The organism is Microbaculum marinum (assembly GCF_037855135.1).
Lineage (GTDB): Bacteria > Pseudomonadota > Alphaproteobacteria > Rhizobiales > Tepidamorphaceae > Microbaculum > Microbaculum marinum.
The window spans coordinates 1-56,479 of sequence record NZ_JAZHOF010000006.1 but is presented as its reverse complement, the minus strand read 5'-3'; the positions used below and the strand labels follow the sequence as shown (position 1 = coordinate 56,479).

55 protein-coding genes and 1 pseudogene (1 of these 56 cut by a window edge) are annotated in these 56,479 nt (G+C 66.3%); 34 read left to right on the top strand and 22 right to left on the bottom strand.

Annotated features, from left to right (window positions below; translation table 11 throughout):
- On the bottom strand, nt 1-685 hold the 5' portion of the coding sequence (locus tag V3328_RS15045) for a tyrosine-protein phosphatase (RefSeq protein ID WP_340330508.1). 107 nt of this gene lie to the left of the window's left edge; the window shows 685 of its 792 coding nt (coding positions 1-685); the start codon lies at nt 683-685; its stop codon lies off the left edge, out of view.
- A 183-nt stretch (nt 686-868) separates the two neighbouring features.
- Entirely contained in the window at nt 869-1,546 is a 678-nt protein-coding gene (locus V3328_RS15040) for a thermonuclease family protein (protein WP_340330507.1), read from the bottom strand.
- 238 nt (nt 1,547-1,784) lie between these two features.
- On the opposite strand from V3328_RS15040, the pseudogene V3328_RS15035 reads away from it, so the two are divergent.
- The 4 genes and pseudogenes from V3328_RS15035 to V3328_RS15020 form a co-directional block, all read left to right on the top strand.
- Nucleotides 1,785-2,822, top strand: a pseudogene (locus tag V3328_RS15035) (MBL fold metallo-hydrolase); the annotation flags it as partial.
- A 147-nt stretch (nt 2,823-2,969) separates the two neighbouring features.
- Nucleotides 2,970-4,220, top strand: coding sequence for a Ppx/GppA phosphatase family protein (locus V3328_RS15030; protein WP_378759043.1), 1,251 nt, complete (start codon nt 2,970-2,972; stop codon nt 4,218-4,220).
- On the top strand, nt 4,217-4,936 hold the full coding sequence (locus tag V3328_RS15025) for an RlmE family RNA methyltransferase (RefSeq protein WP_340330506.1): 720 nt from the start codon (nt 4,217-4,219) through the stop codon (nt 4,934-4,936). Before V3328_RS15030 ends, V3328_RS15025 begins: the two co-directional genes overlap by 4 nt.
- Complete coding sequence (locus V3328_RS15020; RefSeq protein ID WP_340330505.1) at nt 4,936-5,130, top strand: hypothetical protein; 195 nt, start codon at nt 4,936-4,938, stop codon at nt 5,128-5,130. The genes V3328_RS15025 and V3328_RS15020 overlap by 1 nt, the downstream gene beginning before the upstream one ends.
- Before the next feature lie 7 nt (nt 5,131-5,137).
- Here V3328_RS15020 and V3328_RS15015 read toward each other — a convergent pair whose 3' ends face one another.
- Nucleotides 5,138-6,562, bottom strand: a complete 1,425-nt coding sequence (locus V3328_RS15015; protein WP_340330504.1) for a DHA2 family efflux MFS transporter permease subunit — start codon at nt 6,560-6,562, stop codon at nt 5,138-5,140.
- Between the two features lie 91 nt (nt 6,563-6,653).
- Complete coding sequence (locus tag V3328_RS15010) at nt 6,654-7,367, bottom strand: CPBP family intramembrane glutamic endopeptidase (RefSeq protein WP_340330503.1); 714 nt, start codon at nt 7,365-7,367, stop codon at nt 6,654-6,656.
- Nucleotides 7,368-7,444: 77 nt separating this feature from the next.
- On the opposite strand from V3328_RS15010, the gene V3328_RS15005 reads away from it, so the two are divergent.
- The gene (locus V3328_RS15005) at nt 7,445-7,735 is read left to right on the top strand and encodes a hypothetical protein (RefSeq protein WP_340330502.1); all 291 of its coding nucleotides are present in this window, start codon (nt 7,445-7,447) and stop codon (nt 7,733-7,735) included.
- Nucleotides 7,736-7,766: 31 nt separating this feature from the next.
- Complete coding sequence (locus V3328_RS15000; protein WP_340330501.1) at nt 7,767-8,684, top strand: pirin family protein; 918 nt, start codon at nt 7,767-7,769, stop codon at nt 8,682-8,684.
- A gap of 26 nt (nt 8,685-8,710) precedes the next feature.
- On the opposite strand, the gene V3328_RS14995 is transcribed toward V3328_RS15000, so the two are convergent.
- Nucleotides 8,711-9,154: a hypothetical protein gene (locus tag V3328_RS14995; protein WP_340330500.1), complete on the bottom strand. Its 444-nt coding sequence runs from the start codon at nt 9,152-9,154 to the stop codon at nt 8,711-8,713.
- A gap of 179 nt (nt 9,155-9,333) precedes the next feature.
- On the opposite strand from V3328_RS14995, the gene V3328_RS14990 reads away from it, so the two are divergent.
- From V3328_RS14990 to V3328_RS14960, 7 genes are all read left to right on the top strand, one after another.
- Complete coding sequence (locus tag V3328_RS14990; RefSeq protein WP_340330499.1) at nt 9,334-9,855, top strand: glycine cleavage system transcriptional repressor; 522 nt, start codon at nt 9,334-9,336, stop codon at nt 9,853-9,855.
- Between the two features lie 103 nt (nt 9,856-9,958).
- Nucleotides 9,959-10,783: a class I SAM-dependent methyltransferase gene (locus tag V3328_RS14985; protein ID WP_340330498.1), complete on the top strand. Its 825-nt coding sequence runs from the start codon at nt 9,959-9,961 to the stop codon at nt 10,781-10,783.
- Nucleotides 10,784-10,928: 145 nt separating this feature from the next.
- On the top strand, nt 10,929-11,855 hold the full coding sequence (locus V3328_RS14980; RefSeq protein WP_340330497.1) for an ABC transporter ATP-binding protein: 927 nt from the start codon (nt 10,929-10,931) through the stop codon (nt 11,853-11,855).
- On the top strand, nt 11,852-12,613 hold the full coding sequence (locus V3328_RS14975) for an ABC transporter permease (protein WP_340330496.1): 762 nt from the start codon (nt 11,852-11,854) through the stop codon (nt 12,611-12,613). Before V3328_RS14980 ends, V3328_RS14975 begins: the two co-directional genes overlap by 4 nt.
- A 12-nt stretch (nt 12,614-12,625) precedes the next feature.
- A complete protein-coding gene (locus V3328_RS14970; RefSeq protein WP_340330495.1) occupies nt 12,626-13,270 on the top strand; it encodes an FMN-binding negative transcriptional regulator in 645 nt (214 codons plus the stop codon).
- A gap of 129 nt (nt 13,271-13,399) precedes the next feature.
- The gene (gene guaB / locus V3328_RS14965) at nt 13,400-14,908 is read left to right on the top strand and encodes an IMP dehydrogenase (RefSeq protein WP_340330494.1); all 1,509 of its coding nucleotides are present in this window, start codon (nt 13,400-13,402) and stop codon (nt 14,906-14,908) included.
- Nucleotides 14,909-14,950: 42 nt separating this feature from the next.
- Complete coding sequence (locus V3328_RS14960) at nt 14,951-15,919, top strand: D-2-hydroxyacid dehydrogenase (RefSeq protein ID WP_340330493.1); 969 nt, start codon at nt 14,951-14,953, stop codon at nt 15,917-15,919.
- 35 nt (nt 15,920-15,954) lie between these two features.
- Here V3328_RS14960 and V3328_RS14955 read toward each other — a convergent pair whose 3' ends face one another.
- The gene (locus V3328_RS14955; RefSeq protein WP_340330492.1) at nt 15,955-16,833 is read right to left on the bottom strand and encodes an alpha/beta fold hydrolase; all 879 of its coding nucleotides are present in this window, start codon (nt 16,831-16,833) and stop codon (nt 15,955-15,957) included.
- Between the two features lie 171 nt (nt 16,834-17,004).
- Here V3328_RS14955 and V3328_RS14950 point away from each other — a divergent pair, with 171 nt between their 5' ends.
- Both V3328_RS14950 and V3328_RS14945 read left to right on the top strand, forming a co-directional pair.
- A complete protein-coding gene (locus tag V3328_RS14950; RefSeq protein WP_340330491.1) occupies nt 17,005-17,436 on the top strand; it encodes an MAPEG family protein in 432 nt (143 codons plus the stop codon).
- Nucleotides 17,433-18,740, top strand: coding sequence for an RsmB/NOP family class I SAM-dependent RNA methyltransferase (locus tag V3328_RS14945; protein WP_340330490.1), 1,308 nt, complete (start codon nt 17,433-17,435; stop codon nt 18,738-18,740). The genes V3328_RS14950 and V3328_RS14945 overlap by 4 nt, the downstream gene beginning before the upstream one ends.
- Nucleotides 18,741-18,762: 22 nt before the next feature.
- Here V3328_RS14945 and V3328_RS14940 read toward each other — a convergent pair whose 3' ends face one another.
- Nucleotides 18,763-18,957 carry a hypothetical protein gene (locus tag V3328_RS14940; protein WP_340330489.1) on the bottom strand — a complete coding sequence of 65 codons (195 nt, stop codon included), beginning with the start codon at nt 18,955-18,957 and terminating at the stop codon, nt 18,763-18,765.
- 124 nt (nt 18,958-19,081) lie between these two features.
- The gene (locus V3328_RS14935; protein WP_340330488.1) at nt 19,082-19,264 is read right to left on the bottom strand and encodes a hypothetical protein; all 183 of its coding nucleotides are present in this window, start codon (nt 19,262-19,264) and stop codon (nt 19,082-19,084) included.
- 139 nt (nt 19,265-19,403) lie between these two features.
- Here V3328_RS14935 and guaA point away from each other — a divergent pair, with 139 nt between their 5' ends.
- The 11 genes from guaA to V3328_RS14880 all read left to right on the top strand — a co-directional run bounded on the left by guaA (nt 19,404) and on the right by V3328_RS14880 (nt 31,831).
- Nucleotides 19,404-20,978 carry a glutamine-hydrolyzing GMP synthase gene (gene guaA / locus V3328_RS14930; protein ID WP_340330487.1) on the top strand — a complete coding sequence of 525 codons (1,575 nt, stop codon included), beginning with the start codon at nt 19,404-19,406 and terminating at the stop codon, nt 20,976-20,978.
- 176 nt (nt 20,979-21,154) lie between these two features.
- Entirely contained in the window at nt 21,155-21,730 is a 576-nt protein-coding gene (locus V3328_RS14925; RefSeq protein ID WP_340330486.1) for a helix-turn-helix domain-containing protein, read from the top strand.
- A gap of 20 nt (nt 21,731-21,750) precedes the next feature.
- Entirely contained in the window at nt 21,751-23,865 is a 2,115-nt protein-coding gene (locus V3328_RS14920; protein WP_340330485.1) for a hydantoinase/oxoprolinase family protein, read from the top strand.
- A 5-nt stretch (nt 23,866-23,870) separates the two neighbouring features.
- Complete coding sequence (locus V3328_RS14915) at nt 23,871-25,682, top strand: hydantoinase B/oxoprolinase family protein (RefSeq protein ID WP_340330484.1); 1,812 nt, start codon at nt 23,871-23,873, stop codon at nt 25,680-25,682.
- A complete protein-coding gene (locus V3328_RS14910) occupies nt 25,679-25,969 on the top strand; it encodes an acetone carboxylase subunit gamma (protein ID WP_340330483.1) in 291 nt (96 codons plus the stop codon). The genes V3328_RS14915 and V3328_RS14910 overlap by 4 nt, the downstream gene beginning before the upstream one ends.
- A gap of 4 nt (nt 25,970-25,973) precedes the next feature.
- Nucleotides 25,974-26,579, top strand: a complete 606-nt coding sequence (locus V3328_RS14905) for a helix-turn-helix domain-containing protein (protein ID WP_340330482.1) — start codon at nt 25,974-25,976, stop codon at nt 26,577-26,579.
- Between the two features lie 14 nt (nt 26,580-26,593).
- The gene (locus V3328_RS14900; protein ID WP_340330481.1) at nt 26,594-27,265 is read left to right on the top strand and encodes an isochorismatase family protein; all 672 of its coding nucleotides are present in this window, start codon (nt 26,594-26,596) and stop codon (nt 27,263-27,265) included.
- 66 nt (nt 27,266-27,331) lie between these two features.
- Nucleotides 27,332-28,288: a BMP family protein gene (locus tag V3328_RS14895; RefSeq protein ID WP_340330480.1), complete on the top strand. Its 957-nt coding sequence runs from the start codon at nt 27,332-27,334 to the stop codon at nt 28,286-28,288.
- Nucleotides 28,289-28,294: 6 nt separating this feature from the next.
- The gene (locus V3328_RS14890; protein ID WP_340330479.1) at nt 28,295-29,878 is read left to right on the top strand and encodes an ABC transporter ATP-binding protein; all 1,584 of its coding nucleotides are present in this window, start codon (nt 28,295-28,297) and stop codon (nt 29,876-29,878) included.
- Nucleotides 29,875-30,909 carry an ABC transporter permease gene (locus V3328_RS14885; protein WP_340330478.1) on the top strand — a complete coding sequence of 345 codons (1,035 nt, stop codon included), beginning with the start codon at nt 29,875-29,877 and terminating at the stop codon, nt 30,907-30,909. The genes V3328_RS14890 and V3328_RS14885 overlap by 4 nt, the downstream gene beginning before the upstream one ends.
- Entirely contained in the window at nt 30,902-31,831 is a 930-nt protein-coding gene (locus V3328_RS14880; RefSeq protein WP_340330477.1) for an ABC transporter permease, read from the top strand. The genes V3328_RS14885 and V3328_RS14880 overlap by 8 nt, the downstream gene beginning before the upstream one ends.
- A gap of 14 nt (nt 31,832-31,845) precedes the next feature.
- Here V3328_RS14880 and V3328_RS14875 read toward each other — a convergent pair whose 3' ends face one another.
- The 11 genes from V3328_RS14875 to V3328_RS14825 all read right to left on the bottom strand — a co-directional run bounded on the left by V3328_RS14875 (nt 31,846) and on the right by V3328_RS14825 (nt 46,254).
- Nucleotides 31,846-33,153 carry a TRAP transporter large permease gene (locus V3328_RS14875; RefSeq protein ID WP_340330476.1) on the bottom strand — a complete coding sequence of 436 codons (1,308 nt, stop codon included), beginning with the start codon at nt 33,151-33,153 and terminating at the stop codon, nt 31,846-31,848.
- Complete coding sequence (locus V3328_RS14870; protein ID WP_340330475.1) at nt 33,150-33,677, bottom strand: TRAP transporter small permease; 528 nt, start codon at nt 33,675-33,677, stop codon at nt 33,150-33,152. The genes V3328_RS14875 and V3328_RS14870 overlap by 4 nt, the downstream gene beginning before the upstream one ends.
- A 5-nt stretch (nt 33,678-33,682) precedes the next feature.
- Nucleotides 33,683-34,705 (bottom strand): TRAP transporter substrate-binding protein, encoded by a 1,023-nt coding sequence (locus V3328_RS14865; protein WP_340330474.1) that lies wholly within the window; start codon nt 34,703-34,705, stop codon nt 33,683-33,685.
- A 67-nt stretch (nt 34,706-34,772) separates the two neighbouring features.
- Nucleotides 34,773-35,936, bottom strand: coding sequence for a M20 aminoacylase family protein (locus tag V3328_RS14860; protein ID WP_340330473.1), 1,164 nt, complete (start codon nt 35,934-35,936; stop codon nt 34,773-34,775).
- On the bottom strand, nt 35,933-39,313 hold the full coding sequence (locus tag V3328_RS14855) for a molybdopterin cofactor-binding domain-containing protein (RefSeq protein WP_340330472.1): 3,381 nt from the start codon (nt 39,311-39,313) through the stop codon (nt 35,933-35,935). Before V3328_RS14855 ends, V3328_RS14860 begins: the two co-directional genes overlap by 4 nt.
- Nucleotides 39,310-39,771, bottom strand: coding sequence for a (2Fe-2S)-binding protein (locus V3328_RS14850; RefSeq protein WP_340330471.1), 462 nt, complete (start codon nt 39,769-39,771; stop codon nt 39,310-39,312). Before V3328_RS14850 ends, V3328_RS14855 begins: the two co-directional genes overlap by 4 nt.
- Before the next feature lie 4 nt (nt 39,772-39,775).
- Nucleotides 39,776-40,798 (bottom strand): CobW family GTP-binding protein, encoded by a 1,023-nt coding sequence (locus V3328_RS14845; RefSeq protein ID WP_340330470.1) that lies wholly within the window; start codon nt 40,796-40,798, stop codon nt 39,776-39,778.
- 9 nt (nt 40,799-40,807) lie between these two features.
- A complete protein-coding gene (locus V3328_RS14840; protein ID WP_340330469.1) occupies nt 40,808-42,502 on the bottom strand; it encodes an amidohydrolase in 1,695 nt (564 codons plus the stop codon).
- 169 nt (nt 42,503-42,671) lie between these two features.
- Nucleotides 42,672-43,697, bottom strand: coding sequence for an AraC family transcriptional regulator (locus V3328_RS14835; RefSeq protein ID WP_340330468.1), 1,026 nt, complete (start codon nt 43,695-43,697; stop codon nt 42,672-42,674).
- Between the two features lie 203 nt (nt 43,698-43,900).
- Nucleotides 43,901-45,430, bottom strand: a complete 1,530-nt coding sequence (locus tag V3328_RS14830; RefSeq protein ID WP_340330467.1) for a class I adenylate-forming enzyme family protein — start codon at nt 45,428-45,430, stop codon at nt 43,901-43,903.
- Nucleotides 45,427-46,254, bottom strand: a complete 828-nt coding sequence (locus V3328_RS14825; protein ID WP_340330466.1) for an enoyl-CoA hydratase/isomerase family protein — start codon at nt 46,252-46,254, stop codon at nt 45,427-45,429. The genes V3328_RS14830 and V3328_RS14825 overlap by 4 nt, the downstream gene beginning before the upstream one ends.
- Nucleotides 46,255-46,697: 443 nt before the next feature.
- Between V3328_RS14825 and V3328_RS14820 the strand changes: the two genes are divergently transcribed.
- The 4 genes from V3328_RS14820 (at nt 46,698) to V3328_RS14805 (ending at nt 49,753) form a co-directional block, all read left to right on the top strand.
- Complete coding sequence (locus V3328_RS14820; protein WP_340330465.1) at nt 46,698-47,522, top strand: alpha/beta fold hydrolase; 825 nt, start codon at nt 46,698-46,700, stop codon at nt 47,520-47,522.
- 152 nt (nt 47,523-47,674) lie between these two features.
- Nucleotides 47,675-48,655, top strand: coding sequence for a CAP domain-containing protein (locus V3328_RS14815; RefSeq protein WP_340330464.1), 981 nt, complete (start codon nt 47,675-47,677; stop codon nt 48,653-48,655).
- A gap of 123 nt (nt 48,656-48,778) precedes the next feature.
- Complete coding sequence (locus V3328_RS14810; protein WP_340330463.1) at nt 48,779-49,129, top strand: arsenate reductase; 351 nt, start codon at nt 48,779-48,781, stop codon at nt 49,127-49,129.
- Nucleotides 49,130-49,276: 147 nt separating this feature from the next.
- Nucleotides 49,277-49,753 (top strand): YybH family protein, encoded by a 477-nt coding sequence (locus tag V3328_RS14805; RefSeq protein WP_340330462.1) that lies wholly within the window; start codon nt 49,277-49,279, stop codon nt 49,751-49,753.
- Nucleotides 49,754-49,780: 27 nt separating this feature from the next.
- Here V3328_RS14805 and V3328_RS14800 read toward each other — a convergent pair whose 3' ends face one another.
- Nucleotides 49,781-50,260, bottom strand: a complete 480-nt coding sequence (locus V3328_RS14800) for an I78 family peptidase inhibitor (RefSeq protein WP_340330461.1) — start codon at nt 50,258-50,260, stop codon at nt 49,781-49,783.
- Nucleotides 50,261-50,474: 214 nt separating this feature from the next.
- Here V3328_RS14800 and V3328_RS14795 point away from each other — a divergent pair, with 214 nt between their 5' ends.
- On the top strand, nt 50,475-51,050 hold the full coding sequence (locus V3328_RS14795; RefSeq protein WP_340330460.1) for an NnrU family protein: 576 nt from the start codon (nt 50,475-50,477) through the stop codon (nt 51,048-51,050).
- Between the two features lie 3 nt (nt 51,051-51,053).
- Here the strand turns inward: V3328_RS14795 and V3328_RS14790 are convergent, their stop codons facing one another.
- Nucleotides 51,054-52,946, bottom strand: a complete 1,893-nt coding sequence (locus V3328_RS14790) for a thiamine pyrophosphate-binding protein (protein WP_340330459.1) — start codon at nt 52,944-52,946, stop codon at nt 51,054-51,056.
- Nucleotides 52,947-53,291: 345 nt separating this feature from the next.
- Here V3328_RS14790 and V3328_RS14785 point away from each other — a divergent pair, with 345 nt between their 5' ends.
- Together V3328_RS14785 and V3328_RS14780 are read left to right on the top strand one after the other, a co-directional pair.
- A complete protein-coding gene (locus V3328_RS14785; protein WP_340330458.1) occupies nt 53,292-53,540 on the top strand; it encodes a helix-turn-helix domain-containing protein in 249 nt (82 codons plus the stop codon).
- Between the two features lie 125 nt (nt 53,541-53,665).
- On the top strand, nt 53,666-54,868 hold the full coding sequence (locus tag V3328_RS14780) for a type II toxin-antitoxin system HipA family toxin (RefSeq protein WP_340330457.1): 1,203 nt from the start codon (nt 53,666-53,668) through the stop codon (nt 54,866-54,868).
- Here the strand turns inward: V3328_RS14780 and V3328_RS14775 are convergent.
- Entirely contained in the window at nt 54,838-54,999 is a 162-nt protein-coding gene (locus V3328_RS14775; protein WP_340330456.1) for a hypothetical protein, read from the bottom strand. The genes V3328_RS14780 and V3328_RS14775 overlap by 31 nt on opposite strands.
- 369 nt (nt 55,000-55,368) lie before the next feature.
- Here V3328_RS14775 and V3328_RS14770 point away from each other — a divergent pair.
- Nucleotides 55,369-56,479: Hint domain-containing protein (locus V3328_RS14770; RefSeq protein WP_340330455.1), on the top strand; the 1,111-nt coding region annotated here is incomplete at its 3' end.

Here is a 56,479-nt window from a genome sequence, read left to right as displayed (position 1 = left end):
GACGCGCCAGAACCAGATTCCCCGCCTCGACCTCACCGACGCGCCGCGCCGAAATGTCCCTCGCCTCGGCCAGGCGCGGCGGCCGGCCGTGCGCGTCATGAGCGTCTGTGGCGAGTATGTGCGCCATACCTTCGTCGAGCATACGTTCGGACCAGTACCGGGCTCGCTTGCCGAAGTGTCCGGTTAGCGATCCGGCGGTCAACTGGGCCAATGCGCCGGCTTCGATCAATCGAACGAGCACGTCGTAGTGCGTATCGATCCACGTCAGCCGTTCGGGATGTGTGATTATCGGGAAGTACCCCTCGGCGATGACGCCGAACGTGAACTCTTCGAATCGCGGCGGCAGGACGTGGTGCGGCGGTTCGAACAAAAGATAGCGAGAACCGTTGAGGGTCAGCACCCGCTCCGATCTCAGACCCGTCCTCAGGTCGGGCGCCGCATGGACATCGGCCCCGGCAACGACCTGCAAGGGAATGCCGGCGTCGCACAACGCTCTTGAGAACTCGCTGACGGCGGCCAGAATCTGCGGTCCGTTGTTGTCGTACAGCCCCGGCAAAATGTGCGGCGTACAGGCGCAGATGGTTATTCCGTCCGCCGTGGCAATCCGAGCCATTTCCAGAGAGACGGCGATATCCGTCGGGCCATCGTCGAGCCCAGGCAGCATATGGCAGTGAAGATCAATCAACAGCCCGTCCTGGTGCACGCGATTTTATGACTTATTTTTGCGAGCATGGCCAATCGTCTGCCCAATACGCGTGTAAGGCTTGTAGGCATCTGCTCGGATTCATGTCAACCCGTCGGTTCCGGACCCGATCGGCGCGGAAAATAAGATCATTTTCAAAGGTTTATGGCCAGCGGTGTGGCTGAGTCACCGGGAGCTGGCTGCCCGCCAGCCCGCCTCCAGCGCTTCGCGCTCCGTACAGAACCATTTCCCGCCCTTCGATTCGTTGACCTTCACCCGATCGTACCAGGGTGACCAGGGAGGGTGATAGATTTGCTCGCCGCGGGCCACTACCCCCTTGATCGGGCAGCCACCAGGCGCGCCTTGCGCGGCAGCCGCCCACCGTTCCGATCGGTAGTCCCAGGGGGCGATCGCCGCCCCTTGCCATATCCCGAGGCCCGCCGCTCGCGCCTCGGCTTCGGCGGGGGAATAGTCATCGGCACCTTCGGCAATTGCCCAGGCGTAGCCTTCGGAGACCATGCTCTTGTTGAGCACCAGGTCACCCGCCGAGCAGATGCCGTACTTTTGCTCGTTTTCGTCGTTGCGGATGATCGTGCACTCGACGTCCCGGTCCTCCGCCATCGCTTCGAGCACTTCCGTGGCGCGGTTGCCGCACGGCCAGCTTCCGCCGCCGGCCTTCCCGCATTTCTGTCCCGCCTCCGGAGCGTCAATTCCGTGGAGGCGGACAATGATGCCGTCGATCTCGATCGTATCGCCGTTGACGACCGAGGCACGACCCGCGGCCATCGTGTCCCCCGCAAGGGCGGGCGCGTGTGCGGTGATGCATGCGCCAAGCAGCAGGATCTCTGCCAGTGGAGCCGCCAACCTCATTGGCATCTACCCTTCAAGCGAGCCGGCAATTGTCGGCAACGATTGCGCAATGACGCCGACCGGGTTTGCGACATGTCCCCGGACAACTCGGCATGGCAGCCTTCCGGACGGCCACCCGCCCGGCCAATCGTGACTCCCGCTCATCCCGTTGTCTATTTTCATCGATCTAAAGACTATGCTCTCACATGGAGAAGCGGCATCGGCGCCAGGAGTTCCACCGTATCCGGCGCTCGGGTCGAGCCGTGTGTCTCGGCCGCCGTTCGGCCATGAATTAGACGGGCAATTGGGCTTTCTCAATGCCGAAGTATTCCAAATGGCGCACGGCGGGGACGCCCGTGCATCGATCAGGGCAAAGCTCAGCGGCGGTCTCGCAAAACGGTCTGGAGGAATCATGGAACGCAAGAAATCGGCGGGAACACCTGACGTCGTCGGCTTCTATCACGAGCCGACCTTCTCGGTTGCCTACATTGTCTCGGACTCCGCTACCGGCAAGGCGGCCGTCATCGATCCGGTGCTGGACTATGACGAGAAGGCCGGGCGCGTATCGACCGAATTCGCCGATGCCATGCTCGACGAAATCGAGCGGGAAGGGCTCGAAGTGGAGTGGATTCTCGATACCCATCCGCACGCCGACCATTTTTCGGCGGCCGCCTACCTGAAAGAGAAATTGGGTGCGCCGACCGCCATCGGTTCCCATGTGACGGACGTGCAGAAGCTCTGGAAGGGCTTCTACAACTTGCCCGATTTTCCTGCCGACGGCTCGCAGTGGGATCGGCTGTTTGCCGACGGCGATACGTTTGGTGTTGGAACCACGGGGGCGCGCGTGATGTTTTCGCCCGGCCATACGCTGGCCTCCATCACCTACGTCATTGGCGATGCCGCGTTCGTCCACGATACGCTGTTCCAGCCCGATTTCGGCACGGCGCGTGCCGATTTTCCCGGCGGCGACGCCGCCCAGCTCTATCGGTCGATCAAGGCGATCCTCGCGCTGCCCGAGGAGACGCGCCTGTTCACCGGCCATGACTACATGCCAGGCGGGCGCCCCGTGGCGTGGGAATCGACCGTCGCGGAGCAGAAGCGCAGCAACAAGCACCTGCGCGACGATCCCGACGAGGCGACCTATGTCGCTCGCCGTACAGAACGGGACGCGACCTTGCCGATGCCGAAGCTGATCCTGCACGCACTGCAGGTGAACATGCGCGGCGGTCGGCTGCCGGAACCCGAGGACAACGGCACCTCCTATCTCAAGATCCCGATAGGCGTCCTGTAGGCCGCCTGCCGATGATCGTGCGCCGAACGTCCGCAACGCACGGTTTGCGCTTTTCCACGGTCTTGCTAACCTGTCCGACGAAGAAGAGACGCCCGCCGGCACTGGCGCGCCTTTGCATGCGACGACCGGCGAACAAGGACACGGATAGTGGAACAGGACGACGGTGGCGTCGACGCGCAAGTGCGCGGCCCGACGGCCGGTCCGCGGTACCGGGGTGATACGCCTGCTGCCCAGGCATCGGGCGGCAAGGCGGCGGTTGTCTCGGGGCAAGAGAGAGAGTTGCGGCCGCAGGGCGGCGCAAGACCTAGTTCGCACGCCGCGCGCCGAGCCGACCCGGGGCACGGGCGCGTCTACGCCGCACTGGACCTGGGCACCAACAATTGTCGTTTGCTTGTCGCGCAGCCGACGCGGCGGGCCTTTCGGGTCGTCGACGCGTTCTCCCGGATCGTCCGGCTTGGTGAGGGGGTGACGCACAGCGGACGGCTCGCCGACGACGCCATGAAGCGCGCCATCGATGCGCTCGTCATCTGCCGCGACAAGATGGTGGCTCGCGGCGTCACCCGCAGCCGCCTGATCGCCACACAGGCCTGCCGCATGGCCGACAACGGCGCCGATTTTCTTCAGCGGGTGCGGGAGGCGACCGGTCTCGAACTGGAGATCGTCGATCAGGAGACCGAAGCGCGGCTGGCCGTATCCGGGTGCGCATCACTCGTCGACCAGGCGGCTCGCGGCGTCGTCGTGTTCGACATCGGCGGGGGATCGACTGAACTGATCCTGCTCGACTCGGGGGAGCGGGGCTTCAAGAGTCCCTTCACGGTGCAACGCCATGTGTCCGCCTGGACTTCGCTGCCGATCGGTGTCGTGACCCTCTCCGAGGTCTTCGGCGGAAAGGACGTCGACAGACCGCTGTTCGAGAAGATGGTGAAGCACGTTCAGGCGGCGCTGGAGCCGTTCGCCGCCGATGTTGCCGCCCGCATCAACTTCAATGAAAAGGAACTGCATCTGCTCGGCACCTCGGGCACGGTGACGACGATCTGCGGAGTCCATCTGGGCCTCGATCGCTACGACCGCCGCCGCGTCGACGGCACCTGGATGCGGCGCGACGACGTGGTCCGGGTCACCGACGATTTGCTCTCGATGGGGCACGCGGAGCGCGTCGCAAATCCCTGCATTGGTGCCGACCGCGCGGATCTGGTGCTGGCGGGCTGCGCCATCTTCGAGGCGATCCGGCGGTTGTGGCCCTGCGACCGGGTTCGTGTCGCCGACCGTGGCCTGCGCGAGGGCATGCTGCTGACGCTGATGGCAGGCGACGGAGTATGGCGCCGCAGTGGCCGCCGCCACCGCTCCATGTATCGCAACCCGGCGGGCGCGCCGCATTCGGGCGGGGTCCGAACATGAGCGAGAAGTCGTCGGGATCCGGCGCGGGCCGGTCGGGGCGTCTCAAGGTGCGGGTCAAGACGGCGCGCCGCCGTTCCTCGGCCTCGACGCGCTGGCTCCAGCGGCAGCTCAACGATCCCTACGTCGCAAAGGCGCGGGCCGAGGGGTATCGCTCGCGGGCGGCCTACAAGCTTGCCGAGATCGACGACAAGCACCGGTTTCTGAAGCCTGGCGACCGGGTCGTTGACCTGGGCGCGGCCCCGGGCGGCTGGTCGCAGGTCGCGGCCGAGCGCGTCCGTGCCGCCGACGGACGTGGCCGGGTGGTGGCAATCGACATCTTGGAAATGGATCCGGTTGCTGGCGTTCAGGTGTTGCATCTCGACTTTCTCGACGAAAGCGCGCCGGACCGGCTGCGCGAGGCGCTCGGCGGACCTGCCGACGTGGTGATGTCCGACATGGCGCCGCCGACCACCGGCCATCGCCAGACCGATCATCTGCGCATCATGGGAATGTGCGAGACCGCGCTCGAATTCGCCCGGGAGGTGCTCGCGCCCGGCGGGGCCTTTCTCGCCAAGGTCCTGCGCGGCGGCACGGAGGGCGAGATGCTGAAGGACATGAAGCGCGACTTCGACAAGGTCCGGCACGTCAAGCCGCCCGCCAGCCGCGCCGATTCCGCCGAACTCTACGTGCTGGCGACCGGTTTCAAGGGTCGTGCGGACGAGGGCGGCGAACGCTGATGAGCAACGACTTCGGCGTCGGCGGCCTGGAACTTGCGATCGTCGTGCTTGTCTTCTCGCTGCCGTGGCTGCTGGGCGGCGCGGTCATCGGCGCGCTCTTGTGGCACCGGATGCGCGGGGGGACGTGGTGGGTCGGTGCGCTGGGGGGCGCTATTCTTGGCGCCGTCACGGGATTCTTCGCGATGATGCCGTAGCGTCCGGCTACCGCTCCCGTGCCGCGGTCACCGCGTCGGGCGCCAGTTCGCGCTTGTGGCCGGAGACTTCGCGGCCCGCGTCGCCGGGCAGGGTTAGGAACAGCAGGACGGAGGCAAGCGTCGCCAGGCCGATCACCACGAAGGCTGCGGAAAAATCGGATATCGCGAGAGCTTCGCCGCCCCGGGCCACCCTGGTCAGTTCGAGCGTGATGGCTGCAAGCGAAATACCGATCGATATCGCGAGTTGCTGAACGACGCTCGACATGGACGTTGCGCTGCTCATCCGGCCGGGCTCGATGTCGGCGATGGCCAGGCTGTTCGTGCTCGTGAACTGCAGCGAGCGGAAGAACCCTCCGACGAGAAGAACCGCGGAGAACATGATCACCGGGGTCGACAGGCTGAAGGCCGCCGGCAGCGCGATGAAGACCGCGCACAGCGCACCGTTGATGATCAGGATCGTGCGGAATCCCAGCCGCCTCAGCACGGGTGGCGCGACGAACTTCATGGCAATCGCCCCGATCGCTGCAACGAACGTCGTCATACCCGAGGCAAACGGGGTCAGTCCGTAGACAAGTTGCAGCATCAGCGGGATCAGGAACGGCGTCGCCCCGACCCCGATCCGGAACAGCGCGCCGCCGAGGATGGCGATCCGGTAGGTCGGGATCGCGAACAGGGTAAGGTCGAGGATCGGCGAGGTCGTCCGCCGGGCGTGGAAATAGTAGATCGTCAGCAGCACGCCGCCGACGCCCAGCATCGCGAATATCCACGTACGCGGCAGGACGTCGAGGCCGAGGTTGGTGCCGCCGGAGACGACCAGCGCCAGTCCCATTCCCGACAGCAGGAAGCCGAGCGCATCGAAGGGCCGCCTGGTTTCGCCGCGTACGTCGGGGATGACCAGGGTGGCGAAGATGAGTCCGACGATCCCGATCGGCACGTTCACCCAGAATATCCAGCGCCACTCGAAATAGGTGGTGATGAAGCCGCCCAGCGGGGGACCCAGCACGGGCCCGGTCAGTGCCGGCACCGTCAGCCAGGCCATGGCGCTGATCAGCTCGGACTTCGGGATCGTGCGCATGATGACCAGCCGGCCCACGGGCACCATCATCGCGCCCCCCATCCCCTGCACGACCCGTGCGACGACGATCTCGGGAATAGAGCCGGACAGGCCGCAGGCGATCGATCCGAGGGTGAACACGACGATCGCCAGCCGGAACACCAGCCGCGCGCCGAACGTGTCGGCAAGCCAGCCGCTGGCGGGAATGAAGACGGCCAGGCTGATCAGGTAGGACGTCAGCGCCAGCTTGAGACGGATCGGGTCCTCGTTGAAGTCGGCGGCAATCGCCGGCAGCGCCGTGGAGAGAACCGTCGAATCGAGGTTCTCCATGAACAGGGCGCAGGCGACGACGAGGAGGACGAGGGTGCGGGACTGCATGGGAAGGCGAGACTTACCAGAGCCGGCAACAGGTGGCGAGTAGCGTCGGCGCTTGGCTGCGAATCGCAGAACGCAGGGGTCGGCGGACAGGTCAGTACCCGACGGCACCGTGATAGAAATACATGCCGAGCCCGGTGGTGAAGATGATCTGGCCGGCGATGGAGTGCATCAGCCATGCGTAGAAGAACGATCCACGCCGCTGGTAGGCCCATGCGAAGATCACTCCGCCGGCCGCCGTCAGTATGACCGCCGGCCAGTTCCAGTAGAACAGGTGCGCCAGGGAAAAGACGGCGCCGTTCACGACGATCGCCGTGCCGGCATTGGGAAACAGCCCGCCGTATCTGGCGAAGAACAGCGCTCTGAAGACGATCTCCTGCGGCAGGGCCGACAGGAAGGGATAGGCGACCATGATCAGAAGCCAGAGCCGCTCGTCGTGTCGCGGCAGCCAGAACAGCGCGTGCGGCCTCAGCCAGGTAACGAGACCGACGGCGACAAGGGATGTGAGAAGCACGAACGCGGTGAGGAGCAGCAATCCCGGGACCAGCGGGCGCGACATCAGCGAGCGCCAGGAGAACCCTTTGGTGATGCTCAGGAGAAGGACGGCGACGACGAACATCCCGGCCAGGCCGGACCAGATCATCTGCGGAGGCAGCCCGAGCGCCATGACCAGCGGCGTCACGATGAAAATCGCCGCGAACTCCAGCCGCAGGCCGATCGGCCCGCCCCAAACCGCGGGAAACGCCTTGGTCACTGTCACGTACACGGCTCCGCAGGCATCGATAACGAAATAAGCTGAATCGCCCATACAGACTATCCGGGTACGGTGGAGATGGTATGATTTGACCGGCGGAAAAGGGTTCGATGCAGCAGCGGGAGACCGGAATGGCCATCGGTGCGATTAGGATATCGGGAGTGTGGTTGCTCGCTCTGGCGGCGGCGACCGGTACTGCTTCGGCTCAATCGGATTCCAGTTCGACCGATGACGCCGCCGAAGGCATCGTGTCGGCGCAGCTTCGCGCGCAGGGCTACCCCTGCAGCGCTCCGCACAGCGCCGAGCCTGACAAGGGCGATTCCTCCCCCGGCGAGACCGCCTGGATCATCACCTGTGACAATGCGACATATCGAGTGAAACTGGTGCCGGATCAGGCCGCCAAGGTCGAACAGATCGACTGACGAGCGGCAGGCTGGCGGTCGGAGGTGCCGTATGAGCTGGATGCCTTCGCAGGATCCGAAGCTCGGCGACGCGAAGTCGTGCGATGCCCTGGATCTGATCATCGTGCCGCGGGCGCGGGACATCGGCGGATTCGAGGTGCGGCGCGCGCTCCCGCACGGCAAACGGCAGATGGTCGGGCCGTTCATCTTCTTCGACCAGATGGGACCGGTGCAGTTCGTGGCCGGGCAGGGGATGGATGTCAGGCCCCACCCGCACATCGGGTTGGCCACGGTCACCTATCTGTTCGACGGTCGCGTCATGCACCGCGACAGCGAAGGCAACGCCCTGGAGATCACGCCGGGCGCCATGAACCTGATGACGGCGGGACGCGGCATCGTGCATTCCGAACGCACGCCCGGGGATGTGCGCGCCGATGGCGGCGCGATGTACGGGATCCAGAGCTGGATTGCGCTGCCCGAGGCCGACGAGGAAACCGACCCCTCATTCCAGCATTTCGACGAAGCAAGCCTGCCCGTTGTCGAGGACGGCGGTGTGAAGGCGCGAATCATCGCCGGGACCGCCTTCGGGCGCGCATCGCCGGTGGGCATGCTGTCGGACTGGCTGTATGCGGAGGTTATCCTCCAGGCAGGCTCGAGCGCGCCGCTCGATCCGGATCACGAGGAACGTGCCGTCTACGTCGTGCGCGGAACGGTGGAAATTGCCGGTCAGGCTTTCGAAGGCCCGCGGCTTCTGGTTTTCCGGCCGGGCGACCGGATCACGGTACAGGCTGTCACCGGGGCTCACCTGATGTTTCTCGGGGGAACCGCGCTGGAGGGCCCCCGCTACATCTGGTGGAATTTCGTCTCCTCGCGCAAGGAGCGCATCGAGGAGGCCAAGGAGGCCTGGAGATCCGGCAGCTTCAAGCCTGTGCCGGACGAGACCGAATTCATTCCCCTTCCGGAGAGATGAATCCGGCCTCGCCGGTCAGACGCCTGTCAGCGCTTCAGCGTGATGCTGAGGCCTTCGAGGTTCAGAGACGCATCCACGCCCATCTGTACGCCGGCGACCTCGAGAGTTACGCCCTTGCTGTTGACCATCACAGCCGCCTTGGCACCGGCAGCGACCGCCAGGCCGGCGCCGGCCGCCGAATAGACGCCCTCGATGTCCTGCGGCGAATTGATGTTCCTGACGGTCCCCCGAAGGTTCACCGCCGACAGCGAAATCTGCCATCCCGCGCTCAGGCCGCCGATCGACAGGGGATAGTTCTGGCCGTTGAACGTCAGCGTGCCCTTGCCTCCCGTGCCACCCACGATGAACGCTGCCTTGAGCAGTTCCATCGATATCTGGCCGGTTGCAGCGTAAGCGGCCGTCGTTCCAGCTACGACGCCGGTCACCATCAGAAAAGCACTCGCAAGTGCAATGAGCTTTTTGCGTATCACCTTGAATCTCCCTAGTAGGATGCGGCCGCGAACAGCCCGCTTCTGTCCAACCTGATGATAACAGATCAGATAACATGCTGCTGTACAATCGGGATTCCGATCTGCAGGCGACTTGACAGGGACGGCCGCTCCTGACCGGATACCCAGCGCTGACACGGAGCGAAGAGGACTGGTCGCACATGTCCGCCGAAGTGGTATTGAGCATCGTGGCGCGGGACCGCCCGGGTCTCGTCCAGACGCTCGCCGAAAGGGTTGCCGCGCATGACGGCAACTGGATCGACAGCGCCATGGCGCGGCTCGGCGGAGAGTTCGCCGGGATAGTGCGGATCTCGCTTCCCGACGACGGGGTTGCCGGTCTCCGGTCGGACCTGTCGGCGCTGGCCGAGCGCGGCATTGCCGTCACCATGCATGCCGCAGGGGAGGCGAACGACGTACCCGGCCGCCCTGCGCGCTTCGAACTCACGGGCAGCGATCACCCCGGTATCGTCCGCGATATCTCGGCTGCGCTTGCCCGGCACGGGGTCAGTATCGACGAACTGGAGACCCGGGTATTTCCCGGAAGCATGTCCGGCGAGAAGCTGTTCTCGGCGGAGGCACGGATCATCCTCCCCGAAGGCTTGAGTGCCGATGATCTGCGCGGCGAGCTCGAAGCGATCGCGCAGGACATCATGGTCGAGGTCGAATTCAAGGAAGTCGAGTAGCTGTCGGTCCGCTTGGACTGCGCCGGTTGACGGCGTGCCGGGGGCGTTCCGAACGAAGATGGTGGCCGTTCCTGCGGCCGGTACGCTGGTGCGAGGAACTGCCGTGATCGACCTGAAGACCTTCTATGACGAGCATCCGATCAACGAGACCGAGATCCTCGACAAGCTCGCCGCTGACGGCATACCGGAGTCGGCTGTCGGGCCGGAACATCTGTCGCGCTACGATCAGGATCACTACGGCGGCCTTGCTGCCACGGACGCGCTTGTGGATATCCTCGGCATCGAGGCGGACATGCGGGTTCTCGATATCTGCTCGGGCATGGGTGGAACGAGCCGGTATCTCGCCTATCGCTATGGTGCCAGCGTGGTCGGCATCGACCTGAACGAGTCCCGAGTTGCCGGCGCGCGCCGGCTCACCGGCTTGGTCGACCTGGACCACATGGTCACGTTTCAGGTCGGAGATGCCGCAGATCTCGATTTCCCGGAGGCCTCTTTCGACCGGGCCATATGCCAGGAAGCCTTCCTGCACGTAGCGGACAAGGAAGCGGCGATCGGCGGCTGTCACCGTGTCCTCAAATCGGGCGGGGGCTTCGGCTTTACCGACTGGATCGCCACCGACCGGCTCGACGAGCGCGCCCGCAGCATATTCGCGGAAACGTTCGCTGCACCGCGCTCGATCGGCCTGGCCGAATACGGAGCCCTGCTGGAGGCCGCAGGTTTCGTCCACGTTCAGGCGAGGGACCTGTCGGCGGAGTGGAAAGGGATTCTGACGGAGCGACTCGAGATGTTCCGCTCGTTGGAGAAGGAAACGGTTAGCCGTTTCGGTCAGGACCGCTTCGACACCTATATCCGCAACTACGAGTTCTTTGTGCAGCAGATTGACGCCGGTGCGCTGGGTGGTGGCCGTTTCGGCGCCTGGAAGCCCTAGCCGGCATCTCCTTAAGACGGTCGATTGCATCAGGCGCGTCGCGGCTGCGCACTGGAAACTTGCCTATGCATGCACTAAGTGCGACGCCACCATCCCCCACGTCAGCGACCGGCCCACGCTCCCTCTCCCAACGCTCCTTCGTCCCATGTCCCCGATCATCACCATCGCCGATCTATCGAAGACCTACGCCACCGGCTTTGAGGCGCTCAAGCACGTCACGCTCGAAATCGAATCGGGCGAGATATTCGCGCTGCTCGGGCCGAACGGAGCTGGCAAGACGACGCTGATCAGCATCGTCTGCGGCCTCGTCAACGCCAGCCAGGGACGCGTGACCGTCGGCGGCCACGATATCGTCCGCAATTACCGCGCGGCCCGCAAGATGATCGGCCTGGTGCCGCAGGAACTGACGACGGATGCGTTCGAATCGGTGTGGGCGACCGTCAATCTGAGCCGCGGGTTGTTCGGCAAGCGGCGCGATCCTGCGCTCGTCGAGGACATCCTCAGGCGCCTGTCGCTGTGGGACAAGAAGGATTCCAAGATCATCACGCTGTCCGGCGGCATGAAACGACGGGTGATGATCGCCAAGGCCCTGGCGCACGAACCTCAGATCCTGTTCCTCGACGAGCCCACCGCCGGGGTCGACGTGGAGCTGCGCCGGGACATGTGGAACCTGGTGCGCAAGCTCCGGTCGGACGGGGTGACCATCATCCTGACCACCCATTACATCGACGAGGCCGAGGAGATGGCCGACCGCATCGGCGTCATCAACAGGGGCGAGCTCGTCCTTGTCGAAGACAAGGCCGAACTGATGCGCAAACTCGGCAAGAAACAGCTGACCCTGCAGCTTCTCCAGCCGCTGGACGCGATTCCCGGATCCCTGTCATCCTACGGCCTGGAATTGTCCGACGACGGTGGCGAACTGACCTATTCCTACGACACGCAGGCCGAGCGCACCGGCATCACGGCGCTCCTGCGTGATCTGGCGGACGCCGAGATCCGGTTCCGCGACCTGCGGACCCGGCAGAGTTCCCTTGAGGAAATCTTCGTGAACCTGGTGAGTGACGCGAAATGAATCTTCCAGCCATCCGCGCGATCTACTTCTACGAGATGCATCGTACCTGGCGCACTCTGCTGCAGAGCGTCGTCTCGCCGGTGATCTCAACGGCGCTGTATTTCGTGGTGTTCGGTGCCGCGATCGGGTCGCGGATCACGGAGATCGATGGGGTCAGCTACGGCACGTTCATCGTGCCCGGCCTGATCATGCTGTCGCTCTTGACCCAGTCGATCACCAACGCCGCCTTCGGCATCTATTTTCCGAAGTTCGTCGGAACGATCTACGAGGTTCTTTCGGCGCCGGTGTCTTACCTGGAGATCGTCATCGCCTATGTCGGGGCGGCGGCCACGAAGTCGATCATCCTGGCGCTGATCATTCTGGCGACGGCGACCCTGTTCGTGCCGCTGCAAATCGCCCATCCGGTCTGGATGGTCGTGTTCATGGTGCTGACGGCGTTCACGTTTTCCCTGTTCGGCTTCATCATCGGCATCTGGGCCGACAGCTTCGAGCAGCTTCAGATCATCCCGCTTCTGATCGTCACGCCGCTCGCCTTCCTGGGCGGCAGCTTCTACTCGATCTCCATGCTGCCGCCGCTGTGGCAGACGATTTCTCTCTTCAATCCGGTGGTCTATCTTGTCTCCGGCTTCCGGTGGAGTTTCTTCGGGCTTTCGGACGTCGGCGTCGGGATCAGCCTGGTCATGACGCTTGTCTTCCTCGGCCTGTGCCTTGCCGTCGTCGCCTGGATATTCCGGACGGGATATCGCCTGAGAACGTGAGGAGACGTCGCCATGTATCAGCCGCCGCAGTTCCGGGAGGACCGGCTGGACATCCAGCACGAACTGATCCGTTGCCATCCGCTCGGACTGCTCGTGACGGCCGGCCCGAACGGGTTGATGGCCAATCCCGTCCCGTTCCTGGTCGATCCCGGCCTGTCGGAGAAGGGCACCTTGCGGGCGCACCTGTCGCGGGCCAACGAGCAGTGGCGCGAACTGGCGGAAGTCGACGAGTGTCTGGTGGTCTTTCAGGGACCGCAGAACTACGTGACGCCGTCCTGGTATGCGACGAAGCAGGAAACCGGCAAGGTGGTGCCGACCTGGAACTACGCGACCGTCCACGCCTGGGGCCGGCCCCTCGTAAGGGACGACGCCGTGTGGCTGAGACGGCAGATCGAAGAGCTGACGAATTCGCGGGAGCACGCACGGAGCCAGCCCTGGGCCGTCGGTGATGCGCCTGACGCCTTTGTCGCTGCGCAGATCCGCGGCATCGTCGGCGTCGAGATCCCGATCGCCCGCATCGAAGGCAAGTGGAAGGTCAGCCAGAACCGTCCGGAGGCCGACCGCCGCGGCGTCTGGCAAGGCTACCTGGGCGAGGGCGCGGCCGGCGAGGCGATGGCCGAACTGGTGCGGCAGCGGGGCGGGTTGGGCGAGAGCTGATCTTGCCCGCTTCCCAGCCCGTCATCTCCGTGCTAATGACCCCCGCCAATCTTTTCCCTCTGACCGCGATTCGCCGGCTGGGGCCTTCAGAGCCCGTCCGCGCCGCCTTCGCATTTCCGGGAGTTGGCGATGACTGATTTCGACACCTTGGCCTCTCATCCGGCTCTGGGCCAGGTGGCGCTCACCTTCGACGACGTCCTGCTCAAGCCCGCCCATTCAACCGTGATGCCCGGCGAGGTCGATACGGCCACCCGGCTGACCAGGTCGATTTCCCTGAATATCCCGATCCTGTCGTCCGCCATGGACACCGTCACCGAGTCGCGGCTCGCCATCGCCATGGCACAGGCCGGCGGCATCGGTGTGGTCCACAGGAACCTCGATCCCGACCAGCAGGCCGAGGAGGTTCGCCAGGTCAAGAAGTTCGAATCCGGCATGGTGGTGAATCCGGTCACCATCACGCCGCAGGAAACCCTTGCGGATGCTCTCGCCACCATGAACCGGTATGGCATCTCGGGCATTCCCGTCGTCGAACGCGCCGCCACTGGCGAGCAGAAGCGGCTGGTCGGCATCCTCACCAACCGGGACGTCCGCTTCGCCTCCAATCCCGACCAGCCGGTCTTCGAGCTGATGACCAAGGAAAACCTGGTGACCGTGCGCGACACGGTGAGCCAGGAGGAAGCCAAGCGACTGCTGCATCAGCATCGCATCGAGAAGTTGCTGGTGGTCGACGAGGACTATCGCTGCGTCGGCCTCGTCACCGTCAAGGACATCGAGAAGGCCCGCCTGCACCCCAATGCGGTGAAGGACGAGCAGGGCCGGCTGCGCGTCGCGGCGGCGACATCCGTCGGCGATGAGGGGTTCGCCCGGTCGGAACGGCTCATCGATGCGGGCGTCGACGTGGTGGTGGTCGACACGGCGCACGGCCATTCGCAGCGGGTGCTCGATTCCGTCAACCGCATCAAGCAACTCTCCAATGCGGTACAGGTCGTCGCCGGCAACGTGGCCACCGGCGAGGGGACCCAGGCCCTGATCGATGCGGGCGCCGATGCGATCAAGGTGGGGATCGGCCCGGGCTCGATCTGCACGACCCGCATTGTCGCCGGGGTCGGCGTGCCGCAGCTATCGGCGATCCTCGAAGCCGTCGAGGTTGCCCGCAAGGCCGACGTGCCGGTGATCGCCGACGGCGGCATCAAGTACTCCGGCGATCTGGCAAAGGCGATCGCTGCGGGTGCCGAATGCGCCATGGTGGGATCCCTGTTCGCGGGCACCGATGAAAGCCCCGGTGAGGTATTCCTATACCAGGGGCGCTCGTACAAGTCCTATCGCGGGATGGGATCGGTCGGCGCGATGGCACGCGGATCTGCCGACCGCTACTTCCAGCAGGAGGTGAAGGACACGCTGAAGCTCGTCCCGGAAGGGGTAGAGGGGCAGGTGCCCTACCGCGGCCCGCTCGCCAGCGTTCTGCACCAGCTCGTTGGCGGCCTGAGGGCGGCGATGGGCTATACCGGTTCGGCCTCGATCAGGGATTTCCACGAGCGCGCCCAGTTCTTGCGCATCTCGCCGTCCGCGCTCAAGGAAAGCCACGCGCACGACGTTTCCATCACCCGCGAAAGCCCCAACTACCCGGGCGGTGCGTGAACTTCACCCGGCAACGACGCTTGCCCCCGGACAGGCAGACGGATGATCCCTCCCAAGGATGAACTGACGATCTGCTTCGCCCATCCGGCCTACAACCTCCAGGCGTTCTTCGAGCGGAGGGAGACCGGCATTGCAAGCTTTCAGGTGCGCACCGGCGACGCACTTGCCGCACGCATTTCCGAGGCCGATGTGGTTGTCGTTTCCGGACTTTGGCGGGAGGCGTTTCTGGAGAATGCTCGGCGCCTGCAGTTCATCCAGTCGGTCGCGGCGGGCACCGACATGTTCGACAGGGACAGTCTGTCCGCCCGCGGCATACGCCTGGCAAGCGCCCGCGGCGTCAATTCCCGTGCCGTCTCCGACCATGCCATGGGCCTGATCCTGGCGCTGGTGCGCAAGCTTCCCGAGGCCCGCGACAACCAATCGAGGCACGTGTGGCGCGGGATGGGAAAGGATTTGAGCGAGCGCGAGGACGATCTCGGCGACAAGACGCTGCTTGTCGTCGGTCTCGGCGCCATCGGCAATCGCATCGCGAAACTGGCGAAGGCCTTCGACATGCGGGTCATCGGAGTGCGGCGCGACGTCTCCGGCGGGAAGGGGGACGCGGATTCGGTGCACGCGCTGGGGGAACTCGACGCGCTGCTGCCGCAAGCCGACTTCGTGGTGCTCGCCTGTCCGTTGACCGAAGCGACGGCGAACATCATCAACGAGCGGACGCTCGCGGCGATGAAGGAAACCGCTTTCCTCGTCAACGTGGCGCGCGGCGGCTGCGTGCACGAGCAGGCGCTCGCCGCGGCGCTGAAGGATGGGCGGATCGCCGGCGCCGCCGTCGATGTCGCCGTCGACGAGCCCCTTGCCGGGATTTCGCCGCTCTGGGACCTGCCGAACCTCTTCATCACCCCGCATACCGGCGGCGAGACGCATCGGTACGAAGACAACGTTCTGGACATCCTTCAGGAAAACCTGAAGCGCCTGTGGGCTGGCGAAGAGACACTGTACAATCAGGTCGTCTGATACCCGCGACCGCCGTCCGGACGACGTGTCTGCGGCTACGTCGTCCGCATCACGTCGCCCGCCGTTGCCATGTCCCGCTTGGTCCAGCGCCCGTGCTCGACCTGCGCCAGGAAGTCTGCGACGAGGGCGTTGAACGCCGCCGGCTCCTCGAGGTTCACCGTGTGGCCGGTCTTGGGCAGCACGGCGAGACCGCAGGCGGGAATGGTGCTCTTCAAGAACAGGCCCGGCCGCAGGCAGTGATCGTCCTCGTCGCCGACGATCAGCAGCACCGGCACGTTCAGTGCGGCAAACTGCTCCTCGAAATCGTAGAGGGAGGGGCGTTCCGCCTGGTATCCGCGCATCGTATTGGCGGAGCCGGTCGCCGAATGCTCCGCGAGCATTCGGAAGAACTCCTCGAAGCCGCGCGGATCCTTCTCGCGCAGCGTCTGCCGGGCCGCCGCGCTGCTGTAGACCTCGGCAAACGCCGCCATCCCTTTCGTCTCGATCATTGTGGCGACGTCGCGGGCCTCGCGCCGAAACCGATCATGATAGTCCGGGTCGGACCCGACGCCGGCGCCGGCCGCCACCAGGGAGCGGGCGCGGTCCGGATGGTTCAGTCCGAAGTGCAGCGTCGCGAATCCGCCCATTGACAGGCCGACGATATGCGCCGTCTCGATCCCCAGGCCGTCCATCACGTCGCGGATGTCGTCGACGACGCGCGCCTGGGAGTACTTGTCGACGTCTTCCGGCACGTCGGAAGGGGCATATCCCCGCGCCGCGTAGGTGATGCAGCGGTAGCGGCGGGACAGGAACCGCACCTGCGGCTCCCAGCTTCGGTGGTCCCCGGCATATTCGTGGACGAACACGATCGGATCGCCGCTGCCGGTGTCCTCTGTATGGAGTTTGGTTCCGTCGCTGGTGGTGATCGTCGGCATCGCGTTTCCTTCCCGTGGCGGTTGCTGTGCATATCGCCAAGACCCGAACCCGGGCGTCAACCCGTCGCATCGGGCCTTATCATCATGTTGACCGCGGCGGGGCGACGTGGTCAGCAGAGGGCCAGAGATTCGATCGACAGTTCTACGGCACAGCCGGGATCGGAATTGCCCATGCCGCTCAACACCGCGCTCATCATGCTGGCGATGCTGGCCCAGATGGCGCTCACCTTCATCGTCTATATCGTAATGGTCACAGGCCGCTTCGCCGCCGTGCGGTCGCGCGAGATGCGCGCCGCGCAGTATATTCTGGTCGAGGGAGAGCCAGCGCGGCTCGCCAGGGTCACCAACAGCCTGCGCAACCAGTTCGAGCTGCCGGTGATCTTCTACGCCCTGGTGCTCATGTTCGTGGCGATCAATCGCGTCACCATCCTGGATGTCCTTCTCGCCTGGGCCTTTGTGGCGGCGCGGATCGTCCACGTGACGCTGCACATACGCAGCGACAACGTGCTGCTGCGGTCGCGGATCTTCGGGCTCGGTCTGGTGGTCGTCGTGTTGCTGGCCCTTCACGGTGCCGTCATCGTCGCTGCGGAAGCCTTCCTATGAAGCATGGAGGCATCGTTGCGGCGGCGATCGAGGTAATCGCCGACATCGAGACCCGGCACCGACCGGCTGCCGGCGCGCTGAAGGACTGGGGCGTCGCCCATCGCTTCGCCGGATCGGGTGACCGCGCGGCGATCGGCAACCTGGTCTTCGATGCCCTGCGCCAGCGCGCCTCCATTGCCTGGCGGATGGGCGACGACAGTCCCCGGGCGCTCGCGCTCGGCGCGTACGGGTTCTGCTGGAATGTCGACGTGGAGCGGCTGGAGGTCGCCTTTGCCGCCGACCGTCACGCACCGGCGCCGCCGACCGATCGCGAGCGTAGCGCACTCAGGCTGGCGACGCTCGACGATGCGCCTGACTGGGTTCGCGGCGACTATCCCGAATGGCTGGACGGCCGCTTCAAGGAGGTGTTCGGCGCGGAGGCGGCGGCGGAGGGCGCTGCGCTGGCCGAACGGGCACCGGTGGACCTGCGCGTCAACACGCTGAAGGCGACGCGCGACAAGGTGGCGAAGGCGCTTGCGCGGCTCGAACCCGCCGGAACGCCGCTGTCCGCCACGGGCCTGCGCATAGCCTCGGGACGCGGCCCGGCACGCCAGCCGCATGTCGAGGCCGAAGCCGGCTATCGGAAGGGGTGGTTCGAACTCCAGGACGAAGGCTCCCAACTTGCCGCCGCACTGGCCGGGGCCGCGCCGGGAGGGCAGGTCGCCGATATCTGCGCAGGGGCGGGGGGCAAGACCCTGGCGATTGCCGCGCTCATGGCCAACAAGGGACAGATCTACGCCTGGGATGCCGATCGCCATCGCCTGGCGGGCATCTACGAACGCCTGCAGCGTGCAGGCGTCCGGAACGCGCAGGTGCGCGAGGCAGGAGATGCGGCGGTCCTTTCAGATCTGAACGGCAGGATGGACGTGGTGCTGGTCGATGCGCCGTGCACCGGAACAGGCGTCTGGCGCCGCCGCCCCGATACGAAGTGGCGTGTCGGCGAGAAGGCTCTGGAGGAACGGAAGGCCCAGCAGGCCGAGACGCTCCGCCTCGCCGCGCCGCTGGTGAAGCCCGGCGGCCGCCTCGTCTATGTGACGTGTTCGGTTCTCGCGGAGGAGAACGACGGGCAGGTGGCGTCATTCCTTGCCGCCAACGCCGGGTTTGCTGCGGCGGGGATCGCTGACCTCCTCGCAGCAGCAGGGCTTGACGAACCGGCTGCCGCCCGGTTGGCGGACCCGGCACTGGCGACATCGCACGGACTGCAGATGTCGCCACGCCGGACGCAGACCGACGGTTTCTACGTCGCCGGCCTGATCCGGTCGTGAGGATGCCGCCTGCCGCGGTGCGTCAGCACTGCGAGGGAGCGGGAATGCGCTGGCAGCCGAGCCCCGGGCCGTAACCACCGTCGCGATACGGATTGGCGTAGTGGACCGATGTGCTGTAGCTCCACCCCGAGCCCGTCGAGGTGCAGGATGGACCGGCGCCCGCGATCACGGTGGCCGCGATGGCCATTGCGGTCAAAGCCCGGATCATCAGACGCATGGAACTCTCCCGTCTCCTGGTATGCTTTCAGCCTGCTATACCAACGAAGGCGGGCGGAGTCTCGCCTCTCTTCCCGGCCGATACGCCGCCTGTGAATTCAGGAAGGTTGGTCTCGCCCGCAAGCTCAGCACTGCGAGGGTGGCGGGACGCGGGCACAGGCGGGCGCGGACTGCTGGACGACGTCGGCGCCGAGGCCGAGGATGCCAGGGCCGGCGAAGTTCGTTGCGGCACGGCTGGCCGGCGCGGCGAACGCTACTGCTGCGAGCGCAATTGTGACGACGGCTAGTCCGGTGGTGATCGATTTCATTTCAAGCCTCTTCTCTGTCCGCCCGTGCAGCGGAACGTAGTCGGTCCCCCTGCAAACTTCGAGGGGAAAAGCGCGGCGGCCGGCAACACGAGGGTGTGAGCGGCTGGACTCGACTCGATGGCCGAATTATTAGCTCGCCATGACGGAACATTCCCACGACCGCGTACTCATCGTCGACTTCGGCAGCCAGGTCACCCAGCTCATCGCGAGGCGGGTGCGCGAGGCCGGCGTCTACTGCGAGATCCATCCTTTCCAGTCAGCCGCCGAGGCGTTCGACGCGCTTCGCCCGAAGGGCGTCATCCTCTCCGGAGGGCCGGCCTCGGTGCTCGACCATGACGCACCCTCGGCCCCACCGATGGTGTTCGAGACGGGACTGCCGGTGCTCGGCATCTGCTACGGCCAGCAGACCACGGCGCAGCAACTCGGCGGCACCGTGGAAGGGGGCCATCCGGCCGAATTCGGCCGCGCCTTCGTCGAGATCCACGAGCCGTCCGCCCTCTATGACGGCATCTGGTCCGTCGGCGAGCGTCATCAGGTCTGGATGAGCCACGGCGACCGTGTCACGCGGCTGCCGGACGGCTTCGCCGTGCGGGCGACGTCGCCCAACGCGCCGTTCGCCATCGCGACCGACGAGGAGCGCCGGATCTACACGACGATGTTCCATCCCGAGGTCTACCATACTCCGGACGGCGCCAAGCTCCTGAAGCACTTCGTCGTCGACATCTGCGGCTGCCGGCCCGACTGGACGATGGCCGCCTTCCGCGAGGAGGCGATCGGACGGATCAGGGAGCAGGTCGGCGACGGGCGGGTGATCTGCGGCCTGTCCGGCGGCGTCGATTCCGCCGTCGCCGCGGTGCTGATCCACGAGGCGATCGGCGACCAGCTGACCTGCATCCTGGTCGACCACGGGCTGATGCGGATGAACGAGGCCAGGGAAGTGGTCGACCTGTTCCGCGGCCACTACAACATCCCGCTGATCGACGTCGACGCGTCCGACACCTTCATCTCCGCGCTCGAGGGAGTGTCGGACCCCGAGCGCAAGCGCAAGATCATCGGCTCGCTATTCATCGACGTGTTCCAGGAAGAAGCCGGCAGGATCGGCACGGACGGCAAGGGCGAGCCGCAGTTCCTGGCGCAGGGCACGCTCTATCCGGACGTCATCGAGTCGGTCTCCTTCACCGGTGGCCCTTCCGTCACCATCAAGTCGCACCACAACGTGGGCGGCCTGCCGGAGCGGATGAACCTGAAGCTGGTCGAGCCGCTGCGGGAGCTGTTCAAGGACGAGGTGCGGGCGCTCGGCCGCGAGCTCGGCCTGCCCGACGCCTTCGTCGGCCGCCATCCGTTTCCGGGCCCCGGCCTCGCCATCCGCTGCCCCGGCGGCATCACCCGCGAGAAGCTGGAGATCCTGCGCAAGGCCGACGCGATCTATCTCGACGAGATCCGCAAGGCCGGCCTCTACGATGCGATCTGGCAGGCCTTCGCCGTCCTGCTGCCCGTCCAGACCGTCGGCGTGATGGGCGACGGGCGCACCTACGACTTCGTCTGCGCCCTGCGCGCGGTGACCTCCGTCGACGGAATGACCGCCGATTTCTTCCACTACGACATGGATTTCCTCGGCGCCGCCGCGACCCGCATCATCAACGAGGTCAAGGGCATCAACCGCGTCGTCTACGACGTGACCTCGAAGCCGCCCGGGACCATCGAGTGGGAGTGATCTCCGCCGCTCGTCGGCACGATCGCAAGGGCTGCGTCCCGTAGTGCTGATTCTCGCATGCCGGCGAGAAGGCATGCCGGTGCGTCGGACGTCGCCGCGGCCGCCTCCCCATTGACACGCCGTTTCACTTACGACCATAAATGAGAAGAAAGTGAAATGTCGCGCGTGTGAGGGGCATGGCAGTCCGACATCCACCACTCTTTGGTCCGAGGGAGCTGCGCCGGATCGGGCATCAGGTTCGCCAGTCGCGCGAGCGTGAGAGAATGACGCAGAACCAGCTCGCCAACGCCGCGGGCATTTCTCCGAGGGCCATTCGCGAGCTGGAGGCGGGCCGGTCGAATCCCGCCCTGGCGACCATGGTCGCCATCGTCGACTCGCTCGGGCTGACATTGGACGAACTGGTCGAGGCCGCCCGGTCGGCGCCGCCGGGGCCGGATATCACCCGCGCAGCCGACGTGGGCGAGGGCGAGACGCCTCTGGTGCGCACCCTGCACGAGCCCCGGATGAATTCGCGGATGTACCGTCCGGGCGATGCCGCCTCCGACATCCCGCATCCCGCAAATGCCGTCTTCTATCATGTGCTCAAGGGCGCGATCGCCGTCGACGTGGCGGGCGAGTCGATCACCCTACTGCGGGGCGACAGCCTGCACATCGAAGCCGGCGTCGAGGGACACTGGCGTGCCCGCGACGGCAAGAGCCAGATTCTCGTGGTGGAAGCGGCCGGCACCGCCGGACGCGCAACGCAAGACTGAACACAAGGATACCCGGCCGGATGGCGGAAACCACTTATCTCGTGGCAACGGACGTCGGTGGCACCTGCACCGATACGATCATCGTGTCGTCGGATGGGGACATCCATATCGGCAAGGCCCTGTCGACACCGCCCGATTTCGCCACGGGCGTCCTGAACTCCATCCGCTCGGCAGTCGACGTGATGGACCTGTCGCTGGACCACGTGCTGGGAAAGACCACGCTGTTCATGCACGGCTCCACCGTCGCCGACAACACGTTGCTGACAAGGGACGGCGCCCGCACGGGCCTCATCGCCACGGATGGGTTCGAAGACACGCTGATGGTCACGCGCGGCGCCTATGGCCGCTGGTCGGGGCTGACCGAAGACGGCATCAAGAACCCCGTCATGACCACCCGGGCCGAGCCGCTGGTCAGCAGCGATCTCGTCGCCGGGGTGCGGGAGCGGGTCGACAGCGATGGCGACGTGGTCGAGCCGATCGATCTTGCCGGCGCCGAGCGCGCGGTGCGTTTCCTGATCGAGGACAAGCAGGTCGAGGCGGTCGCGGTATCCTTCCTGTGGTCGTTCTTCAATCCCGACCACGAGCGCGCCGTGCGCGACCTCATCAACCGGATCTCGCCGAATACCTACGTGACGATCTCGAGCGACATCGCACCGGTGCCGGGCGAGTACGAGCGCACCTCGACGACCGTCATCAACGCCTATGCCGGGCGCATCGCCCGCGACTACCTGAATGACCTGGAGGCGCTTTTGCGCGACCACGGCTACCAGGGACAGACCATGGTGATGCAGGGCTACGGCGGCCTGCTGCCGGTGCGCGAGGCCGCGGACCGGGTGGTCGGCATGATCGAATGCGGGCCGGCCGCCGGCGTCATCGGGGCGAAGTTCCTCGGCGACATGATGGGCGACGCCGACATCATCGCCGCCGACATGGGTGGCACCACTTTCAAGGTCGGGGTGATCCAGAACGGCGAGATCGAGTTCGCCCGCGAACCGCTTGTCGACCGCTTCCACTATGTGGCGCCGAAGATTGATGTCGTTTCAATTGGCGCCGGTGGTGGCAGCATCGTCCAGCTCGACCCGAAGACCAGGATGCCGACGGTCGGCCCGCGATCGGCCGGCTCGCGTCCCGGGCCGGTGTGCTACGGCCTGGGCGCCACCGAGCCGACCCTCACCGACGTCATGCTGCTCATCGGCTACATGGATCCGGGCTATTTCCTGCGGGGATCGATGTCGCTCGATGCCGAGGGCGCCCGTCGGGTCTTCGACGAGAAGATCGCACGGCCGCTCGGCACCTCCGTGGAGGAGGCCGCGATCGGAATCTATCGCATCGCCGCTGCGCAGATCACCGACCTGATCCGCAGGATCACCGTGGAGCGCGGCCTCGATCCGCGGGAGTTCGTCTTGCATTCCTTCGGCGGTTCCTGCGGCATGCTGGCCTCCGCCTTCGGCGACGAGTTGCAGGTTCGCCGGATCGTCATTCCCTACACGGCGTCGGTGAACTGCGCGTTCGGACTGGTCACGGCCGACGTCCGGCATGAGTACTCGACCACCACCACGCTTCCGGCCGAGGCCTCGCCCGAGGAGGTCAACGCGATTTTCGCGCCGCTGGTCGAGCAGGCCCGGTCGCAGCTTGCCTCGGAGGGCTTCCCGGAAGACCGCATCGCCCTCACCTGGTCGGTGGATCTGCGCTATCGCCGGCAGGTCCATGAGGTGACGACGCCGGTGCGCGCGCAGACGCCGCTCGACCAGGCCGGGCTCGACGGCCTGATCGAGGATTTCGAAAGCCTCTACGAGCGCAAGTTCGGCAAGGGCTCTGCCTATCGCGAGGCAGGCGTCGAGATGACCATGTTCAGGCTTACCGCCAGCGGAAGGATCGAACGTCCCAGGCTGCCGACGGTGGCGGAAGGCGCAGCCGGCTCGGACGCCGCGAAGATCGGCCGTCGCCGGATCTTCTCCGAGAGGCACGGCGAACTGGTGGAGGCCGACATCTTCGACTTCACCCGGCTCGAACCCGGCAATCGGCTGATGGGGCCGGCGGTCATCCACACGCCGATCACCACCATCGCCGTGCAGGCGGGGCAGACGGCCCGGATGGACGGCTACCGCAACATCGTGCTCGAGCTGGAGGAGTGACCGCAATGGACCCGATGACGTTCTCGATCATCCGGCACAGGCTGTTTCGCATCGTCGACGAGGCGGTGATCACCCTGAAGCACGTCTCCGGCAGCGCCATCACCAACGAGGGCCACGACCTGATGGTCTCGCTCTACCGGGCGGACGGGTCGCTGCTGATGGGCGGCGTCGGCTTCCTGCATCACCTGACCAGCGCTGCCGAGGCGTGCAAGTCGATCATCCGCCGCTTCGAGGGACGCATCCGCGAAGGCGACGTCTTCCTGCTCAACGATCCCTACACGGCGGCGCTGCATACCTCCGACATCTACCTTGTGGCGCCGATCCACCACGACGGCGAACTGGTCGCCTGGAGCGCCTGTTTCGTCCACGTCTACGACATCGGCGCGATGAACCCCGGCGGCTTCAGCCCGCAGTCGCCCGACATCTTCACGGAGGGCTTTTCCTCCCCGGGCATCAAGATCGTCGACCAGGGCGAACTCGTACACGACGTGCTGGACACGATGCTGAACATGGTCCGATCGCCGGAGATGGTGACGCTCGACCTGCGCTCGATGATCGCCTGCAACAACGTGGCGCGCGAACGCATGCAGGCGCTGATCGCGAAGTACGGTCCAGAGACCGTCGACGCGGCCGGATCGGAGCTGATCCGGCAGTCCGAGGACCTGTTCCGCGCCCGGCTGAAGGAACTGCCGGACGGCGAATGGCAGTCGCGGCAGTATCTGGACGTCGACGGCGAGACCGCCGTGGTGCGGCTGACGATGACCAAGACGGACGACCGGCTGGTCTTCGACTTCACCGGGTCGAGCCCGCAGAGCCGCTACGCCATCAACTGCACGAAGTGGGCCTCGCTGGGCGGCCTGTTCGCGCCGCTGTTTCCGCTGTTGTGCTACGACATCACCTGGAACGAGGGCGTCATCGAGCCGGTCGAGATGATCGCGCCGGAGGGCTCGATCGTGAACTGCACGCGGCCGGCGCCGGTTTCGGTTGCCACAGTTGCCGCCATCCAGTCGGTCAACAACGCCGCTTGCGCGACGATCGGCAAGATGCTGGCGGCGAGCGAGAAATACCGCTCGCAGGCCACGGCCGTTTGGCACGCCAACCACTTCGCCATCTTCAAGTTCGGCCGCAACCAGAAGGGCGGCCAGTCGATCGGCATCCTCACGGAAACCTTCGCCGGCGCCGGCGGCGCCCGGTCGTTCGGCGACGGCGTCGAGATCGGCGGCGAAATTCCCAACCCGATCTCGCGTATGGCCAATGTCGAGACCGTGGAGGCGAACTTCCCCGTGCGCTACCTGTTCCGCAAGCGGATGATCGATTCCGGCGGCCCCGGCGAATGGCGCGGCGGCACCGGCGGCGAACTGGCGATCGTGCCGCACAAGGCGCCGGACGGCGGCATCCACTACGTGATCTCCGGCAAGGGCGCGCGGCACCCGATGAGCGACGGGCTGGCCGGCGGCTATCCCGGCGCCCCGAACCGCTACCTGTGGATCAGGCACGGCGAGGAGCCGGCCGAGGACGATGCCGTCGACGAGCGTCTGTCCGGCCGTGCCGAGCCGGTCTCCTGGGGCGTGTATCCCCTGATGGGCAAGGACGCCCTGTACGTGCGCTGGAACGGTGGCGGCGGCTATGGCGATCCGCTGGTGCGCGGACCCGAGCGTGTCGCGGCCGACGTTGTCGAAGGACTTGTCAGCCGGACCGCGGCGGAGGAGATCTACGGCGTCGCGCTGACCGAGGCGGGCGCGGTGGACGAGGCGGCGACGGACCGCCTGCGGCGTGCACGGATCGCCGGGCGGCTCGGCGGGGAGCAGATGTCATGAGCGCAAACCGGCCCTATTCGGCGACCATCGATCGTGTCGCCGGGACGAATGGAGAGACCCTGGTGTGCCGCTCCTGCGGCCACGGCCTCGGACCCGCCGACGCGGTCTGGAAGGAGGCCGCACGGCTTGAGGAAGGTCCGCTGCGCGAGACGGGCGGCGCCGTCTTCGAGGCCACCGATCCGAAGCTTCTGCTGCGGCGCTTCTATTGCCCCGGATGCGGCGTCGCGCTGGATACGGAGACGGCACTGGAGGGCGAGCCCTTCCTGGTCGACCGGGTGCGGGGCTAGGCGCATGTCCGAGACCGGGCAGACGGACTCGGCGAAGACGGCGGCCAGGGCCGCCGACACGCTCGGTCTGCGACTCCGGCAGCTGCGGCAGGACCAGGAAATGAGCATCGCGGCTCTGGCGAAACGCTCCGGAGTCCCGGCCAGTACGATCAGCAAGATCGAGAACGGCCTGCTGAAGCCGAGCCTCGTCAACGCCATCAATCTGGCCACGGCGCTGGATGCCAACCTCGGCTTCCTGCTCGACCGCACCAGGACCCGGCACGCCCGCTACTCCGTCGTCCGCCGCAACCAGCGCGGACGGCGGTCCTTCCCGGAAATGGCGCTGGTGCTGGAGGATCTGAGCAGCGGCTTTGTGCCCGGCCTGCTCGAGTCCCGCATCGGCACGATCGGGCCGGGATCCCATTCGGGCGAGGAATACATGACCCATCCCGGCGAGGAACTGGCGCATGTGCTGGCGGGGCGTTTGACCTACGACATCGACGGATCGGTCGTGGAGATCGGGCAGGGCGACTCCCTGCACTTCGGATCGGATACGCCGCACCGCTGGTACAATGACGGCGACGCGCCCGCCGAAGTTCTCTGGGTCTTCTCGGACGGGCTCTCATTTTAGCGAAGGACTTGGGAATGATCAGTCAGCACATAATCGATCGGGTGGTGGCGCGGCGCGGTCGGCTGCACCTGTTCGATACACTCGATGCGGCGCGCACCGCGATGGTCGTGATCGACATGCAGAAGACCTTCTGCGAACCCGGCGCGCCGGCCGAGGTGCCGGGCTCGCGCGATATCGTCGATACCATCAACCGGCTTGCCGAGGGCCTGCGCCGCGCCGGCGGCACGGTGATCTGGTGCACGCACGCCAATATCGGAACGGGAACCGGCAGCGACTGGCGCAACTTCTTCGACTACTTCGTCGCCGACGACGTCCGCTCCAGGACCATCGAGAGCCTGTCGCCGGGCGGCTCCGGCCAGGACATCTGGCCGGATCTGAAGGTCGAGGACGGTGACATCAGGCTGTTCAAGAACCGCTACAGCGCCCTCGTGCCTGGGTCCTCGCAGCTCGAGCGCGTGCTGCGCAGCCTCGACATCGACACGCTGCTGATCTGCGGCACCAAGACGAACGTGTGCTGTGAATCCACGGCCCGCGACGCGATGATGATGGACTTCAAGGTGGTGATGGTCTCCGACGGCACCGCGGCGCTGTCGGACGCCGAGCACCAGGCCACGCTGGAGAACATCATCCAGCAGTTCGGCGACGTCATGTCGACCGACGAGATACTGGAGAGACTGAACCGCTGACACCGCCCGGCACCCGTCATCAAGACCAACAATCAGGCGGCACCGAACCAGAAAAGGGGAACTGACATGTGGAAACTGATTGCAGGGACGGCACTCGCCGTCGTCATGGTGGCGTCGTCCGCCCAGGCCGAGACGAAGCGGGTGGCCCTGGTGCTGCCCGGGCCGATCACCGACGGCACCTTCAACTCCGCCGCCAACAAGGGCATCGAGGCCGCCAAGGCGAAATACGACATCGAGGTCGCGGTCCGCGAGAACACCGACTTCGCCCAGATCCAGGATGTTCTCCGCTCCTATGCGGAGGAGGGCTATGACATGGTCATCGGCCACGGCTTCCAGTTCGCCGAGCCGGTCATGGAGATCCATTCCGAATATCCCGACACCTGGTTCGTGGTGAACACCGCCCAGGTCGCCGCCGAACCCAACGTGGCCTCCTTCGACAACCGCTGGGGCGATGCGGGCTACATGGCCGGTGCCGTCGCCGCGCTCTACTCCAAGAGCGGCAAGATCGGCCACATCGGCGCGATCCCGGTGCCGGTGATCGAGGACTACAATCTCGGCTTCGAGCGCGGCGCCAAGAGGATGCGGCCCGACACCGAGGTGCTGTCGGCCTATGTCGGCTCCTTCTCCGACATCGCCCGCGGCGCCGAGATCACCACGTCGCAGATCGAGCAGGGCGCCGATGTCGTCACTTCGACCGGCAACGAGAACGTGGTCGGCACCATCCAGGCAGCCCAGAAGGCCGGCGTGCTGGCGATCGGCACCGCCTTCGACAGTCACGCCATGGCGCCCGAGACGATCGTCACGACGGCGCTGATCAACATGGACGTCAACATCGACCTGGCGGTCGGCAAGCTGATGGACGGTACGCTGAAGCCGGAAACCTACGTGCTGGGCCTGGACGAGGGCGGCATCGGGCTTGCGCCGCTGCGCGAGTTCGAGGGCCAGATCTCGGCGGAGGACAAGGCGCGCATCGATGCCCTCGTGGAAGACATCCGCGCGGGCAAGATCGACGACCTGCCCTGATTGGCCGTGGCGGGAAGTGAAACCCCCGCGCCGCTTGTCGCGCTTCGCGGCGTGACAAAGCGGTTCGGGGAGGTTGTTGCCAATAACACCGTCGACATCGAGATCGGCCGGGGCGAAGTCGTCGCCCTGGTCGGGGAAAACGGGGCCGGCAAGTCGACCATCGTCAACATGCTGTCCGGCGTCTTCCCGCCTGACGAGGGCCGTATCGAGATCGACGGCGCAGCGGCCCGCTTCACCTCTCCCGGCGACGCCGTCGCGGCGGGCATCGGCGTCGTGCACCAGCACTACATGCTGGTGCCGACCCTGTCGGCCCTGGACAACCTGGCCCTCCAGGCCAGCGAGATCGGCCTTGGCAGGATCGACCGCGCCGCGCTTGGCCGCCGGGCCGGCGAGGTGGCCGAACGGCTCGGCTTCAGTTTCGAACGGAACCAGCGCATCGACAGTCTCGACGTCGCCCACCAGCAGCGCATCGAGATCATCAAGGCACTGATGCACGACGTACGGCTGCTGGTGCTCGACGAGCCGACGGCCGTGCTGGGCGCCGAGGACAAGGCGCGCCTGTTCGAGACGATCCGGGAGCTCCGCTCGCGCGGCGTCTCGGTGGTGCTGATCACCCACAAGCTCGACGATGTCTTCGCGGTGGCGGACCGCGCCGTGATCCTGCGCAACGGTGCGGTCGCGGCGATGCTCGCCGTGGAAGGCCTTGCGCCGGAAATCGTCGTGCGTCACATGGTCGGGTCCGGCGACGCGCCGGCGGTCGCAGGGCTTGCGGCGCCTCAGGGTGACGATGACGGCCCTATCGCAGTGCCAGAAGAACATGCCGCGCAGGTCGTCTGCCGGGTACGCGACGTGACGCTGCATCGCCCCAACGGGTCGGTCGCTGTGGCCGGCCTGTCGTTCGATCTGCGCGCAGGCGAGATCGTCGCCGTCGCCGGTGTCGACGGCAACGGCCAGGGCGAATTCGTGCGATGCATGGCCGGCATGGAACGGCCGGCCGCAGGAACGATCGAATGCTTCGGGCTGACCTCGGACCGCCGCGACTGGACGGCGGCGCGGCTCAGGCGGCACGGTGTCAGCCACATTCCCGAGGACCGCCGGCGGTCCGGCATCGTCGCCGACATGAGCCTGGCGAAGAACTACCTGCTCAGCCATCTCGACCGCTCCGACTTCTCCCGCTTCGGCCTGCTCAGGAACAGGCGTCTGTCCGAGGTCGTCGCCGACCGGCTCGTGCGCTACGGCGTGCGGGCGCGCGGCAGCGGCGATCGGATGGGGAACCTGTCCGGCGGCAACCAGCAGAAGGTCGTGCTGGCGCGCGAACTCGACGGCGATCCGCATCTCATTCTCGCCGCCCATCCGTCGCGCGGCCTCGATCTGAAGACCATCGATTTCGTGCACACCGTGCTCGGAGAGGCGAGGGCGGCCGGCAAGGCCGTCCTGCTGCTGTCCTCCGACATCGACGAGATCCTCGCGCTCGCCGACCGTATCGTGGTGTTCGCCTCGGGCCGGTCGTTCGGGCCGGCGCGCCGCGAAGATGTCGACCGCCGCACCATCGGCGGTTGGATCGCCGGACACGCGGACCTGCCGGCATGACGGCGGGCCTCCGCATGCCGGCTCTTGCCGCCGTTGCCTTTCTGGTGCTGATGGTCGTCGCGCTGATCCTGCTCGCCGGCGCCGATCCTGCCAGCCTGGCCTACGGCGTTGTCGAACGTGCGCTGTTCACCCGGGCCGGACTGCTGGAGGCGCTGCTGCGCACCATCCCGCTGACGCTGATGGGGCTGGGTATCGCGATCGCCTTCAAGGCGCGCGTCTTCAACATCGGCATGGACGGCCAGCTGATCGCCGGCAGCGTCCTGGCGGTGCTCGCCGCGCCAATGCTGCCATCCAACGTCCTCGGAATCGTCCTTTTCCTGGCGCTCGGGTTCGCCGGCGGGGCGATATGGGGCGGCGTCGCCGGGGTGATCAAGGCGCGCTTCGGCGGCAACGAGATCATCGCGACGATCATGCTGAACTACGTGGCCGTGCAGATGCTGTCATGGCTCGTGCGCGGTCCGTTGCAGGAAAAGATGCGGATCATTCCGCGCTCGGATGCGATCGACCAGGCGTTGCGGCTGCCGGTGATCTTCGACGGTACGCGAATCCATGCCGGTCTGATCGTCGCCGTGCTGGCGGTGGTGGTGACCGCGCTGGTGCTGATGCGCGGACGGTTCGGCTACCGGCTTGCGGTGGTCGGATCCAACGAGCACGCCGCCCGGTATGCCGGCATCAGTCCCGCGCGCATGGCCGCCGTGGTGCTGGTGTTGTCCGGTGCACTGGCGGGACTTGCCGGCGCGGTTGAGGTGGCGGGGCTGTACGGGCGCCTGCAGGAGGGCTTCGCGCCGGGATTCGGGATCGCGGCGATCGCGGTTGCGCTGGTCGCCCGGCTCAATCCGCTGCTCGTGCCGGTGTCGGCCTTCGGCTTCTCGCTGCTTTACGCCGGCCTCGGTGCACTGGCGCGCAACGGTGTCGTGCCGTTCCCGCTGATCAATATCCTGGAGGGTACCATCATCCTGGTTTTCCTGGCCGGCAGCGTCGCGCTGAGCCGCGGGTCCGGCCGCATGAAGGAGGCTGTCGCGGATGGATGAGGCGCTGTTCCTGAGCGGACTGCTGGCTGCGGGCATCCGGCTGGCCGCTCCCATCGCGCTCGCGGCGATCGGCGAAACCCTCTCCGAGCGCGCCGGCGTGATAAATGTCGGCATCGAGGGGATCATGCTGGTCGGGGCCTTCGTCGCGGTGCTGTTTGCCGTCCAGTCGGGCAATCCCTGGATCGGTCTTGCGTGCGCGGTGCTCGCCGGCGTGGCGATGGGCGCGCTGCACGCCTATTTCGTCGTCCGGCTCAAGGTCGAGCAGATCGTCACCGGCATCGCGGTGCTGTTTCTCGGCCTCGGCCTGTCGGGATACGGCTACCGGCTGACGCTGGGCGAGGCGGGGACGGCGGTCAAGGTTCCCGGCTTCCGCGAGCTCGATATCCTCGGGCTCGCCGACATCCCGCTGGTCGGGCCGATCCTGTTCGGGCAGCACGCGCTCGTCTATATCGCCGTCGCCGCGGCGCTGCTGATGGCCTACTTGTTCCGTGCGACCCGGCTCGGCGTCATCATCAAGGCCGTCGGCGAGACCCCGGTTGCCGCCGATGCCGTCGGCATCGACGTGGACCGGGTCCGCTTTCTCTGCGTGATGGTCGCCGGCGGGTTCGCCGGGGCCGGTGGCGCCTATCTTTCGACCGCCCACCTGTGGGGTTTCGTCGAGAACATGACCGCCGGACGCGGCTTTCTGGCGATCGCCTGCGTGGTCTTCGCGCGCTGGAACCCGATGCTGGCCGTTCTGGTGGCGCTGGTGTTCGGCATCGCAGACGCCGCACAGATCAGGCTGCAGTCGATCTTCCCGGCGGTGCCCTACCAGTTCTTCGTCATCGTGCCGTATGTCGTCGCGATCGTCTCGCTGGCGGTGGGCTCGCGCAGCAGCCGCATGCCGGCAGCCCTAGGGATTCCCTTCGCCAGGCCGCGCTGAGCCGCCTCCCCGGATCAGATCAGCGAGGGGATCAGCAGCGAGATCCCCGGCACCAGCACCAGTATCGCGAGTCGGATGATGTCGACCGACCAGAACGGGAAGACCCCGGCGAAGATGGTCTTGGTCGACACGTCGGGTAGCATCGAACTGAGGGTGAAGACGTTCATGCCGATCGGCGGGGTGATCAGGCTGATCTCGGTCACCACGACGACGACTATGCCGAACCAGATCATGGTCTCTTCGGGGGTCATGCCGAAATCGAGCGCGGCGATCAGTGAGGCGAAGACCGGGACGGTCAGGAGCAGCATCGACATGCTCTCGAAGACGCAGCCCAGCACCAGGTAGATGCCGATGATGACCAGCATCACCAGCATCGGCGAGAAGTTCGCGTCGGTGATCTGGCGCGCCAGTTCCGTCGTCATACGTGTTTCGTTGATGAAGTTGGCGAAGATCAGCGCCCCGATCAGCACGACGAACAGCGCGGAGGTCGTAACCGCGGTCTCGATCAGCACCGAGAGCAGCGTTCGCCAGTTCAGGGCGCGACGGACCAGCGCGAAGACAAACGCGCCGAAGGCGCCGATGCCTCCCGATTCCGTCGGCGTGAAGATGCCGGCGTAGATTCCGCCGATCACCAGCACGAAGAGCGCGATCACCGGCCAGACGCCGCGAAGCGCTGCAAGCCGCGCCGCCATGTCGACGCGCTCGCCGGCGGGGCCACGCTCCGGGTGGCGCCAGACCACGTAGCGGACCGCCGCCAGGTAGCAGGCGACGCCGAGCAGTCCCGGCAGCAGCCCCGCCGCGAAGAGCGCCCGGATGTCGGTCTCCGTCAGCAGTCCGAACAGCACCAGGATGACGCTCGGGGGAATAAGGATGCCGAGCGTCCCGCCGGCCGAGATGGAGGCGGCTGCGAGGCTGTCGGCATAGCCGTACTTGCGCATCGGCGGCATCGCCACCTTGGCCATCGTCGCGGCAGTCGCGAGGCTCGATCCGCAGATCGCGCTGAAGCCGCCGCAGGCGACGATGGTGCTCATCGCCAGGCCGCCCTTGTAGTGGCCAATGAAGGCATGGGATGCCGCGTAGAGATCTTCCGAGATGCGGGCGCGGCTGACGAAGTTGCCCATCAGGATGAACAGAGGGACCACGGAAAGCTCGTAGGACTCCACCGTGGTCCGCGTCACCTGGCCGACGAGATAGAAGGCCGGGTAGAAGTCGACTAGCATGGCGAAGCCGAAGAAGCCGACGATCGCCATCGCGACGGCGATGGGTATGCGGGCGAACACCATCGCGATGACGATCGCGAAGCCCAGCGCCGCGGCGATCACAGTCCGGCTCCGGGCTTGCCGGCGCCGACGATCTGGCGTCCGGCCTCGAACAGCTTGGACAGATGGATGATTGCTGCGACCGCGGACGTCGCGGCGCCGAGATAGATTACCGGACTCTGCGGAATGCCGAGATATTCGGTCACGTCGCCGTATTCCGAGATCTGGTTGCCGAGCAGCCACAGGCGCCACGCGAACACGCCGAAACACCCGGCGCATGCGACGTTCACCATCAGGCTCTGCCACGGCACGACGCGCGCCGGGGTGACGTCGTCGAGCAGGTCGATCGTGATATGCGCGCCCGCGGCCGAAACGACCGGCAGGCCCGCGTAGACGATCGCCGCCATGATGAATTCGGTCAGCTCGAAGCCGCCCGGCAGCGGCGCGTTGAGGAAGTAGCGGCCGACGACGTCGACGACCGTCAGCATCATCAGGATGAACAGGAACACGCCGGCCGCCCCGCCACACACGGCGACGAGGCCGCTGGTGACCTTGAACCGGTGTGGCGAGGCGGCCTTGTCGGTCATCTGTATCAGTTCGCCGACTTCTGGTTCTGGATCTCGGCGCGGTACTTTTCGAGCACCTCGGCGGCGTCGTCGGCGCCGGCTTCCTGGGCCCGGGCGACCCACTCCTCGTCCATGCCGGCCAGGGCGGCGTCCACCTTGTCCTTCATTTCGCCGTCGAAGGTGACGACGCTGTCGGCGCCGAAGGTCTCTTCGGCATCCGTGTCGGCGCCGTCCCAGGCGGATCCGATCAGGCCGGACAGCTCCTCACCCGAAACGCTCCAGAACGCTTCCTTCTGCGAGTCCGTCAGGCTGTCGAGGAAGTTCTCGTTGATGACGATCGCCATGCTCGACGTGTAGAGGTTGTCCGGCATCCCGTAGTGATAGGTGACGATGTCGCCGAGATTGAAGGACTTGATCGTCTCCAGCGAGAACAGCACGCCGTCCGCAACGCCCTGGGACAGCAGCTCCTGCGCCTTGGTGACCGGCGCGGACACTGTCACGAGGCCCAGCCGCTTGGCGATCTCGCCCTGCGTGCCGCCGCCGGTGCGGATCTTCAGGCCCTCGAGATCGTCGATCGACTCGATAGGCTTGCTGGTGTGGATCATGCCGGGACCATGCACGAACAGCGCGATCGGCACGACTCCCTTGTGTTCTCCCAGGTCGGCGAACTCCTCGTTATAGACCTTCCAGTAGGCCCGCGACGCCTGTTCGGCATTGCCGCCATTGCCGGGAAGCTCGACCATGTCGGTCAGCACGAAGCGGCCCGTCGTGTAGCCGTGGGTGATCCAGCCCACATCAGTGATGCCGCTGCGCACCCGGTCCATGATGTCGCGCGGATTGATCGGCGGATAGGACAGCTCGACCTTGAGCTCGCCGTTGCTGGCTTCCTCGACCTGCTTGGCCCAGACGTCGAGGCCGGCCGCGTTCACCGCGTGCTGGGGGCCGGCATAGGTGTCGACGCGAATGGTTTTCGGCTCCGCATTGGCCGAGCACGTCATGGCGACGGCCAGGACGGGGACGATCGCGGCTGCGCTCAGGTATCGTTTCATCTTCTCTCTCCTGTTGTAGTTCCCATGGACACGTTTTTCGTGTTCCCGGTTTTGACGGTCCGGGAATTCAAAGAAGTCTGCGGACCAGGCTCACCCAGTAGCTTGCGCCGATCGGCAGGATGTCGTCGTTGAAGTCGTATTTGGGGTGATGGACGAAGGTGCCGCCCTTGTCGCCGATCCCGTTGCCGATGGCGATGTAGTTGCCGGGCTTCTCGCGCAGCATCCACGCGAAGTCCTCCGACGCCATCATCGGCTTTCCGTTGCTGTCGACATTGTCGGCGCCGACGACCGCTGCCGCCGCATCGATTGCCGAGGCGGTCTCCCGCGCGGCGTTCACTAGCCTGGGATAGGTTCGCTGATAGCTGACGGTGCAGTCGACGCCGTATGCGCCGCAGATGCCCTTGGCGATGCGTTCGACGGCTGCCTCCATTTCGAGCTGCGCCGCCTCGCCGAGGGAACGCACGGTTCCCTTGATGTTGGCCGAGGCCGGGATGACGTTGATCGCCGAGCCGGCATTGAGCTGCGCCACCGACAGCGACATCGTCTCCTCCGACGGTATCTGCGAGGCGACGTGCTCGTTGAGCGCCGAGACGATTGCGCAAGCCGGCAGGATCGGCGTCCTGGCCTTGCTCGGATAGGCGCCGTGGCCGCCGACACCCTCGATGGTGATGTCGAAGGCGTCGAGCGATGCCATGAAGTCGCCGGGCCTTGTGGCGAACTGGCCGACCGGGATCCCGGGAAAATTGTGCATCCCGTAGACGGCCTCCGGCCTGATCGCCTCGAACAGGCCGTCCTCGATCATCCGCAGGCCGCCATTGCCGACCTCCTCGGCCGGCTGGAAGATGAAATGGACGGTGCCGTCGAAATCGCGGGTCCGGGCGAGATGGCGGGCGGCCGCCAGCAGCATCGTCATGTGCCCGTCGTGGCCGCAGCCGTGCATCTTGCCGTCCACCGTCGAGCGGTGGGCGAAGTCGTTTGCCTCCTGCAGGTTGATTGCGTCGAGTTCGGAGCGCAGCGCGATGGTCTTGCCGGAGCTTCCTGCCGACAGCGTCCCGACGACGCCTGTCGTCGCCATGCCCCGCTTCGTCTCGATGCCGAATTCCTTCAGCTTCGCGTCGACGAAATCGGCGGTCCTGAACTCCTCGAATCCGGTTTCCGGCATCGCGTGCAGGGTGCGCCGCCAGCCTATCAGCTCCGGGTGGGCATCGGCGATGTCCTGGACGAGGTTCATGTGGGTGTCTCCGTCTCGCGACCGCAGGCGGCGTTCATGGCGCGCTCCAGCAGCGCACAGGCGGCCTTGAGCTTCCAGGCATTCCCGGGCAGGGGGTGCGCCTCGTTCACCCAGGCCCGCGCGGATGCGTGATTGTCGGCCGCGCCGTTCCGATGGAACGCCTGCTCGCTGAGACGGGCGCGGTAGGGGCGGTTGGCGACGCCGCCGAGCACGGCCCGGCATTGCGGCGCGCCGGGTGCGTCGCTGAGGACGCTGACGCAGGCGGATACCATCGCGAACCCGTCGCTGGTCCGGGCGAGTTTCTCGAAGTGCGCGGGCCGCGACCGGGCCTGCGCCGGGATGACCACCGAATGGACGATCTCGCCGCCGGACAGCACGGTTTCGCCGGGCCCCTCGTAGAAGGCGTCCAAGCCGACGCTGCGGTCGCCGCCGCCGGCGTCGCGTATCCGCGCGGTCGCATCGAGCGCGATCAGCGTAGTGGCAAGATCGGACGGGGTGATCGCCTGGCAGCGGCCGGCGCCGAGCACGGCGTGGAAGTACCGGTGGTCGCCGGTGACCGCGTAGCAGGGCCGCGTCGCGCCGCCCCGCTTGTAGCAGTTGAAGCCCGAGCGGAAGAACCAGCACCGCTTGGCCTGGCACAGGTTGCCGCCGACGGTCCCGGATTCGCGGATCTGCGGGCTCGCGATTGCCGCGATCGTCGCTGCCAGGGCCATGTCGCCCGGCCGGTCCGACCGGACGAGCTGGCGCTGCGCGTCGGCCAGCGTCACGGCGGCGCCGATCGTCAGGTTGCCGTCCGCGTCCTCCGCGATTTCGTTCATGTCGGCGCAGGCCGTCAGGCTGACCAGCGTCGGTGGTGCACCGAACCCCTGGTCGCGCATTGACAGGATGTCGGTGGCCCCGCCGGCCGGACGGGCGCTGCGGTCCGCGGCCAGCGCAGCGATCGCATCGTCGCTCGACCGCGGCCGCACGATCGTCTCGACAGCGCTGTGCCGCGGTACAGGAGATTGACGGCCCCACGCGTGCAGCGCGGCGTGCAGGCCAAGCGGGTAGGCGCTTCGTACCCCTGCGGCCCACCAGTGCGACGGCCGCTGCCAGATCGGCTGCGGCTCGATCCCGGCGTCTGCTTCGCCGAGCGCGGCGACGATCTTGTCGGGCGAGATCGGCAGCGAGCGGATGCGCGCGCCGGTGGCGTGTGCGATGGCATTGGCAACGGCGGCCGCCGTCGGCATCAGTGCGATCTCCGAAATCGACTTGGCGCCGGCCGGACCCTTGGGCGACGGTCCGCCGACGAAGACGACGTCGACGGGTGGCGCCTCGCTGGCGCGCGGCAGGGCGTAGTCGGCGTAGGACGTGGTGACCGGGCGTCCGGCTTCGTAGATCAGTTCCTCGCCCAGTGCTGCGCCCAGTCCCATCACGACGCCGCCGATGACCTGGCTTCGCGCGCCGACCGGATTGACCACGGTGCCGGCATCGTGGGCGGCGACCACCCGCAGTACGCGCACCGCGCCGGTACCGCGATCGACCTCCACCTCGACGCCATGCGCGGCGAAACTGTAGGCCGGCGACAGGTCGCCGAACCCTGAGTCCGCCGCCGTCATCGGCACCACCGGACTGTCGACGACCTCCTCGCAGAACATCGTCAGCGTTCCCCCGACGCTGTCGGGATGCGCCGCAGCCAGTTCGCCGATGCCGATGCGCCGGCCGGCGGCTTCCGCGAAGCCGTCCCGCAGAACGACGTCGTCAGGCGCACAGCCGAGTGTCTGCGCCGCGATCTCGCGCAGCGCCGCCGCCGTCTTCCGGGCAGCCGCCTGCACGGCGCCGCCCGTGATCATGGTGCCTCGGCTGGACCCCGCCCCGGGGTCGAACGGCGTTTCGGCGGTGTCCATCACCCGGCAGTCGATCTCGTCGGCCCGGAGCCCCAGTTCGGCGGCGCAAAGCTGGGCGATGACCGCATATTCGCCCGTGCCCGGGTCGGCGCATCCGCTCGACAGCACCACGCCGCCATTGTGGCCGATTTCTATGCGGGCCTCGGCGCGGCCGGTGGGCGGGCTGACGATCGCTCCCGATACGTGCATGGCCAGCGCCACGCCGACGCCCCGGCCGTTGCCGCCCTGGCCGCGCGCCACGTCCCAGTTCAGCTTTTCCCGCACGGTCTCGAGACACTCGGCGGCATGGCTGGACTTGATCTCCCAGCCGGTGATCGTGCAGTCGCCGGTCCGGTTGACGTTGCGAAGCCGCAGGTCGATGGGATCGATGCCGATTTCGTCGGCGAGTTCGTCGATCTGGCATTCGATGGCGAATGTCGCCTGCGGTCCGCCCGCGCCGCGGAAGGCGCCGCCGGGACGGCGGTTCGAGTAGACCGAACGTCCATCCAGTTCGGCACCTTCCAGGCGGTACTGGGAGCCGATCAGGATCGACGCGTAGTTCATCATGTTCGACCCGCCGTGGATGAACGCTCCGTTCTCGACGACGACCTCGGCACGGCGATAGGTCAGCAGGCCGTCGCGGTCGACACCCGTTTCCATCGCGATCGAGCATTCATGCTGGCGCTTGGTGAACGCGAACTCGTCCGCGCGCGACAGGCTGATCGCCACGGGCCGCCCGGCGGACCGCGCCAGCGTGGCGGCCAGCACCTCTATGTCCGATATCTTGACGCGCGCGCCGAAGTCCCCGCCGACGCCGACGCGGTGCAGCCGGACCTGCTCGGGATCGAGATCCAGCATGTAGGCGATCTCTGCGCGCACGTTGCGCGGCGACTGCGTCGGGACCCAGATGTTCATGATCCCGCCGGCTTCGTCCCAGTCGGCGAGAGCGACATGGGACTCCATGCAGGCATGGGCCTGGATGCCGCAGTCGTACCGGGCCGATACCGCGTCGCTGGTCCGCTCCTTCGCCCCCTCCGGGTTTCCGAAGGACCGCACGGCGCTCTCGGCGATGTTGTCGGCGCGGCTCCGCGGATGGACGATCGGCGCGCCCGGCCGCAGGGCCGCCGCCAGGCTCGGGGCCGCCCGGTGCGGCTTGTACCTGACCCGGATCAGCGCCAGCGCCCGGTCCGCCTGTTCCGGCGTCTCTGCCGCAACGGCGGCCACGTCCTGACCGAAATAAACCACCGAACCCCGCGCGATCGGCGGTCTGTCCGCCTGTCCGTAGTCCCGGTAGTTGCGGTCCGGCAGGTCCCGCGCGGTGATCACCGCGGCGACACCGGCGGCACGTTCCGCGGCGCTCGTGTCGATGCTGACGATCTCGGCGGCGGGATGGGGACTGCGCAGGATCCGTCCCGTCAGCACATCGTCGGGCATCAGGTCTCGGGTATAGGGCAGCGATCCGCTGGTGCGCTCGACCCATTCGGGATGCCGGAAAGCGTCGCCGATCGTCATGCCGGCGATCCCTTGGTTTGCGACGCCAGCCGCAGCGATTCGATGATCCCCTGGTAGCCGGTGCAGCGGCACAGGTTGCCGGCCATGTCGCGCCGCAGGGCGTCGTCGTCGCTCAGGTCGCCGCCGCGCAGGATCGAGACGGCGCGCACCACCATGCCGGGCGTGCAGTAGGAGCACTGGAACCCGCCTCGGTCTGCCATCGCCTCGCGAAACCCGCGGGCCTCGTCGGCAAGGCCCTCGGCCGTCTCGACCGGATCGTCGACGCAGGCAGCCAGCGTCACGCAGGCGAGTTTCGCGCGTCCGCCGATCAGCACGGTACAGGCCCCGCATTCGCCGCGCCCGCAGCCGACCTTCGCCGCGGTCAGTTTCAACCTGTCGCGCAGCACCTCGATCAGCGTCTCGCCGGCCTCGATGTCGAGGCGATGCCGGTTGCCGTTGATCTCCAGCGTCTGCTCCATCCTGCTATGCCCGCTCGGGGATGCAGCCGTCGAACAGGCGGCCGAGAGCCTCCCTGTCGATCCCGCGGCCGATGAAGACCACATCCGTCCGCCGCTTCTCGTCGGCTCGCCAGGCCCGGCTCTCCGACACCGTGCTGCGCTCGCCGACGAGATGGAACTCGAAGCGGTTGTCGTGACCGGCCAGGTTGAGGATGCCCTTCGCCCGCAGGATGTTCCGGGGCACGGCGGCCACAAGTTCGCCGAAGGCTGCCGCATCGAGCGCGGCATCGGACGAGAAGGACGCGGTCTCGAATCCCGACAGGTCGTGGCTGTGGTCGGTGTGATGGCCGTGTTCGCCGTCGCCGGCAACTTCGGCGCCGGCATCGTCGGCGCCGCGTTCGCGGATTTCGGCGCGCAGGCGGAACAGGTCCACGTCGAGCAGCAGGAACGGATCGACCAGGCCGTGGCTGGTGCGCAGGAAGCGGCCGTCCGGGTTGATCTTGCGAACCCCCGCCTCGATCATGTCCGGGATCTCCGGGTCGACGAGATCGAGCTTGTTGATCAGCAGGATGTCGGCGCCGACGAGCTGCTGGTAGGCCGCCTCGGCATTGTCGAGGTTGGCGTCGAAATTCTCCGCGTCGACGACCGTCACGATCGCATCCAGCCGCAGCCACTCGCGAAACTCGCCCATCGCCAGGGTCGCCGCGACCGGACCGGGGTCGGCCAGTCCGGTCGTCTCGACGAGGATGTAGTCGATGTCGTTGCGCGATCCGGCCAGGCGAACCACCGCCTTGCTGAGATCGCCGGCCATGGTGCAGCAGACGCAGCCGTTGGCCAGTTCGATGAGGTTGTCCGTCTGCCGCGTGATCAGCTTGTCGTCGATGCTGACCGCGCCGAACTCGTTGACGATGATGCCGATCCGCAGCCCGTGGTCGGATGACAGCAGGTGATTGAGCAGCGTCGTCTTGCCGCTGCCCAGGAAGCCGGTGAGAACCGTGACCGGAAGCGGTTTGTCTGTGGGTGCCGCCAGAATCTGGTTCTTGTTCATATTATCGTCTTAGCGACCGGCTTCGTAGACCAGTTCGCCGCCGACATAGGTCTGCAGCACCTGGATGTCCTTCACGGCCTCCGGCGGGCAGTCGAGAATGTCGGTATCCAGGACCACCGCGTCGGCCTGCTTGCCGACTTCGATGGAGCCAAGCGTCTTTTCCTGCCAGCGGACCTCCGCGTTGTTGATCGTGAACATGCGCAGCATCTCTTCCCGGGTGATTTCCTGGCCCGGCATCAACTGGCCGGCCAGCGTGTTGCCGGTCAGCGCCGAGTACTGGCACAGGAAGGGGTGCTGCTTGTCGTAGACGACGGCCGGATTGTCGGTGCCGCCGGACACCAGGATTCCGGCGTCCAGCCAGTCGCGCAGCGGCAGGCCCCAGTCGCGCACCGTGCGCGCCCAGGGGTCGCTTTCGACCAGCTTGGCGATGCGCACCTGGGTCATGATCTCGTTCATGCGCATCGAGCGGGCCGAGGCGTAGTAGGCGAGCAGCGGGTTTGCGCCGAAATTGATGCCGAGTGCCTTCGCCCGCTCCACGTGCTCGGGCTTGCCGAGGCCGAAGCCGTGCTCGAAGCTGAACCGGCGGCCGGCGATCGGGTTGGTCTTGTCGCCTTCCTCCAGCATCGACAGCACGGTCTCGGCGGGTTCCTCGCCGCCGCCGGTGTTGACGTGGATCGCCATGTTCCAGTTGTAGCGGTTGAATTCCTCGATCAGGAAACGCAGCTTCTCGGGGGTGAACGCCCACCACCCGTCATTGACCACGACGAGCTTGATGCCGCCGATCTTCAGCATGTCGTCGCCGAGGCCCTGCTTGGGGCCGAAGTAGCGCTCGATCGACTGGCGGATGTCGTCCTGCGACAGGTAGCGCGAGGGCAGGCCGAGGATCAGGTCGGTGCGGATCTTGAGGCGGCCCTGCCGGTGCGCCTCGATGTAGGAATCCAGTTCGTCGACGGAGACGCCCATGTCGCGCACGCCGACGACGCCGCAGGCATGGTAGATCGCCTGCTGCGCTTCGATCGCCCGGATCTGGGTCTGCTGGTCGAAGTAGACGAAGTCCCACATCTTGATCGGCTGGCCGGTCTTCTGCCACCACGCCTTGCGCGCCAGGTCGCCTGCGCCGGCGATCAGGTGACCGGTCGGCTCGCCGCTGTCGTCCTTGGCGATCCAGCCTTCGGGCTCGAGCGGCTGCGGCGTGCTGCTGTCGATCCCTGCCAGCCGCATCGCGTAGCTGTTGGCGATGATGTTCTTGCCGGACTGGAAGATGTAGACGGGATGGTCGGGCGAGACCTTGTCGAGGTCGTGGCGCGTCGGGAACCTTCCTTCCTTCAGCGCTCCCCGGTACATGCAGGAGGTGGCGATCCACTCGCCCTTCGGGGTGATCTTGGTGCGCTCGGCGATCGTGGTGAGGATGTCCTCTATGGAGGGCATCGTCGCGATGTCGACCTTCGCCTCGGAGCCGAGCGCGTCCATGCCCGCCAGCAGGAAATGGACGTGGTTGTCGTACTGGCCGGGGACGACGCAGCGCCCTTCCAGGTCGACGACGGTGGTGCCGGGGCCCGCAAGCTCCTTGACGTCGGTGCTGCTGCCGATCGCCACGAACTTGCCGTCGTAGATCGCGACGCTCTCCTGGACCGAGAAGTCCGGATCGACCGTGACGATCTTCCCGTTGTGGAATATGACGTCGGGCGCGAATTGGGCTGCCATGATCCGTCCTGGTTGCTGACATTCGCAGGCGCGCTGTGGCCAGCACGGCCGGAGGCTTACCCGCCCGGCATGGCAAGGCTAGGGGCGGGCGCGCGCGAGCGTCTATCGCCTGAGTGCAGCAAACGGCGCTGCAGTGCAGGAAACGCGGGTGAGGCGACGTCTGTCGTCCTCAGGTCCGCGGCTTCAGGGTCTTCGAGGGCGCTTCGCCGAAACGTTCGCGGTAGGCGCTGGAGAAGTCGCCCATGTGATTGAAGCCCCAGTCGGAGGCGACTTCGGTGACGGTGCGTCGGGGGGCCTCGCCGGAGCCGATCGCGGCCAGGTCGGCGCGCACGTTGGCAAGGCGCACCTCCCGCAGCCGCCGCATCGGGCTGACGCCGCGATACTGGCGAAATCCGGCATACAGCGTCCGTGCGCTGACCCCGGCCACCGCCACCAGCTCGTCCATCGACAGGTTGCGGCGGGCGTCGTTTGCCATCAGCTGCTCGACCCGTCTGACGTAGTACGGCACGGGGCCGGACCCGGCGGTCTGCTCGGTCGGGCAGGGATGGGCGGCCTGGTTGTTGGGCAGTTCGCGCAGCAGCAGGCGGATGAGCAGCGCTTCGGTCGGCTCGCTGCAGCTTGCGTTCGAGAGGCGGTCGTCCGGCAGGACCAGATCCGCGTGGATCATGTCGAGGAGCCGCAGGAACAGCGGGCATTCCTGCGCCGATATCGGCCGGTTGGCATCGAATGCGAGTGGAATCCCGGTGGAGGCGAACATGCTTTCGGCCTCGCGCTCGATCGCGTCGCGGGAAACCTTCAGCGCGATGAGCGAGCAGTTGTCGAACTTGCTCAGGCTGAAAGGCTCGGACGGGTTGGCGATCCCGATCTGGCCCGGCACGACGTCTATCGAACCGCTCTTGCGGCTGATCTGGATGTTGCCGTTGACCGGCACGTAGAACACGAACCGGTCGTACATCGGGCTGGCGGTGATGCGGATGTCCGCGGCGGAGGACACTCTGTAGAGCGTCGCGCCGCCGATGCGCACCATCTGCGCGACCGTCTTGAAGCGGCGCGGCACGCGGGTGACTTCGAGCTGATGGGCGGTGAACTCGGATGCGAAGCGGTCGTTCACCACCACCGGATCGTTCGACTCGATGATCGTGTGACGGGCGGTCGGGCGTTGCGCGAAAAGCTGGGCGAACTGAGGCACCGTCATGGATTCCTTCCGTTCCGGGCCGATGACCTCAGGTCCCGGGGGCAACGGGTCCGAAATCGCCGGTTGGCCGAGGCAGCGCAGGCATCACGATACTGACACAAGGCACGCGGCGGTTTCAATCATTGCTGAGACCCGCGCGAAACTGAAACGCATTTGCAGCAGGGGCGCGCGCCGCCTCGCCGCCGCCCGGTCAATCGGCCCGGTCAATCGTCGCTCAGTTCGCGCCGCAGCGCACCACGCTGGACCTTGCCGGTGGCATTGCGGATCAGCCGGTCCCGGACGACGAGCTTGCGCGGGATCTTGTATCGCGCGAGCCGGTCGAGGCAATGCGCGGCGACCTCCTCGAGCGAGGGCGGCGTCCGCGCGCCGCACGATATGACAGCGCAGACGATCTGGCCCCATTTCGGGTCGGGAAGCCCGACGACGGCAGCCTCCGCGATTGCGGGGTGGCTCTCGAGGACCTGCTCGACCTCCAGCGGATAGATGTTTTCGCCGCCGGAGATGATCAGCTCCGACTTGCGGTCGACGAGGAACAGATAACCGTCGTCGTCGCGGTAGCCGATGTCGCCGGTGCGGAACCAGCCGTCTTCGAAGGCCTCGCGCGTTGCCTCGGCGTTTCCCCAGTAGCCGGCGAAAATGTGTGGTGCCCGCACCTGGATCTCGCCCTGTTCGCCCGCTGTCGGCGGAACGCCGTCGTCGCGCTGCAGGCGGATCTCGGTGTGGAAGAAGGGCAGGCCGATGCTCCCGGGCCGTCGCGCCACGCTGTCGACGTCCATGCAGGCCGCCGGTCCGCAGGTCTCCGTCGCCCCGTAGCTCTGGATGACCGGAATTCCCAGTGCCATGCAGCGCTCGACGAGATCCGCCGGCAGCGGCGCGGCGCCCGACATGATCCACCTGACGCTGCGCAGTCGGTCCTTGGTCAGACTGTCGGCCGCCAGCAGGTCGGCGATCATCGTCGGCACCGCGAAGAAGTGATTGACCCCTTCCGCCGCGATCAGGTCCACGGCTTGTCCGGCGTTCCAGCCGGGGGGGATCACCAGGGTCGCGCCGACATGGACGCAATGGACGGTGAACGACAGGCCGCCGACGTGGAACATCGGCGCCGGCAGGAGATGCACGTCGCCGGATCGGAAATCCACAGTATGGCCGATCGTCAGCGACGCCCAGACGAGCTGCTGATGGGTGATCACCGCGCCCTTGGGACGGCCGGTCGTGCCCGAGGTGTAGACCAGCAGCAACGGATCCCCGGGAGCCGTGGCGTCAGGTGCGTCGAGCGGTGGCGTCGTCGCAAGGTGCTGCTCGACGCCGGCGACCGGCAGCGTCCGCAGCGAGCCGGTGTCGGCGGACAACGATCGGGCGACGTCGGCGAATTCCTCCTCGTGGATCAGGATCGTCGCACCGCAGTCGCCGACGATGTGACCGAGTTCGCTGCCGGTCAGCCGGTAGTTGAGCGCGCAGCAGATCGCGCCGATCCGGCCGATCGCGTAGAACAGCTCGCAGTATTCCAGGCCGTTGCGCAGGAGCAGCGCCACCCTGTCGCCCTTGCCGACGTCGCAGTCCCGAAGCACGGCGGCGGCTCTCGAAACCCTGTCCTCGAGTTCGGCGAACGTGACGCGGCGATCCCCCGATACGACCGCCGGTGCCGAGGGCGAACGCTTCGCCCGCCTCGCCAGCAGGCCGCCCGTCGTCAGCGTCGGCGGCATCGGCGCTGGCCGGACCGGGAGGGAGGTCACTGGCGTGTGCTCCGGAACGGCGTGTCCCTGGCCTCTATGAACGCCTTCATGCCCTGCGTTTTCAGGATGTCGAGCAATTTCCGCTGTTCGGGCAGGTCGGCGCCGATCATCAGGGTGTCGGCCAGCGCGTGCCGGTCGACCGCGTCGCCAAGCCCCATCAGGTCGTAGGCGGCGCGCAGGCTGCGCTTTTTCATTTCCAGCGCGGCTTTCGGAACGAGCGCCAGGCGCTCGCCGTAGGCCTGCGCGGCAGCGTCCAGGTCGGCGCCGGGCACCACCTTGTTGGCAAGACCGAGCCGCAGCATGGCGTCGGCATCCAGCGGGTCGCCAAGATAGTAGAACTCGTGGACCGCGCGCGCGCCGGTCAGATAGGGCATGATCAGGAACGGCGAGAGCGCGCCATGCCGGATCTCCGGTTCGGCGAGCTTGGCATGATCGGCGGCTATGACGATGTCGCAACTCATCGCGAGCGAGGCGCCGGACGCCACCGCGTGGCCGTTGATCGCCGCGATGACCGGCTGCGGCTGATGCCACACGTCCTTGAACAGGCCGACGTTCTGGCGGACCATCTTTTCCAGGTCGGCGAGCGAACTGTCCTCGATCGCCTCCATGTCCCAGCCGGTCGAGAAGGCGCGCTCGCCCTCACCGCGGATCACGACGGCACGAACCGTCTCGTCCCGGGCGAAATCGCCGAGGGCCGCGCGGATTTCCATGTCGGTCGTGGTCATTTGCAACGCGTTGAGGCGTTCGGGCCGGTTGATGACAATCCAGCCGACGCCATTGTCGACGCGGACGAGAATGTCCCGGTACGTTTTCGCGTTGCTCATCGGTCGTGCGGCCCTCTTTCCGGCTGGGTCGATGTTTCAATAATTACATATCATGTGCAAATGTGAAACGTCACGGCGAAAGGCGGGTTGCGCGGTATCGATCTGCGCACGCAGGGCGTGATACGCTCGATCCATCCTCGATCGAGGAGCATCTTTGCCGTGCTTCGCTTGTCCGTCCGCCGTGGAAAGAATCCGTGGGAGCTTGCCGCGGCGCCGTCGCCATCGGCGGCGCCCGGTTCGGGGCGGGCGGACACGGACGTCCGTGATACGAACTGCCGCCGGTGCCGGTTTTCCCACCCGGCTCCGGCGGGATCTTGCGACTGCATCAGATAAGTTGGTCTGCGGGGCATCCGGCCCGCACTAGTACCGCCATTTTGCCTTCCTCCAACATTGCGCCGGACTCCGTCGACGCGAGGAGCACCGGCCTGAAAGGGATCACGCAAATGCCGACTGTAACCACCAGCGACGGGGTCGAGATCTTCTACAAGGACTGGGGATCGGGCCAGCCGATCGTCTTCAGCCACGGCTGGCCGCTCTCGGCCGATGACTGGGACGCCCAGATGATGTTCTTTCGCAATCACGGCTTCCGCGTGATCGCCCATGACCGGCGCGGGCACGGCCGCTCCAGCCAGGTCGACGACGGCCACGACATGGATCACTACGCCGACGATCTCGCCGCGGTGACCGAGCACCTGGACCTGAAGGACGCCGTCCACGTCGGCCATTCCACGGGCGGCGGCGAGGTCGTGCGCTATATCGCCCGGCACGGCGAGGACCGGGTGGCGAAGGCTGCGATCATCGCCGCCGTGCCGCCGCTGATGGTCAGGACCGAGGCCAACCCCGGCGGCCTCCCCAAGGAGGTCTTCGACGGCTTCCAGCAGCAGGTCGCGACCAACCGGGCGCAGTTCTACCACGACGTCCCTGCCGGTCCGTTCTACGGCTACAATCGCGACGGCGCCGAAGCCTCCCAGGGCAACATCTTGAACTGGTGGCGCCAAGGCATGATGGGCAGCGCCAAGGCCCACTACGACGGCATCGTCGCCTTCTCGCAGACCGACTTCACCGAGGATCTGAAGAAGATCACCGTGCCGGTGCTGGTCATGCACGGCGACGACGACCAGATCGTCCCCTACGCCGATTCCGGCCCGCTGTCGGCCAAGCTGCTGCCGAACGGCACGCTGAAGACCTATGAAGGCTTCCCGCACGGCATGCCGACGACCCATTCCGACATCATCAACGCCGACCTGCTGGCCTTCATCAGGGGGTAGGATCGGCCGGACGGCCGTCGAACCGGCCCTCACCGGGGGAGGGCATACTCTCCTTCCGGCGCCGAGGTCGGACCAGCCGGTTGGCCATGATTGACCCGAAGGAGCCGGGACAGAATCCCGGCTCCCCTCCGTTCCGGAACGGACGCGGAAGCATGGCGTTGTTCCAACGTCACGATCGGATCGAGACGATGCCGCACGCCAACATACCCCTCCTCGCTGCATGCTGCCTGCTGGCCGGCCTGGCGCTGCCCGCGCACTCGCGCGTGCCCGACGGTCTGGAGGCTCTCAGGGACTACAGTCTGGAACTGGTAAACCGGGCGCGGCGCGACGCCGGACGCAGTCCTCTCGAACTTGGCGCGGAACTGGACAAGGCCGCACAGGCGCACGCCGACGACATGCTGGAGCGCGACTACTACAGTCATGCGAGTCCGGAAGGTGGGACGGTAATGGATCGCTACGTCGAGGGCGGCGGGTCGAAAGGTCGCCTCGTGGCGGAGAACATAGCGCTGTGCCGGAATTGTTCTGTGCAGGTGGACAGGCAGGGGGTCGAAGAGCTGCACAAGGGGTGGATGCAAAGCCCGGAGCATCGCGAGAACATTCTCGCCGAGGGCCTGAGCAAATACGGATTCGGCGTCGCGGTGGACGAAGACGGGAGACGCTACGGCGTCCAGACCTTCGCCGGTCCTGGAACGCCGCGGGGAGGAGACGGCGAAGCGATAGCCATCGGCGCGCAGGAGCAGTCCGAATTGATCGCGCGTCTGATAAGCGAGGCGCGCCGAGACTCTGGCCTTGGTCCGGTATCCGCCGACCTGAGCCTGGTCGATGCCGCCCGCAGAGTGGTTCCGGAAGGCGATCTGACCGAAGTTTCCCTGGACGAACTCAATCCCCTGAGGGACTCGCTGCCGGCCGATGCCGTGTGGCGTCGTCTCCAGATGATTGCCGGAAGCTGCGGTGGTTGCGGCGTGGAGGCGACCGACGCCGATGTGCGTTACTTTTTCGACCGCTGGAGCGAGTCGGGCAACTACCGTGATATCCTGCTCGACCCGGACCTCGGCCGGATCGGCATGACGGTGCAGCCCGACGGACGGGGGCGCAAGATTGCCGTCGCTGTCATGGCGGGCGGAGGAGCATGAGGGCGACCCAGCGTCGTCCTGAATTGCGGTTTCTCATGCCATGATCCGCAGGCGGCACGGCGCGACCGCGCCGGGCTCGCGATGCGGATCGACATGTGCGGCACCAGCCATTAGACGGACCCCATGCATCCCACCATCTACGGCATCCGCAACTGCGACACGATGAAGAAGGCCTTCGCCTGGCTCGACGGCCACGGCGTCGACTATCTCTTCCACGACTACAGGAAGCAGGGCGTCGCCCGCGGCGACCTCGAACGATGGTGCGCGTCCGCCGGCTGGGAAAAGGTCCTCAACCGCGCCGGAACGACCTTCCGCAAGCTCCCCGATGAGGCGAAGGCCGAACTGGACGAGGACAAGGCGATCGCGCTGATGCTGGACCAGCCGTCGATGATCAGGCGCCCGGTGCTCGAAACAGGCGGCACCATCGAGGTCGGCTTCAAGCCTGAGCGGTACGCGGAAATCTTCGGCGACTGAAGACCGCTACGGCCTGCCGATCACGCTCCAATACCCCCACGCCGTCAGCATCGGGGCGTCGCCATTTCCAGCATCGCCTGCGTCGGCTCTCCTAAAGCGCAGCGCCCCCTGATAAGGTGCCGACGGCTCCCGTCCCCAGGATCGCCGATGTTCTACACCACCCTGATGCGCGCGCTGGTCGTCGGCGCGATGTCCGCCCTGCATGTCCTCGCACCCGCCGCGCCGCGCGCGGAGGAGGCTGCCCGGGTCATCGAGCAGCGCCTCAGGCAGTGGACCGAGGATTTCAATGCCGGCCGGACCGAACGCCTGTGCGACCTGTTCGCGGTCGATCTGATCGCCAACTATCGCGGGCAGCCCGAGAAGAGCTTCAACTCGATCTGTTCGGCCCTGCAGCGCGACGTCGGCGGCGGAGCGCGCGCCTACCGCTACGATCTGGACATCGACGAGGTCATCGTCTCCGGCGACCTGGCCGTTGTCCGCCTGGTCTGGCACCTGACGGTCACCGACCGTGAGACCGGCACCACGGTTGCATCCTCTGACCGCGGCATCGACGTCTTCCGGCGTCAGCCCGACGGCCAGTGGCGGATCGCCCGCTATCTCGCCTACGAGATCGAAGACGAGTGACGCCTGCTCGCCGCCCGGCTGCAGCGCCTACCAGCAGCTCACCGACGTGATGACGTTGCTGTCGTCGACGTTGATGTTGAGCCGCCCGTACTTGAACTCCTGGGTGACGGCCAGGCCCGGGCGCAGGACGCGAACGCTCGTGGCGCCCGACTCCGCCTTGGCCCTCTGGACCGTTTCGTCGGTGGCCGCGATGCCGATGGCCCACTGGATCGGATCGGTGCTGCAGGACTGCTGGGGATCGACGGGCTGTTCGCGCGTCTGGGGTCTGGTCTTTCCCGATCCCTTCGAAGAGCTCGATACGCCGGACTGGTTCGACGCCGATTTCCTGGAGTCCGCTTGGCCGGACCCCGCCTGGCCAGACCCCGACTGGCCTGACCCCGCCTGCTTCGATCCGGTCTGTGCCGCGCCGGACAGGTCGGCGTCCGCCTGACCCGATTCGCTGCCGTTGCAGGCGCCGGCAAACAGCGCCGTGGCGATCAGTCCGATGGAAAGTCCAAGGTATTTCATCTTCAAGTCCCGTTCTGCCGGTTGGCCCCCGGTCGATGGCCCGCGTCGCGGGGCCCGCTCGAGTCCCCAATTTGGACGCGGAGATGGGATGTGACAACAGCGGCCCTCGACGGCCGCGCTGCGATTTGCGATGTGGAACGCGTCGCAACCCTATAGGTTCGCGGCGATCGGTGATTTCGTCGGTCTGATTGCTCTCGTCCCCCGGAGGCAGCAGATGCTCATACTGATTGTCGGCCTTGTCGTGTTTCTCCTTCCACATTCGATCCGCATCGTGGCGCCGGGATGGCGCGACGCGATGATCGCGCGCCGGGGGGAGGGGCCGTGGAAGGGCATCTACTCGCTGGTCTCGCTGATCGGTCTTGTCCTGATCGTGTGGGGATACGGGCTCGCACGGCAGGATCCCGTCGTCCTTTACGCGCCGCCCGTCTGGATGCGCCACATCGCGCTGGTGCTGATGATGCCGGTCTTCGTGTTCCTCGCCGCCGCCTATATTCCAGGGCGAATCAAGGCGACGCTCAAGCATCCGATGCTGGTGGCGGTGAAGCTGTGGGCGGTCGCGCACCTGCTCGCCAACGGCACGCTCGCCGACGTCCTGCTGTTCGGCTCGTTGCTCGCCTGGGCCGTCATCGACCGGATCTCGGTGAAGCGCCGGCCGGTTGCGGAGCCGGTACCCGCGGCCGCGCCCCCGGCGGCCAACGACGTCATCGCGCTGGTGGTCGGGGCGACGCTCTATGTCGTCTTCCTGCTGTTCCTCCACCGGTGGCTGTTCGGCGTGTCGCCGCTCGGCTGACCGTCAGTTGCGGATCCTCCGCTGCCCGAATGTGGGCTGCGCCTCGGGGATCGGCGGCATCTGCCAGGTGCCGGTCAGCGGCACCGTCGTGTCGCGGTTGATCACCACGTCGAGCACCGTCGGCCTGTTGGACTGGATCGCCTCCTTGTAGGCGTCGCCGAACTGGTCGGGGTGGGTGATGCGGATGCCGCGCGCGCCCATCGCCTCGGCCATCCTGGCGAAGTCCGGGTTCCAGAACTCGCCGGTCTGCTCGTTGACGAAGCTCGTGCCGATCTCGCGGCTGTCCAGGTAGAAGCGCTGCAGGTCGCGGATGCAGCCGATGGCGTAGTTGTTCTGCACCACCCAGACGGCCGGCAGGTTGTGCTCGACGGCGGTGGCGACCGCGTGCGGCGTCATCATGAAGCCGCCGTCGCCGCAGATCGTCACGCAGGGCGAGTGCGGCCGCGCCAGCCGCGCGCCCAGCACGCCGCAGACGCCGAACCCCATCGCCGCGAAGCCGCCCGCCGTCATGTGCGTGCCCGGCGTCTTCGGCAGCCAGTACTGCTCGGACCAGACCTGGCAGTTGCCGACGTCGTCGACCATCACGGTGTCGGCCGGCGAGATCCTGTTGATGTCCGCCATCATCCGGCGCGGATCGATCGGCACGTCGGTGTTGGTGGCGTAGGGATCGACGAAATTGTGCCACTCGTTGCGCCATGCCTCGATCTCGCGGTGCCACGACGAGTTGTAGGACAGCTTGCGGTTCTTCGCCCGGGCGATCCGCCCGAGCTGGCCGAGGAAACTCTTGGCGTCGGCGACGATGCCCATCTCGACCGGATAGTTGCGGCCGATCTCCTCCATATCGATGTCGACCTGGATCAGCTTGGTCGGCGGGATGTTGTAGACGTAGCCCTTCTTCCAGGAGCCGGTGTGCAGGTCGTTGAAGCGGGCGCCGATCGCCAGGATCACGTCGGCGTTGCGGACCGCCTCGTTGGCCGGATACTCGCCCCAGCAGCCGGCGACGCCGAGATAGAGCTTGTCGTTCGCCGCCATCACCCCCTTGCCCATGAAACTCGAGTAGACGGGCACGTTGGTGTAGTCGGCGAGCGCCTTCAGCTCTTCGTAGGCGCCTGCGACCCGCACGCCGCCGCCGGCCAGGATCAGCGGCCGCTGGGCCCGCACCAGCATGTCGAGCGCCTTTTCCGCGGTATCGTCGGAGGCCGTCGACCGCCAGTTGGTCGGATGCCTGGCCGGGTCCGGCACCTCGACGGCGGCGGACTCGATGTAGAGGTTGTAGGGCATGTCGAGATGCACCGGCCCCGGCCGGCCGCTGCGCATCAGGTTGAAGGCGTCCGGCATGATCTTGACCAGGTCCTCGACCTTGTTGGCGCGGAACGACTTCTTCACGATCGGCGTGAAGATCGACGACATCGTGCCCTGGTAGCGGTAGTCGTCCTGCAGCGCGCCGGAGGACAGCTGCGTCGTCGGCACGTTGCCGGTGATCAGCATGAAGGCCGAGCAGTCGTAGAAGGCGTTGGCGACCGCGATCATCATGTTCATCGGACCCGGCCCGGTCGAGGCGTAGATCGCCAGCGGCTCGCGGTTGAGCCGGTAGTAGACGTCGGCCATGAAGCCTGCGGCCTGCTCGACGCGCGGCGAGATGTGACGGATCTTGTCAGTGCGGTCGTAGATCGCGTCGAGCAGTCCGATCGCGCCGTGGCCGGCATAGCCGAGCAGGAACGGCACCTTCTCCTTGATCAGGTACTCGGCGATGATCTCGTTGCCGCGCAGCTCGTTGGTCTGCCGGAACGACTGTGTCGACCCGATCGTCGGCGGCGCGGCCGGCTTCGGGCCGGTCGTCTGGAAGATCCGGTCGTAGGACCGCGTCTGGTAACTGCTCGAGCCGTAGTCGGCCATGGCGCCCTCCCCAGGGTGTTGGCGCGACGACCGCTTCTGTTCCCGGACCGCTTCTGAACGGCGGTGGCGTCGTCTGCGGGACGCCCTGACTCCGGCGGACCGAATACGGACGCCGCCTGTTGTGTGGCGATTCTGCCGCAAAGTCAGATCCGGCACAATCGCACGTCTGGGTGGTGGGCGGCGGGAAGGATCTGGAATGGCCAGATCTGATTCCTTTCGGTGCTTCGCACTTCAGTTTATGGGCTGCATCCCATATGTTCAGTTTATAGGCTTCATCCTATAATGTGTCTTTATAGGGTATATCCCATATTGACACTTTATAGGGCAGAGCCTATAACTCCTTTCATGGACCTTGCTCGCAACCCACGCCAACTCGGAAGCATCATCCGCCGCGCCCGTAAGAGGCTGGGCTGGAACCAGTCGCAGCTGGGCGCGAAGGCCGGGGTCGGGCAGGACACGATTTCCCTTCTCGAAACCGGCAACTCGTCCGCCAACCTGCAGACGATATTCGCAGTCCTGGCTGCTCTCGATCTGGAGATCAGGATCGCGCCGCGTTCCAAGGGTACCGCGGCCGACATCGAGAAGCTGTTCTGATGCCCCGCCGCAGGCTCCATGCGCCGCTGCGGGTCCTTCTCAACAATGTCCTCGTCGGACGGTTGCTCAAGGAGCCAAGCGGTGCGATCGCCTTTCGCTACGACGAGAATTGGCTCTAAAGGGACGTGGGGCTGCCGGTTTCGCTGTCGCTGCCACTGCGCGAGACACCATACAAGGGAGCGGCGGTCGCCGCGGTTTTCGAGAATCTGCTGCCGGATTCCCAGGCGCTCAGGCGCCGCGTTGCCGAACGGGTTGGCGCGCAGGGAACGGACGCCTACAGCCTGCTGGCCGCGATCGGGCACGACTGCGTCGGTGCGCTGCAGTTCGTCACCGCCGACGATGAGGCCCCCGACACGATCGGCACCATACGAGGCGAGCCCGTCGATGATGCAGAGATTGAAGGCCTGCTGCGAGGGCTCGAAGAGGCGCCGCTGGGTCTGTCACGCGACGACGACTTCCGCATATCCATCGCGGGTGCACAGGAAAAGACAGCCCTGCTGTTACAAGAGGGGAAATGGCTGAAGCCGCACGGCACGACGCCGACGACGCATATTTTGAAGAAGCAGATCGGCCGGCTGCCCAACGGCATCGACCTCTCCGACAGCGTCGAGAACGAATACTACTGCCTGTCGCTGCTCAGGGCGTTCGGGCTGCCTGTCAACGCCGCGCAGATCGAGACATTCGGCGACACCAAGGCCCTCGTGATCGAGCGCTTCGATCGCCTGCGGACCGCCGGCGGACGTTTGCTGCGCCTGCCGCAGGAGGACTGCTGTCAGGCACTGTCGGTTCCGCCGACGCTCAAGTACCAGAATGAGGGAGGGCCTGGGATGGCGGCCATCCTCGACCTGCTGAAGGGCAGCGACGAGCCGGCAACCGATCAGAAAACCTTCCTCAAGGCGCAACTGATCTTCTGGCTGATCGGCGCCACTGACGGCCACGCCAAGAACTTCAGCATCTTTCTGGGGCCGGGCGGTTCCTTTCGCGTGACGCCGCTCTATGATGTTCTTACCGCCCAGCCGAGCCTGGATACGTACCAGATCTCGCACCGCCAGATGCGCCTTGCGATGTCCGCCGGGAGCAAGGGGCACTACCGCATCGACGAAGTCCATCCCCGCCACTTCGTCCAGACGGGGGTGTCGGCAGGGATGTCGAAACTGCTCGTCGCCGAAGTGCTGAGGGAAGTGGACGAACAGGTCGAGACGGCGTTGGCTCGTGTGGAAGCCGACCTGCCGCCAGGCTTTCCCGAACAGATCCACGCGTCGGTAAAGGCAGCGGTCGAAATCCGCCGCCGCGGCATTCAGGGGGGAGCCGTGAATTGGTCGGCATAGCCGAGCACGAACGCCCCGGCGTTCCGTGCCGCGATCGCTCCGGCCGCCTTCGCCGCCGCCTTGCAGAGCTTGTCGAGAATGCGGTCCACCGCCTTCAGTTCATCGGCGTCCAGGCAGGCGATCCTGCGCATTTCTCCCTGACTGACGTGACGGGCGAGGCCCGGCGCATCCGGGCGGACGATCCTCGCCTGACCTTCGGTTTCCACGCCGCCGAAAGCGACGGCAAGGACATGCTGAGATGGACGACGGGCCGCGCCCGGGGGCCTTGCCGCGCGAGCGGCGTTCGGCCATCCGGATGCCCGTGGGTGGCGAAGCAACAATTTCGACTTGTTTATCGGCGGGCTTGATAGGTAGGATTGGAATAGTATTCCCTTCAAGAGGAATTTCGGCCTTCGTTATGCGATGTTCTCCATAATTGATGGGTCGAGTGGTGTGTATTGGTGTATTTGACTTTGAATATCCTACTTTTGTGTCGTGTTGAACGGTGCGAAGGAAACGATATGCCTCAACAGTTCGGGTATGCTTTTATTCTCAGGCCAACAGGAGTGGTCGGGTCCTTAGCGGCGCAAACAGTTACGATTACAGATATTAGCGATGGTGCGGATGATAACCTAACTATTCTTGGTGACATTTCCGAGGACGAATTCACATCGAACAAATTCTTGCAAGGCTTCACGTTCTTGGGCGTTGCCACGATAGACGACCACAAGATTATTGTCGGCGAAGTATCCGGTGGTGGTCTTATCGGCTTCACCGACACCAATCTCGCTACGGGCACTCCCTTTACTTACGATAGCAATGCCAGCTACCAATTCGTCTGCTTTGCTGCCGGCACGCTGATCGGTACGCCTGGCGGAGACGTTCCTGTGGAAGAGCTGTCCGAGGGCGACATCGTGGTGACGGCCTCCGGCGAGGAACGCGCCATTCGCTGGACCGGTACCCGGACCGTCGACTGCCGCAAGACGACAAATCCCCGCCAGGCCTGGCCCGTTCGGGTCTCGGCGCATGCCTTCGGCCACGGCCTGCCGGAGCGGGAGCTGTGGCTCTCTGCGGCGCATGCGGTGCAGGTGAGCGCCAATCGGGGTGTGGGGGAGGACGTGCTCGTGCCGATCGGCGCGCTGGTCAACGGCGCGACGATCACGCAGGTCCCCGTCGAAACCATCGACTACCACCACATCGAGTTGGATTCCCACGACGTCGTCATGGCAAACGGACTGCCGGCGGAGAGCTATCTCGACTGCGGCAACCGGGCCTTCTTCCTCGGCGCCGACGTCGCCCCCGAGTTCGAGCGCGAGAGCGTCGATCCTGCGACCCTGCCGTTCTGCCTGCCCTTCGTCACCGGCGGCGAGGTCGTCGAGGAGATCAGGGCGCAATTGGACGCCCGGGCGCGGCGGCTCGGGTGGTCGGCCGAAGAGATCGAACACGACATCGCGATCGAGGTCGGCGGCTTCCGGGTGGTGCCCCAGGACGCCGGCGGCAGGCTGCAATTCACCCTTCCCTCCGACGCAGGAGACGCGTGGCTCGTGTCCTCGTCCTGGGTCCCTGTGTGTTTTGGATGTGCGATGGTGTGTGCGGGCGGGAGATCGTTGGGTCCCTGGTCTGAGAGACCGT

Bases quoted from the DNA above. Each gene is read 5' to 3' on its own strand.
- guaB (WP_340330494.1), top strand. From the start codon at position 13,400: ATGACTGATTTCGACACCTTGGCCTCTCATCCGGCTCTGGGCCAGGTG.
- V3328_RS15025 (WP_340330506.1), top strand. From the start codon at position 4,217: ATGAGCGAGAAGTCGTCGGGATCCGGCGCGGGCCGGTCGGGGCGTCTC.
- V3328_RS14805 (WP_340330462.1), top strand. From the start codon at position 49,277: ATGTTCTACACCACCCTGATGCGCGCGCTGGTCGTCGGCGCGATGTCC.
- V3328_RS14955 (WP_340330492.1), bottom strand. From the start codon at position 16,833: ATGCCGACGATCACCACCAGCGACGGAACCAAACTCCATACAGAGGAC.
- V3328_RS14880 (WP_340330477.1), top strand. From the start codon at position 30,902: ATGGATGAGGCGCTGTTCCTGAGCGGACTGCTGGCTGCGGGCATCCGG.
- V3328_RS14775 (WP_340330456.1), bottom strand. From the start codon at position 54,999: ATGCGCAGGATCGCCTGCCTGGACGCCGATGAACTGAAGGCGGTGGAC.
- V3328_RS14895 (WP_340330480.1), top strand. From the start codon at position 27,332: ATGTGGAAACTGATTGCAGGGACGGCACTCGCCGTCGTCATGGTGGCG.
- V3328_RS14810 (WP_340330463.1), top strand. From the start codon at position 48,779: ATGCATCCCACCATCTACGGCATCCGCAACTGCGACACGATGAAGAAG.
- V3328_RS14850 (WP_340330471.1), bottom strand. From the start codon at position 39,771: ATGGAGCAGACGCTGGAGATCAACGGCAACCGGCATCGCCTCGACATC.
- V3328_RS14820 (WP_340330465.1), top strand. From the start codon at position 46,698: ATGCCGACTGTAACCACCAGCGACGGGGTCGAGATCTTCTACAAGGAC.
- V3328_RS15015 (WP_340330504.1), bottom strand. From the start codon at position 6,562: ATGCAGTCCCGCACCCTCGTCCTCCTCGTCGTCGCCTGCGCCCTGTTC.
- V3328_RS14885 (WP_340330478.1), top strand. From the start codon at position 29,875: ATGACGGCGGGCCTCCGCATGCCGGCTCTTGCCGCCGTTGCCTTTCTG.
- V3328_RS15020 (WP_340330505.1), top strand. From the start codon at position 4,936: ATGAGCAACGACTTCGGCGTCGGCGGCCTGGAACTTGCGATCGTCGTG.
- V3328_RS14915 (WP_340330484.1), top strand. From the start codon at position 23,871: ATGGACCCGATGACGTTCTCGATCATCCGGCACAGGCTGTTTCGCATC.
- V3328_RS14950 (WP_340330491.1), top strand. From the start codon at position 17,005: ATGCCGCTCAACACCGCGCTCATCATGCTGGCGATGCTGGCCCAGATG.
- V3328_RS14840 (WP_340330469.1), bottom strand. From the start codon at position 42,502: ATGGCAGCCCAATTCGCGCCCGACGTCATATTCCACAACGGGAAGATC.
- V3328_RS14790 (WP_340330459.1), bottom strand. From the start codon at position 52,946: ATGGCCGACTACGGCTCGAGCAGTTACCAGACGCGGTCCTACGACCGG.
- V3328_RS14835 (WP_340330468.1), bottom strand. From the start codon at position 43,697: ATGACGGTGCCTCAGTTCGCCCAGCTTTTCGCGCAACGCCCGACCGCC.
- V3328_RS14945 (WP_340330490.1), top strand. From the start codon at position 17,433: ATGAAGCATGGAGGCATCGTTGCGGCGGCGATCGAGGTAATCGCCGAC.
- V3328_RS15010 (WP_340330503.1), bottom strand. From the start codon at position 7,367: ATGGGCGATTCAGCTTATTTCGTTATCGATGCCTGCGGAGCCGTGTAC.
- V3328_RS14990 (WP_340330499.1), top strand. From the start codon at position 9,334: ATGTCCGCCGAAGTGGTATTGAGCATCGTGGCGCGGGACCGCCCGGGT.
- V3328_RS15000 (WP_340330501.1), top strand. From the start codon at position 7,767: ATGAGCTGGATGCCTTCGCAGGATCCGAAGCTCGGCGACGCGAAGTCG.
- V3328_RS14925 (WP_340330486.1), top strand. From the start codon at position 21,155: ATGGCAGTCCGACATCCACCACTCTTTGGTCCGAGGGAGCTGCGCCGG.
- V3328_RS14940 (WP_340330489.1), bottom strand. From the start codon at position 18,957: ATGCGTCTGATGATCCGGGCTTTGACCGCAATGGCCATCGCGGCCACC.
- V3328_RS14825 (WP_340330466.1), bottom strand. From the start codon at position 46,254: ATGAGCAACGCGAAAACGTACCGGGACATTCTCGTCCGCGTCGACAAT.
- V3328_RS14860 (WP_340330473.1), bottom strand. From the start codon at position 35,936: ATGAACCTCGTCCAGGACATCGCCGATGCCCACCCGGAGCTGATAGGC.
- V3328_RS14855 (WP_340330472.1), bottom strand. From the start codon at position 39,313: ATGACGATCGGCGACGCTTTCCGGCATCCCGAATGGGTCGAGCGCACC.
- V3328_RS14935 (WP_340330488.1), bottom strand. From the start codon at position 19,264: ATGAAATCGATCACCACCGGACTAGCCGTCGTCACAATTGCGCTCGCA.
- V3328_RS14795 (WP_340330460.1), top strand. From the start codon at position 50,475: ATGCTCATACTGATTGTCGGCCTTGTCGTGTTTCTCCTTCCACATTCG.
- V3328_RS14920 (WP_340330485.1), top strand. From the start codon at position 21,751: ATGGCGGAAACCACTTATCTCGTGGCAACGGACGTCGGTGGCACCTGC.
- V3328_RS15005 (WP_340330502.1), top strand. From the start codon at position 7,445: ATGGCCATCGGTGCGATTAGGATATCGGGAGTGTGGTTGCTCGCTCTG.
- V3328_RS14800 (WP_340330461.1), bottom strand. From the start codon at position 50,260: ATGAAATACCTTGGACTTTCCATCGGACTGATCGCCACGGCGCTGTTT.
- V3328_RS14845 (WP_340330470.1), bottom strand. From the start codon at position 40,798: ATGAACAAGAACCAGATTCTGGCGGCACCCACAGACAAACCGCTTCCG.
- V3328_RS14815 (WP_340330464.1), top strand. From the start codon at position 47,675: ATGGCGTTGTTCCAACGTCACGATCGGATCGAGACGATGCCGCACGCC.
- guaA (WP_340330487.1), top strand. From the start codon at position 19,404: ATGACGGAACATTCCCACGACCGCGTACTCATCGTCGACTTCGGCAGC.
- V3328_RS14910 (WP_340330483.1), top strand. From the start codon at position 25,679: ATGAGCGCAAACCGGCCCTATTCGGCGACCATCGATCGTGTCGCCGGG.
- V3328_RS14785 (WP_340330458.1), top strand. From the start codon at position 53,292: ATGGACCTTGCTCGCAACCCACGCCAACTCGGAAGCATCATCCGCCGC.
- V3328_RS14975 (WP_340330496.1), top strand. From the start codon at position 11,852: ATGAATCTTCCAGCCATCCGCGCGATCTACTTCTACGAGATGCATCGT.
- V3328_RS14980 (WP_340330497.1), top strand. From the start codon at position 10,929: ATGTCCCCGATCATCACCATCGCCGATCTATCGAAGACCTACGCCACC.
- V3328_RS14900 (WP_340330481.1), top strand. From the start codon at position 26,594: ATGATCAGTCAGCACATAATCGATCGGGTGGTGGCGCGGCGCGGTCGG.
- V3328_RS14865 (WP_340330474.1), bottom strand. From the start codon at position 34,705: ATGAAACGATACCTGAGCGCAGCCGCGATCGTCCCCGTCCTGGCCGTC.
- V3328_RS14960 (WP_340330493.1), top strand. From the start codon at position 14,951: ATGATCCCTCCCAAGGATGAACTGACGATCTGCTTCGCCCATCCGGCC.
- V3328_RS14870 (WP_340330475.1), bottom strand. From the start codon at position 33,677: ATGACCGACAAGGCCGCCTCGCCACACCGGTTCAAGGTCACCAGCGGC.
- V3328_RS14905 (WP_340330482.1), top strand. From the start codon at position 25,974: ATGTCCGAGACCGGGCAGACGGACTCGGCGAAGACGGCGGCCAGGGCC.
- V3328_RS14970 (WP_340330495.1), top strand. From the start codon at position 12,626: ATGTATCAGCCGCCGCAGTTCCGGGAGGACCGGCTGGACATCCAGCAC.